Annotated in this window: 48 protein-coding genes; 25 read left to right on the top strand and 23 right to left on the bottom strand. The window is 66.8% G+C overall.

The features are described 5' to 3' along the window. The first annotated feature begins 298 nt into the window (after positions 1-298). Positions 299-3,643 (top strand): GH92 family glycosyl hydrolase, encoded by a 3,345-nt coding sequence (locus WKB25_RS17620; RefSeq protein ID WP_340572002.1) that lies wholly within the window; start codon positions 299-301, stop codon positions 3,641-3,643. Beyond that, on the top strand, positions 3,640-4,395 hold the full coding sequence (locus tag WKB25_RS17615; protein WP_229979789.1) for a basic secretory family protein: 756 nt from the start codon (positions 3,640-3,642) through the stop codon (positions 4,393-4,395). Before WKB25_RS17620 ends, WKB25_RS17615 begins: the two co-directional genes overlap by 4 nt. A gap of 358 nt (positions 4,396-4,753) precedes the next feature. Here the strand turns inward: WKB25_RS17615 and WKB25_RS17610 are convergent, their stop codons facing one another. Both WKB25_RS17610 and WKB25_RS17605 read right to left on the bottom strand, forming a co-directional pair. Beyond that, complete coding sequence (locus WKB25_RS17610; RefSeq protein WP_100553509.1) at positions 4,754-7,045, bottom strand: NADP-dependent malic enzyme; 2,292 nt, start codon at positions 7,043-7,045, stop codon at positions 4,754-4,756. 229 nt (positions 7,046-7,274) lie between these two features. Continuing rightward, a complete protein-coding gene (locus tag WKB25_RS17605) occupies positions 7,275-8,630 on the bottom strand; it encodes a dicarboxylate/amino acid:cation symporter (protein WP_340571999.1) in 1,356 nt (451 codons plus the stop codon). 331 nt (positions 8,631-8,961) lie between these two features. Here WKB25_RS17605 and WKB25_RS17600 point away from each other — a divergent pair, with 331 nt between their 5' ends. Both WKB25_RS17600 and WKB25_RS17595 read left to right on the top strand, forming a co-directional pair. Continuing rightward, on the top strand, positions 8,962-10,131 hold the full coding sequence (locus WKB25_RS17600) for a porin (protein ID WP_033831977.1): 1,170 nt from the start codon (positions 8,962-8,964) through the stop codon (positions 10,129-10,131). Positions 10,132-10,199: 68 nt separating this feature from the next. Further along, positions 10,200-12,851, top strand: a complete 2,652-nt coding sequence (locus tag WKB25_RS17595) for a PAS-domain containing protein (RefSeq protein ID WP_340571998.1) — start codon at positions 10,200-10,202, stop codon at positions 12,849-12,851. Between the two features lie 912 nt (positions 12,852-13,763). On the opposite strand, the gene WKB25_RS17590 is transcribed toward WKB25_RS17595, so the two are convergent. From WKB25_RS17590 to WKB25_RS17575, 4 genes are read right to left on the bottom strand one after another with little or no spacing between them, the layout of a single operon-like run. Then, positions 13,764-14,420, bottom strand: coding sequence for a response regulator transcription factor (locus WKB25_RS17590; protein WP_100553511.1), 657 nt, complete (start codon positions 14,418-14,420; stop codon positions 13,764-13,766). 28 nt (positions 14,421-14,448) lie between these two features. Then, a complete protein-coding gene (locus WKB25_RS17585; protein WP_340571995.1) occupies positions 14,449-15,504 on the bottom strand; it encodes an ABC transporter substrate-binding protein in 1,056 nt (351 codons plus the stop codon). Next, positions 15,501-16,892, bottom strand: coding sequence for a sensor histidine kinase (locus tag WKB25_RS17580; RefSeq protein ID WP_340571993.1), 1,392 nt, complete (start codon positions 16,890-16,892; stop codon positions 15,501-15,503). The genes WKB25_RS17585 and WKB25_RS17580 overlap by 4 nt, the downstream gene beginning before the upstream one ends. Further along, positions 16,885-17,574 carry a response regulator transcription factor gene (locus WKB25_RS17575; RefSeq protein WP_340571991.1) on the bottom strand — a complete coding sequence of 230 codons (690 nt, stop codon included), beginning with the start codon at positions 17,572-17,574 and terminating at the stop codon, positions 16,885-16,887. The genes WKB25_RS17580 and WKB25_RS17575 overlap by 8 nt, the downstream gene beginning before the upstream one ends. Before the next feature lie 326 nt (positions 17,575-17,900). On the opposite strand from WKB25_RS17575, the gene WKB25_RS17570 reads away from it, so the two are divergent. From WKB25_RS17570 to WKB25_RS17555, 4 genes are all read left to right on the top strand, one after another. Further along, on the top strand, positions 17,901-19,040 hold the full coding sequence (locus tag WKB25_RS17570; RefSeq protein WP_340572018.1) for a porin: 1,140 nt from the start codon (positions 17,901-17,903) through the stop codon (positions 19,038-19,040). Between the two features lie 54 nt (positions 19,041-19,094). Then, positions 19,095-20,423, top strand: a complete 1,329-nt coding sequence (locus WKB25_RS17565; protein ID WP_340572016.1) for a CitMHS family transporter — start codon at positions 19,095-19,097, stop codon at positions 20,421-20,423. A 25-nt stretch (positions 20,424-20,448) separates the two neighbouring features. Further along, positions 20,449-21,189, top strand: coding sequence for an acetoacetyl-CoA reductase (phbB, locus tag WKB25_RS17560; RefSeq protein WP_340571989.1), 741 nt, complete (start codon positions 20,449-20,451; stop codon positions 21,187-21,189). 176 nt (positions 21,190-21,365) lie between these two features. Continuing rightward, positions 21,366-23,654: a TonB-dependent receptor gene (locus WKB25_RS17555; protein WP_340571987.1), complete on the top strand. Its 2,289-nt coding sequence runs from the start codon at positions 21,366-21,368 to the stop codon at positions 23,652-23,654. Positions 23,655-24,091: 437 nt separating this feature from the next. Here the strand turns inward: WKB25_RS17555 and WKB25_RS17550 are convergent, their stop codons facing one another. After that, positions 24,092-25,345: a flavohemoglobin expression-modulating QEGLA motif protein gene (locus WKB25_RS17550; RefSeq protein WP_340571985.1), complete on the bottom strand. Its 1,254-nt coding sequence runs from the start codon at positions 25,343-25,345 to the stop codon at positions 24,092-24,094. Positions 25,346-25,601: 256 nt separating this feature from the next. After that, positions 25,602-26,702, bottom strand: coding sequence for a ribosome small subunit-dependent GTPase A (gene rsgA, locus WKB25_RS17545; protein ID WP_240196694.1), 1,101 nt, complete (start codon positions 26,700-26,702; stop codon positions 25,602-25,604). A gap of 121 nt (positions 26,703-26,823) precedes the next feature. On the opposite strand from rsgA, the gene WKB25_RS17540 reads away from it, so the two are divergent. From WKB25_RS17540 to WKB25_RS17530, 3 genes are read left to right on the top strand one after another with little or no spacing between them, the layout of a single operon-like run. After that, positions 26,824-28,098: a pyridoxal phosphate-dependent aminotransferase gene (locus tag WKB25_RS17540; RefSeq protein ID WP_105164626.1), complete on the top strand. Its 1,275-nt coding sequence runs from the start codon at positions 26,824-26,826 to the stop codon at positions 28,096-28,098. Between the two features lie 3 nt (positions 28,099-28,101). After that, a complete protein-coding gene (locus WKB25_RS17535) occupies positions 28,102-28,719 on the top strand; it encodes an SGNH/GDSL hydrolase family protein (RefSeq protein WP_340571981.1) in 618 nt (205 codons plus the stop codon). 4 nt (positions 28,720-28,723) lie between these two features. Then, positions 28,724-29,455, top strand: a complete 732-nt coding sequence (locus WKB25_RS17530; RefSeq protein WP_340571980.1) for a class I SAM-dependent methyltransferase — start codon at positions 28,724-28,726, stop codon at positions 29,453-29,455. 151 nt (positions 29,456-29,606) lie between these two features. Here the strand turns inward: WKB25_RS17530 and WKB25_RS17525 are convergent, their stop codons facing one another. Continuing rightward, on the bottom strand, positions 29,607-30,386 hold the full coding sequence (locus tag WKB25_RS17525) for a polysaccharide deacetylase family protein (RefSeq protein ID WP_340571978.1): 780 nt from the start codon (positions 30,384-30,386) through the stop codon (positions 29,607-29,609). A 60-nt stretch (positions 30,387-30,446) separates the two neighbouring features. Between WKB25_RS17525 and grxD the strand changes: the two genes are divergently transcribed. Further along, the gene (grxD, locus tag WKB25_RS17520) at positions 30,447-31,373 is read left to right on the top strand and encodes a Grx4 family monothiol glutaredoxin (protein WP_340571977.1); all 927 of its coding nucleotides are present in this window, start codon (positions 30,447-30,449) and stop codon (positions 31,371-31,373) included. A gap of 93 nt (positions 31,374-31,466) precedes the next feature. Here the strand turns inward: grxD and WKB25_RS17515 are convergent, their stop codons facing one another. Together WKB25_RS17515 and WKB25_RS17510 are read right to left on the bottom strand one after the other, a co-directional pair. Beyond that, positions 31,467-32,006, bottom strand: a complete 540-nt coding sequence (locus WKB25_RS17515) for a DUF924 family protein (protein WP_089236798.1) — start codon at positions 32,004-32,006, stop codon at positions 31,467-31,469. 43 nt (positions 32,007-32,049) lie between these two features. Continuing rightward, positions 32,050-32,826, bottom strand: coding sequence for an AMP nucleosidase (locus WKB25_RS17510; RefSeq protein ID WP_340571975.1), 777 nt, complete (start codon positions 32,824-32,826; stop codon positions 32,050-32,052). Positions 32,827-32,979: 153 nt separating this feature from the next. On the opposite strand from WKB25_RS17510, the gene WKB25_RS17505 reads away from it, so the two are divergent. From WKB25_RS17505 to WKB25_RS17480, 6 genes are all read left to right on the top strand, one after another. Next, positions 32,980-34,389, top strand: coding sequence for an amidohydrolase (locus tag WKB25_RS17505; RefSeq protein ID WP_340571974.1), 1,410 nt, complete (start codon positions 32,980-32,982; stop codon positions 34,387-34,389). Next, the gene (locus WKB25_RS17500) at positions 34,389-35,657 is read left to right on the top strand and encodes an amidohydrolase family protein (protein ID WP_340571973.1); all 1,269 of its coding nucleotides are present in this window, start codon (positions 34,389-34,391) and stop codon (positions 35,655-35,657) included. The genes WKB25_RS17505 and WKB25_RS17500 overlap by 1 nt, the downstream gene beginning before the upstream one ends. Positions 35,658-35,676: 19 nt before the next feature. Next, complete coding sequence (locus WKB25_RS17495; RefSeq protein ID WP_340571971.1) at positions 35,677-36,309, top strand: DsbA family protein; 633 nt, start codon at positions 35,677-35,679, stop codon at positions 36,307-36,309. Positions 36,310-36,404: 95 nt separating this feature from the next. Next, positions 36,405-37,346, top strand: coding sequence for a DegV family protein (locus tag WKB25_RS17490; protein WP_340571969.1), 942 nt, complete (start codon positions 36,405-36,407; stop codon positions 37,344-37,346). Positions 37,347-37,424: 78 nt separating this feature from the next. Continuing rightward, positions 37,425-37,763, top strand: coding sequence for a hypothetical protein (locus WKB25_RS17485; RefSeq protein WP_025874099.1), 339 nt, complete (start codon positions 37,425-37,427; stop codon positions 37,761-37,763). Between the two features lie 304 nt (positions 37,764-38,067). Then, positions 38,068-38,316 (top strand): hypothetical protein, encoded by a 249-nt coding sequence (locus WKB25_RS17480; protein ID WP_340571966.1) that lies wholly within the window; start codon positions 38,068-38,070, stop codon positions 38,314-38,316. 57 nt (positions 38,317-38,373) lie between these two features. Here WKB25_RS17480 and WKB25_RS17475 read toward each other — a convergent pair whose 3' ends face one another. The 4 genes from WKB25_RS17475 to WKB25_RS17460 form a co-directional block, all read right to left on the bottom strand. Beyond that, positions 38,374-39,783 carry an efflux transporter outer membrane subunit gene (locus WKB25_RS17475; protein ID WP_340571964.1) on the bottom strand — a complete coding sequence of 470 codons (1,410 nt, stop codon included), beginning with the start codon at positions 39,781-39,783 and terminating at the stop codon, positions 38,374-38,376. Beyond that, positions 39,780-40,862, bottom strand: coding sequence for an HlyD family secretion protein (locus WKB25_RS17470; RefSeq protein WP_340571962.1), 1,083 nt, complete (start codon positions 40,860-40,862; stop codon positions 39,780-39,782). The genes WKB25_RS17475 and WKB25_RS17470 overlap by 4 nt, the downstream gene beginning before the upstream one ends. Before the next feature lie 22 nt (positions 40,863-40,884). After that, the gene (locus WKB25_RS17465) at positions 40,885-42,414 is read right to left on the bottom strand and encodes an MFS transporter (protein WP_340571960.1); all 1,530 of its coding nucleotides are present in this window, start codon (positions 42,412-42,414) and stop codon (positions 40,885-40,887) included. 154 nt (positions 42,415-42,568) lie between these two features. Further along, entirely contained in the window at positions 42,569-43,486 is a 918-nt protein-coding gene (locus WKB25_RS17460; protein WP_100462647.1) for a LysR family transcriptional regulator, read from the bottom strand. A 141-nt stretch (positions 43,487-43,627) separates the two neighbouring features. Here WKB25_RS17460 and WKB25_RS17455 point away from each other — a divergent pair, with 141 nt between their 5' ends. Continuing rightward, entirely contained in the window at positions 43,628-44,068 is a 441-nt protein-coding gene (locus tag WKB25_RS17455; RefSeq protein ID WP_340571958.1) for a universal stress protein, read from the top strand. 11 nt (positions 44,069-44,079) lie between these two features. Continuing rightward, the gene (locus WKB25_RS17450) at positions 44,080-44,385 is read left to right on the top strand and encodes a hypothetical protein (protein ID WP_340571956.1); all 306 of its coding nucleotides are present in this window, start codon (positions 44,080-44,082) and stop codon (positions 44,383-44,385) included. 207 nt (positions 44,386-44,592) lie between these two features. On the opposite strand, the gene WKB25_RS17445 is transcribed toward WKB25_RS17450, so the two are convergent. From WKB25_RS17445 to WKB25_RS17420, 6 genes are all read right to left on the bottom strand, one after another. Further along, entirely contained in the window at positions 44,593-46,038 is a 1,446-nt protein-coding gene (locus WKB25_RS17445; RefSeq protein WP_340571955.1) for a GGDEF domain-containing protein, read from the bottom strand. Positions 46,039-46,224: 186 nt separating this feature from the next. Further along, positions 46,225-47,055, bottom strand: a complete 831-nt coding sequence (gene fghA, locus WKB25_RS17440) for an S-formylglutathione hydrolase (protein WP_340571954.1) — start codon at positions 47,053-47,055, stop codon at positions 46,225-46,227. 62 nt (positions 47,056-47,117) lie between these two features. Further along, positions 47,118-47,477: a YqcC family protein gene (locus tag WKB25_RS17435; RefSeq protein WP_340571953.1), complete on the bottom strand. Its 360-nt coding sequence runs from the start codon at positions 47,475-47,477 to the stop codon at positions 47,118-47,120. A gap of 8 nt (positions 47,478-47,485) precedes the next feature. Continuing rightward, on the bottom strand, positions 47,486-48,595 hold the full coding sequence (locus WKB25_RS17430) for an S-(hydroxymethyl)glutathione dehydrogenase/class III alcohol dehydrogenase (RefSeq protein ID WP_340571952.1): 1,110 nt from the start codon (positions 48,593-48,595) through the stop codon (positions 47,486-47,488). A 62-nt stretch (positions 48,596-48,657) separates the two neighbouring features. Continuing rightward, on the bottom strand, positions 48,658-48,933 hold the full coding sequence (locus WKB25_RS17425) for a metal-sensing transcriptional repressor (protein WP_197606378.1): 276 nt from the start codon (positions 48,931-48,933) through the stop codon (positions 48,658-48,660). A 56-nt stretch (positions 48,934-48,989) separates the two neighbouring features. Further along, positions 48,990-49,898, bottom strand: a complete 909-nt coding sequence (locus tag WKB25_RS17420; RefSeq protein WP_340571951.1) for a LysR family transcriptional regulator — start codon at positions 49,896-49,898, stop codon at positions 48,990-48,992. A gap of 131 nt (positions 49,899-50,029) precedes the next feature. Here WKB25_RS17420 and WKB25_RS17415 point away from each other — a divergent pair, with 131 nt between their 5' ends. Further along, positions 50,030-51,133 carry an alkene reductase gene (locus WKB25_RS17415; protein WP_340571950.1) on the top strand — a complete coding sequence of 368 codons (1,104 nt, stop codon included), beginning with the start codon at positions 50,030-50,032 and terminating at the stop codon, positions 51,131-51,133. 83 nt (positions 51,134-51,216) lie between these two features. After that, a complete protein-coding gene (locus WKB25_RS17410) occupies positions 51,217-51,633 on the top strand; it encodes a VOC family protein (protein WP_340571949.1) in 417 nt (138 codons plus the stop codon). Positions 51,634-51,758: 125 nt separating this feature from the next. On the opposite strand, the gene WKB25_RS17405 is transcribed toward WKB25_RS17410, so the two are convergent. Further along, complete coding sequence (locus WKB25_RS17405; RefSeq protein WP_100462607.1) at positions 51,759-52,643, bottom strand: LysR family transcriptional regulator; 885 nt, start codon at positions 52,641-52,643, stop codon at positions 51,759-51,761. Positions 52,644-52,749: 106 nt separating this feature from the next. On the opposite strand from WKB25_RS17405, the gene WKB25_RS17400 reads away from it, so the two are divergent. Further along, positions 52,750-53,808, top strand: coding sequence for an NAD(P)-dependent alcohol dehydrogenase (locus WKB25_RS17400; protein WP_340571948.1), 1,059 nt, complete (start codon positions 52,750-52,752; stop codon positions 53,806-53,808). An 88-nt stretch (positions 53,809-53,896) separates the two neighbouring features. Here the strand turns inward: WKB25_RS17400 and WKB25_RS17395 are convergent, their stop codons facing one another. Then, positions 53,897-55,261 carry a glutamate--cysteine ligase gene (locus tag WKB25_RS17395; protein WP_340571947.1) on the bottom strand — a complete coding sequence of 455 codons (1,365 nt, stop codon included), beginning with the start codon at positions 55,259-55,261 and terminating at the stop codon, positions 53,897-53,899. Positions 55,262-55,413: 152 nt separating this feature from the next. Between WKB25_RS17395 and WKB25_RS17390 the strand changes: the two genes are divergently transcribed. Both WKB25_RS17390 and WKB25_RS17385 read left to right on the top strand, forming a co-directional pair. Further along, positions 55,414-56,118, top strand: coding sequence for a VIT family protein (locus tag WKB25_RS17390; RefSeq protein ID WP_340571946.1), 705 nt, complete (start codon positions 55,414-55,416; stop codon positions 56,116-56,118). Beyond that, a complete protein-coding gene (locus WKB25_RS17385) occupies positions 56,115-56,939 on the top strand; it encodes an AraC family transcriptional regulator (protein ID WP_340571945.1) in 825 nt (274 codons plus the stop codon). The genes WKB25_RS17390 and WKB25_RS17385 overlap by 4 nt, the downstream gene beginning before the upstream one ends. The last annotated feature ends 156 nt before the right edge of the window (positions 56,940-57,095 follow it).

The raw sequence follows: 57,095 nt of genomic DNA, 5'->3' as shown, positions 1-57,095 counted from the left end.
GCTCCCCGGCGGCGGCGCCGAGTCTCGGCGGCAGGAAATCCCCAAGCGCACCAGTCAGTTCCGTGCAGAACCGATCTTCGTTCGAATTTCCCGCATTTGGATCGAACTAAATGGCACTTGTCAGGCCGCTGCCAGCTGTTGCAGCATCGGGTCCGATCCATTCCTGACCCGATCGCATGGCCCGCCCCCCACCGGACCTGCATCGCCTCCCGACTGCCACGTGGCGGGCGGGCGATGCTGTCCGTGGTGTTCGCCGATGCGGGTTCTGCCTGCCGCCTGCCCTACCGGGAGACCCTGCATGACCCTGTCCGATCCACGCCGCGCCCTGCTTCCGCTCGCCCTGGCCCTGGCCTGTGCGACCACTGCGACACCGGTGCTGGCGCAAGGGCTGCAGACCTCCTTCGAGCCAGGCGAGCCGGCACCGGCCAGATCCGCTGGCGCGCTGTCCGTCGAGGTCGGCAGCGGCCCTGGCGCGCCTTACGCGGCCAAGCGCAACGTCGGCTACAGCGGCCTGCACGCGTTGCACTACAGCGCCAATGGCGGCCAGGCGCGCCGCGAACTGTTCAGGACCGATCTGCCCATCGACGCCGACACCACGCTGTCCTGGCTGGTACTGCCGGAGATCGTCGGCAAGGACACCGTGGCCTCCACCTATGTCTCGCTGGACCTGCTGCTGGACGATGGCAGCCGCGTATCCGCCAGCGGCGCGCGCGACCAGCACGGCGTGGCGCTGGGCGCACAGGCGCAGGGCGAGTCGAAGACGCTGTATCCGCAGCAGTGGGCGCGCAAGGCGGTGCGCCTGGGCGATGTACCCGCGTTGGAGGGCCGCCGCGTGCTGGCCATCGAGCTCGAGGTGGCCAGCGCAAATGGCGCCCCTGTGTCGGGCTGGATCGACGACGTGCGCCTGGACGTGCAGCCACGGCAGGCGCCGCAGCGCGTCTCCGACTGGGTACTGACCACGCGCGGCACCCAGGCCAACGGCACCTTCTCGCGCGGCAACAACTTCCCGGCCACTGCGGTACCCCACGGCTTCAACTTCTGGACGCCGGTGACCGATGCCGGCGCGCTGAACTGGCTGTACCGCTGGAACGAGCAGAACGATGCCAGGAACCGGCCGCAGCTGCAGGCGCTTGCCCTGAGCCACCAGCCCAGCCCGTGGATGGGTGACCGCCAGACCTTCCAGGTGATGCCCTCCGCCACGCGCGGTGTGCCTGAAGCTGATCGCAGCAAGCGGGCATTGTCCTTCGACCGCGCGCAGGAAAGCGCGCGCCCGTATCGCTACGACGTGCGCTTCGACAACGGCATCGCCGCGTCCATCGCCCCCACCGACCACGCCGCGCTGTTCCGCTTCGATTTCCCCGCAGGCGGCGACGCCAACCTGCTGTTCGACAACGTCGATGCGCGCGGTGGGCTGACCCTCGACGCCGCCACGCAGACGTTGTCCGGCTACACCGATACCCGCAGCGGCCTGTCCAACGGCGCCACCCGCATGTATGTAGTGGCCAGCTTCGACAAGCCGTGGCGCAGCAGCGGGCAGATCGGTACCGGCCGCCCGACCGGCTACATCAAGTTCGACGCAGGCAGCGAGCAACGGGTGACGATGCGCATCGCCACCTCGCTGATCTCCATCGATCAGGCGCGCCACAACCTGGCGCTGGAAATCAGCGCCGCCGATACGCTGGAAAGCGTGGCCGGGCGTGCACAGGATGCGTGGGACGCGCGCCTGGCCCGCTTCGACATCGGCAACGCCAGCGACGACCAGAAGACCACGCTGTACTCCAGCCTGTACCGGCTGTACCTGTACCCCAATTCCGGCCACGAGAATGCGGGCACCGCCGCCGCTCCTGACTGGCGCTATGCCAGCCAGGCCAGCGCCGCCGATGACAACACCGACGGCAGCGCGACGCGCAGCTTCGCACCGGTGCGCGACGGCAAGGTCTTCGTCAACAACGGCTTCTGGGACACATTCCGCACCACCTGGCCGGCGTATACGCTGTTCACCCCGGAAGATGCCGGGCAGCTGGTACAGGGCTTCATCGAACAGTACCGCGCCGGTGGCTGGATCGCGCGCTGGTCCTCGCCCGGCTACGCGGACCTGATGGTCGGCACCAGCTCGGATGTGGCCTTCGCCGATGCGTGGCTGAAGGGCATCGGTGGCTTCGATCCGGAAGAGGCCTATGCCGCAGCGCTGAAGAACGCCACCGTGGTGCCGCCGGACCGCCACGTCGGCCGCAAGGGCATGGAGCGTTCGACGTTCCGCGGCTATGCCAGCGCCGACGTGCATGAAGGCATGTCATGGACGATGGAAGGTGCGCTCAATGACTTCGGCATCGCCAACATGGCCGAAGCGCTGGCCAAGCGTGCAGGCACGGCCGCCGCGCGCGAACGCTACGCCACTGAAGCCGACTACTTCCGCTACCGCGCCGCCAGCTACGCCACGATGTTCGACCCGGCCGCCGGCTTCTTCCAGGGCCGCAAGGCCGATGGCAGCTGGCGCCTGCAGGCCAAGGATTACGACCCGCGCGTGTGGGGCCACGACTACACCGAATCCAATGGCTGGACGTTCGCCTTCACCGCCGCACACGATGGCGAAGGCCTGGCCGCGCTGTACGGTGGCCGCGACAAGCTGGCCGCCAAGCTCGACACCTTCTTCGCCACGCCGGAAACCGCCGACGCCGCATTCGCCGGCTCCTACGGCGGCACCATCCACGAGATGACCGAAGCGCGCGATGTGCGCATGGGCATGTACGCGCACAGCAACCAGCCGGCACACCACATCCCGTGGATGTACCTGTATGCCGGACAGCCGTGGAAGACCCAGCAGCATGTGCGCCAGATCCTGTCGCGGCTGTACGTCGGCAGCGAGATCGGCCAGGGCTATCCGGGCGACGAGGACAACGGCGAGACCTCGGCGTGGTACGTGCTGGCCTCGCTGGGCCTGTATCCGCTGCGCATGGGTGCGCCGGAGTACGCGATAGGTTCGCCGGCGTTCCAGCATGCGCGCGTTGAGCTGCAGGGCGGCGCGGTATTGACCGTCAATGCAGCGCAGAATTCGCGTGAGAACGTGTACGTGCAGTCGCTGAAAATCAACGGCAAGCCGTGGACGAAGACCTGGGTTCCGCACGAGGTGATCGCCAAGGGTGCGACCCTTGACTTCGTGATGGGCCCGCAGCCGTCACGCTGGGGCAGCGGCGTGGATGATGTGCCGCGCTCGCTGACCGCGCGTGGCCAACGACCGCAACTGCTGCACGATCTGCTCGGCAATGGCGCGCAGGCCGCACTGGCTGATGGCCGTGCCCTGCCCGCGCTGATCGACGACGATGCCAACACTGCGGTGCCGCTGGGCGGTGGCGCGACCATCGCGCTGAGCCACGTGGGCGATGGCGTGCCGACGATGTACACGCTGACCAGCGGTGACGGCGCTATCCGCGGCGGCGAATGGACACTGGAAGCACGTACCGGCAACGGGCGCTGGGTAACACTGGACCAGCGCCGCGGCGAAGATTTCACCTCGGCGCGGCAGACCCGCCCGTTCCGTATCGCCTCACCCTCACGCTACGCCGAGTACCGTCTGCGCCTGGCTGCGCCGGGGCGCCTGCAGCTGGCCGAGATCGAACTGTTGGCGCCCTCCCCCCTACAATGACGTCCATGCGCCTACGTTTCCTCCCCCTCGCTCTTGCCGCCCTTGTATTTCCAAGCCTCAGCCAGGCACAGCCGCAGACCCAGGCCTTCGATGGCCAGGTCAGCCGTGACGGGGTAACGCTGTATTACCAGGATGCTGCCGGTGCGCTGGCCGCGCCGGTGCGCAAGCGCATCATCGATACGTTCTACTTCGCCTACCTGCGCGAGCGTGCGGACTTCCGCCCGGCCGCGCCGAACGAAGTGCGCATCGTGATCGATCCGGCGTACAACGGCGTCGCCTTCGTCGGCGACAAGGACAAGGCCAGCACCATCACCATCAATCCGGGCTGGCTGGCCCAGCACCCGGATGACATCGATCTGGTGACCCACGAAGCAATGCACATCGTGCAGGGCTACCCCAGCTACGGCGACAAGCGCGTGCCGGGCTGGCTGGTGGAGGGCATCGCCGACTACGCACGCGATCGCTACGGCATGAACAATGCCGCTGCGGGCTGGGCGTTGCCGGACAAGCTGAGCCAGGGCCAGACGGTGGAAAGTGGCTATCGGGTAACCGGTGCTTTCCTGAAGTGGGCCGAAGCGGCGCACCCGGGACTGGTGCTGGCACTGGACAAGGATCTGCGCGACGGGCGCTATGCACCCGCGCTGTGGCAGAAGCACACCGGCAAGACCCTGCCGGCGCTGTGGACGGAGTACGCCAAGCCGCGCTCCCCCGCCCCTGCGCCGCCGCCTGCGCGACGCGCGAAGCGGCGGTAAGTTCGACGTTGCCGGGGAGACGCCCCGGCCTTCAACGCGATTGCACGAAGCCGGCGTACAGCGCGAACAACTGCTGGAAATACCGCTTGCTCACTCGACTGCGCATGACACTGCTCCGCCCATGGAAAGTTGGTCGGGCCCAGGGTGGGAAGGCCGGTCCGGTCCCTTCCCACGGCCAGGCCGCGTGGGCGTATTGGGCCGCAGCGAGGTTGCAGGGCGATTACCGGGCGGCTGCAGTTTTCCGGTAGCGCCGGGCTGCGTGGTTGCCGGCCAGCGGCCGGCACTACCGTTTCCGCGGGGCGGAAACAGAAACGCGCCCCGAAGGGCGCGTTTCTGCAGCTCGCGTCGGAACGAAGGCTTATGCCTTCTTTTCCGCCTCGATCTGTTTGCGGATCTGCGCATCGACTGCGGCAATCGCGGTCATGTTCAGGATCCGGCGCGAGGTCGCGCTGGTGGTCAGGATGTGCACCGGCTTGTTGACGCCCATCAGGATCGGGCCGATCGCCACGCCATCGGTGAACACGCGCACCAGGTTGTAGGCGATGTTGGCCGCTTCCAGGTTCGGCAGCACGAACAGGTTGGCACGGCCCTGCAGGGTCGAGCCCGGCAGCAGCTTCTGGCGCAGGGCTTCATCCCATGCGGTGTCGCCCTGCATTTCGCCGTCCACGTTCAGACGCGGGTTGCGCTTGAGCAGCAGCTCGCGCACCTGGCGCATCTTCAGCGCATCCTTCGAATCGTGGCTGCCGAAGTTGGAGTGCGACAGCAGTGCCACCTTCGGCTCGACGCCGAACAGCTTCATGCGGTACGCCGCCTGCAGGGTCGCTTCGCACAACTGCTCTGCGGTCGGGTCTTCCTGCACATGGGTGTCGACGAAGAAGAACACGCCCTGCTGGTTGATCACGCCGGTCATCGCCGAGGTCGAGGTGACCTTCGATTCCAGCGGCAGCACGCTGCGCACGTAACCCAGCTTCTTGTGGAAGCGGCCGACGATGCCGGTCAGCATCGCATCGGCTTCGCCACGGGCGACCATCACCGCAGCGATCAGGGTCGGGCGTGAACGCATCAGGTTCTTGGCGGCGGCCACGGTGACGCCACGACGGCCGGTCAGGCCGTGGTAGTACTGCCAGTATTCGTTGAAGCGCGGGTCGTCATTGATGTTGGTGACTTCAATGTTCTCGCCGATCTTCAGGCGCAGGCCGAGGCGTTCGATGCGCGATTCGATCACTTCCGGGCGGCCGATCAGGATCGGATGTGCCAGGCCGTCATCGACCACGTTCTGCACCGCCTGCAGCACCACTTCCTCTTCGCCTTCGGCATACACCACGCGCTGCTTGTCGCTGCGCGCGCGGTCGTAGACCGGCTTCATCATCAGGCTGGTGCGGTAGACGAACTGCGACAGCTTCTGCCGGTAGGCTTCCATGTCGGCGATCGGACGTGCGGCCACGCCCGAATCCATCGCGGCCTGGGCCACGGCAGCCGACAGCTCCACCAGCAGGCGACGGTCGAACGGACGCGGAATCAGGTACTCGCGGCCGAAGCTCGGGGTCTCACCGCCATAGGCCGAGCCCATGTCGGTGGCGGCGCGACGGGCCAGCGCGGCGATAGCACGCACGCAGGCGATCTTCATTTCCTCGTTGATCGCGGTCGCACCGACGTCCAGCGCACCGCGGAACAGGTACGGGAAGCACAGCACGTTGTTGACCTGGTTCGGGTAGTCCGAACGACCGGTACCGATGATCGCGTCCGGACGCGCAGCGCGCACCAGTTCCGGCATGATTTCCGGGGTCGGGTTGGCCAGGGCGAAGATCACCGGATCCGGTGCCATCGTCTTGACCATCTCGGCGGTCAGGATGCCCGGTGCCGACAGGCCCAGGAAGATGTCCGCGCCGTCGACGATCTCGGCCAGGGTGCGCTTGTCGGTGTCGCGCGCATAGCGCTGCTTTTCCGGGTCCAGGTCGGTACGGCCGGTATGGATCACGCCTTCGCGGTCGAAGGCAAGGATGTTCTCCGGCTTCAGGCCCAGCTGCACCAGCATGTTCACGCAGGAAATGCCGGCCGCGCCCATGCCCGTGGTCGCCAGCTTCACTTCTTCGATCTTCTTGCCGGTGATCGCCATGGCGTTCAGCACCGCGGCACCGACGATGATCGCCGTACCGTGCTGGTCGTCATGGAACACCGGGATCTTCATGCGCTCGCGCAGCTTGCGCTCGACGATGAAGCACTCCGGTGCCTTGATGTCTTCCAGGTTGATGCCGCCGAAGGTCGGCTCCAGCGAGGCGATGATGTCGACCAGCTTGTCCGGATCGTTCTCGTCCACTTCGATGTCGAACACATCGATGCCGGCGAACTTCTGGAACAGCACGCCCTTGCCTTCCATCACCGGCTTGCCGGCCAGCGCGCCGATGTTGCCGAGGCCCAGCACTGCGGTGCCGTTGGAGATCACCGCCACTAGGTTGCCGCGGGCAGTCAGCTCGCTGGCCTGCTGCGGGTCGGCCTTGATCGCTTCACAGGCGTACGCCACGCCCGGCGAATACGCCAGCGACAGGTCGCGCTGGGTCAGCATGGGCTTGGTAGCGGAAACCTTGATCTTGCCGGGCGGAGACATCCGGTGGTAATCGAGGGCGGCCTGTTTGAAATCTTCGTTGGACATCGATGTGGGTTACATGAATGGGCAGAAGGGACAGGGGATCATACCCCCGTTGGAGCGGTCGGACCTGTCGCTATGCTGTCGCAGCGATGCTGCGATCGCACAATTCCATGGCGTATGCGACGTTATGAGAGCACAGCTTCGGCGCTGGCGATGACAACCGTGGGACGCCTTGAAACGCTGCGGGGCCGTGCCACTATCGTGACCGGCCCCGCAGTACCACACACCCGGATCAGCCCTTGGCGGGCAGCGCCTCGGCCATTGCCAGCGGCACGGCATCGACCGGCGGCGGCAGTTCGCTTTCGCGGCCCTCCAGCGCCAGCTTCAGGCGGTCGCGGTCCAGCGCACCTTCCCAACGCGAAACCACCACCGTGGCCACCGCGTTGCCGATGAAGTTGGTCAGCGAACGGCACTCGCTCATGAAGCGGTCCACGCCCAGGATCAGCGCCATGCCGGCCACCGGCACTTCCGGCACCACCGCCAGGGTGGCGGCCAGGGTGATGAAGCCGGCACCGGTGACGCCGGCCGCGCCCTTGGAGCTGAGCATGGCGACCAGCAGCAGGGCGATCTGGTGGCCCAGGGTCAGTTCGGTATTGGTGGCCTGGGCGATGAACAGCGCGGCCAGGGTCATGTAGATGTTGGTGCCGTCCAGGTTGAACGAGTAGCCGGTGGGGACCACCAGGCCGACCACCGACTTGCTGCAGCCGGCACGCTCCATCTTCTCCATCAGCGACGGCAGCGCCGACTCCGACGACGAGGTGCCCAGCACCAGCAGCAGCTCGGCCTTCAGGTAACGGGCCAGCTTGAACACCGAGAAACCACACAGGCGGCAGACCACGCCCAGGATCACCGCAACGAACAGGAAGGCGGTGAGGTAGAACGAGCCGACCAGCCAGGCCAGGTTGACCAGCGAGCCGACGCCGTACTTGCCGATGGTGAAGGCGATGGCGCCGAAGGCACCGATCGGCGCGGCCTTCATCAGAATGTGCACCAGCTTGAACACCGGGGCGACCAGCGCTTCCAGGAAGTTCTGGATCGGCTTGCCCTTCTCGCCCACCGAGGCCAGCGCGATGCCGAACAGCACCGCCACGAACAGCACCTGCAGGATGTTGCCGTCGACGAAGGCGCTGATCAGGGTCTTCGGGATGATGTCCATCAGGAAGCCGACCAGGGTCAGGTCGTGCGACTTCTCGACATAGCTGTGCACCGCGGTCTGGTCCAGCTCGGCCGGGTTGATGTTCATGCCGGCGCCGGGCTGCACCACGTGCGCCACGATCATGCCGACGATCAGCGCCAGCGTGGAGAAGAACAGGAAGTACGCCATGGCCTTGGCAAACACCCGGCCCACCGTGCGCAGGTGGGTCATGCCGGCGATGCCGGTGACGATGGTCAGGAAGATCACCGGGGCAATGATCATCTTCACCAGGTTGATGAAGGCATCGCCGAGCGGCTTCATCTTCTCGCCGATCAGCGGTTCGTAGTGGCCGAGGACAGCGCCCAGGACGATCGCCACGATCACCTGGAAGTACAGCTGGCGGTAGAGCGGCAACGGCTTGCTGGGCACCGGTGCAGCGGTCGGGATGTGCATGGCGGACTCCGGAAGGGGCGTTTTCAGGCACGTACGGCCCCGGAAATACACGGGAGCCGTTACCGTGGAAACTGACCGCACGCCCCGATACTGCAGGCGCAGGGGTGCGACCAATGGACGCCTTTGTACGCGCCGGGCACGCCAGCGCAGATAACCTATTGGTACTAGCCCCCCGGTTCAGGTGGCTGCACTGCCTACACTGGCGCCGCCCCACTGATCGCGGGGACGCCGGTGGCCTGACCTGAACGGCCGGGCGCGTCATTGCGAAAGTTCCGGCCATCGCGGCCGTTGTTGTCCTGTCCACACGCAATCCGAGAGAGCCGCACCACCCATGCGCCCGATTCCCACCTTGCTGGCCCTTTCCCTGGCCGCCCTCCCCGCCTTCGCATCCGCTGCGGATTTCGACAACTGGCCGACCAAGTACGCCTTCGGCGACGGCACCGAACTGGCCGCTACCGCCAACATCGCCTACGACTACAACGACTTCTCGTCCGCCAGCGGCATCGAGGATGACGACGCGGTGCGCCGCAAGGAATTCGGCGCGACCCTGAAAAAGAAGGGCGTGTACGACGCGATGGTCTACTACGACTTCCAGGCCGACACCTGGCTGGACGTGTTCGTGCGCTTCGAGAGCAAGGCGTTCTTCGGCCGCGATGTCGGCCGCTTCCGCTTCGGCTACATGAAGACCCCGGTCGGCCTGGATGCGAACACCTCCTCGCGCGCCGGCAGCTTCCTGGAAACCGCGCTGCCCGTGCAGGCGTTCTACGCAGGCCGCCGCACCGGCGTGGAATGGGTGCTGGAGCGTCCGCAGTACCTGCTGCAGGCCGGCGCCTATGGCGGCAAGGACCTGCAGGGCGACAACCCCGGCACCACCCAGGCGGTGCGTGCGGTGTGGACGCCGGTAAAGGCACCGGGCGATGTGATCCACCTGGGCCTGGCCTATTCGCAGGAAAACCCGCGCGGTTACCACGATGGCCGCGACGTGCATCATGAAGCCAGCGCGCGCCTGCGCGCCCGCCCGGAAGCCGGGCTGACCGACATCCGCCTGGTCGATTCGGGCGCGCTGGTCACCGCCGACCAGATCCGCCGCACCGGCCTGGAAGGTATCTGGATCCGCGGTCCGTTCTCGCTGCAGGCCGAAGCGCTGCAGGCGACGGTCACCCGCAATGATGGCAAGCCCGACTACACCGGCCACGGCCAGTACGCGATGGCCAGCTGGGTGCTGACCGGCGAATCGCGCCCGTACAACGCCGGCGCCGTTGCCAACATCAAGCCGGCGCACGACTACGGCGCGGTGGAACTGGTGGCCCGCTACAGCCGCCTGGACCTGGACGACGGCAGCATCCTCGGCGGCCGCCAGCATGACCTGACCCTGGGCGCGAACTGGTACCTGACCAGCCACTTCAAGTTCCAGGCCAACTACGTGAAGGTCGACGCCAGCCGTCGCGGTGTGCACAGCACCCCGGAGATCTTCGAACTTCGCGCGCAGATGCACTTCTGATCCCTTCCACGTGTCAGATCCCGGCGGGCGTGTACACCGCGCCCGCCGGCCCTGCGTAGACTGCCGCCATGTATTGGCTCAGCCGCCACCGCCTGCAGTTGCTGACCGTTCTGGTGATGGTGGCCGGCACCGTGCTGTGCGCGGTCGCCGCCGGCCACTACGCCTGGCGTCGCGCCCTGGGCACGGAAAGCGCACAGGTGCAGCGCCAGCTACAGCTGTATGGCCAGGGGCTGCAACAGCGCATCGACCGGTTCGGCACCCTGCCGCAGGTGATGGCGCTGGATCCGGACCTGCAGCACGCACTGCGGGTACCGCCCTCGCCCGCCGAGCGGCAGCGCCTGAACCTCAAACTGCAGCGCGCCAACCAGGTGACCCGCACCTCGACGCTGACGCTGGTCGGCCGCGATGGCGTGGCCGTGGCCGCCAGCAACTGGGACCAGCCGACCAGCAACGTCGGCGAGGATTACAGCTACCGTCCCTACTACCAGCAAGCACTGGCCCATGGCCGTGGTCGTTTCTACGGCATCGGCATGACCACCGGCGTGCCCGGCTATTTCATGTCCGAAGCCATCCTGGATGCCGACAGCCAGCGCATCGGCGTGATCGTGATCAAGATCGAGCTGTCCGCGCTGGAACAGGAGTGGTTGAACAGCCCGGACGTGGTGCTGACCAGCGACAACCACGACGTGGTGTTCCTGGCCAACCGCGATGCCTGGCGCTACCGCCTGCTGCGCCCGCTCGGCGCTGCAGAGCGCAGCGAGATGCGCGCGGCGCGGCAGTATGCCGATCGCTCGCTGCAACCGCTGCGCGTGCGTACCGAAGATGTGCTGGCTGATGGTGGCCGCATGGTCCGCCTGCTCGACCCGGCACTGCCGCAGGCAATGCTGTGGCAGACCCTGGCGCTGCCCGACGAAGACTGGAGCCTGCATCTGCTGCATGACGCGAGCGCCGCCACCAGCGCTGGCCGGGGCGCGGCCGTGGCCGGCGCCGCTGCATGGCTGGCGCTGGGATTCCTGGTGCTGTTCGTGCAGCAACGGCGGCGTCTGTCCAAGCATCGCCAGCGCAGCCGGCGCGAACTGGAAACCCTGCTCAAGCAGCACGCGCAGGAGCTGCGCACCGCCCAGGACGGCCTGCTGGAAGCCGCCACCGACGCCGACGTTGGCTTGAGCCGCAGCCTTGAACATCTGCCGCAGGGCGTGGTGGTGATCGACAAGGAACAGCGTCTGGTCGCGTGGAATTCGCGCTATCTGGAGCTGTTCCGCTTCCCGGCGGGGCTGGTGCGGGTGGGCCGTCCGATCGAGGAACTGTTCCGTTTCAACGCACGTCGTGGGCTGTTGGGCCCCGGCCCGATCGACGAAGCCATCGAGCGCCGCCTGACCCATCTGCGCAGCGGTCGCCCGCACATGCGCGAGAGCGAGAAGGACGACGGCACGGTGCTGGAGATCCGCGGCAATCCACTGCCCGACGGTGGCTTCGTCACCAGCTATGCCGACATCACCAGCTACAAGAATGCCGCACGCGAACTGCGCTCGCTGGCCGATGCGCTGGAACACCGCGTAGCCGAGCGCACGCAGGATCTGGACGAAGCCCGCCGCGAAGCCGAACAGGCCAACCGCTACAAGACCCGTTTCGTTGCCTCGGCGGTGCACGATCTGCTGCAGCCGCTGAACGCCGCGCGCATGTTCGTGTCGGTGCTGCGTGGCAAGCTCAGTGACCCCGCACAGCAGCAGACCAGCGACCATATCGATGCCGCGCTGGCGGCGCAGGATGCGATTCTCAACAGCCTGCTGGATATCTCGCGGCTGGAATCGGGATCGTTGCAGGTCCGCGTGCGCGCTTTTGCGCTTTCGCCTTTACTGGAAACCCTCGCGCGCGAGTTCGGCATCGCCGCACAGAGCCGTGGCCTGCAGCTTGACTGGGTGGACACCCGCGCGGTTGTGGTCAGCGACGAAGCGCTGCTGCGGCGCATCCTGCAGAACTTCCTGTCCAATGCGCTGCGCTACACGCCACGTGGACGCGTGCTGATCGGCTGCCGGCGTGCAGGTGACCAGCTACGCATCGAGGTGCATGACCAGGGTCCGGGCATTCCGGAAAGCCTGCAGGGCGAGATTTTCGAAGAATTCCGCCGCTTGAATGATGGCGTGGAGCAGGAACGTGGTGCCGGCCTGGGCCTGGCCATCGTCGAGCGCATCGGCCGCCTGCTCGGCCACCGCATCAGTCTGCGTTCCACGCTGGGCAAGGGCAGCGTATTCGCCGTCAGCGTGGCACTCGGGCGCGCCGACGAGGTGATTGCACCGCCGCCGGCGCCGGTCATCGCGACCGAACCGTCCGATGACAGCCCGCTGCGGCAGTGTCGGGTGTGGAGCATTGATGACGACCCCCACGTCTGCGCAGCGACCCGTGCGCTGCTGGAACGCTGGGGCTGCAATGTGGAACTTGCCGATGGCCCGCAGGGCGCGGTGGAAATCGCCAGTGCGTTGAACGTGCCGCAGCTGTTGCTGCTGGACGTGCGCATGGGGCAGTGGCACGGACCGGACCTGTATGAAGCGCTGTGCACGCTATGGCAAGCGCGGCCGCCGGTGATCCTGGTAACCGCCGAGCGCGATGATGCGCTGAAGGCGCATGCTGCCGAGAACGGCTGGGGCTTCCTGCTCAAGCCCGTGCGGCCACCGGCGCTGCGTGCATTGATGACGCAGTTGCTGTTGCGGCATCGCGGGTAAAGGTGCTGCACCATGCGAGGACCATAGGCCGCTCTTTGAGACGAGGCTGAAAAGCGATCGCCCAAGGATAGAGGATGGGCATAGTCTGAACAGCAGACGAGCAATTGCCCTACTTACCACCGTTGCTGAAGATCAGAAAATTGCATGATCGGGCCAATCGGCCAGCCGGACCAGAGGCATTGATCGTGCCCGTTTCTCCCGTACCTCCTGCATTCACAAGATATTTCAGCCCGATCGTGGCGGCGCTTCTCGGCCTTTGCTGCAGCGGATGCATCGATGGAAAATCATCGAAAGCAGACGGGAATCAACAGAGAACTACAGAAGAAGGCAGCATCAGCCAGCGTCATCCAGACACAACAGAATCAGCCAACCCGCGTGGCCGCACTATATCGAATCAGCGCATTTCGGTGTCGGCCAGGAATCGTACGGAACGCACATCCGAGTACCTTCAGGTCGAGTCTGGATTCATGCAGAACAGAGGCATCTCAAGCCAGACTGCTGAAGACCTTCTGCGGTCCAGCCGTAGTACCTATGAAGCAATCGATCGCATGACCATCGACGCAGCATCCAGCCCGGATGCGCAGGACCTGGCCAGGCACTATCGATCGTCTCTCATGCGCGCAATGGATCAGAACGCCGTTCTTGAGCGCCTTGCGTGCGGCCTTAGCATATGCATTGGTATCGCTCGAGCCCGAAGCAATGCCGATCACCAGGCATGGGGCCAGAGGCTGGCGTCAGACCGATCGTCTCCCACATACAGCTACGCGGAAGCATCTGAGGGTATCGGTGCGGGATACGAGAACAGATTCATGTTCTCTACCGATCCGGAACTGAATTCAATCAACGGAAACTGATCGAGGAAGCGAACTGAATCAACACCGACTCAGTACACGAGTCAGTATCGTGCCGCGATCAGCCGTCCAACCCAGCGCGCGCATCCCCTTCCGGCTCCAGCGCCTTCACCAGCACCGCCGCCTGTGTGCGGCTGTGGCACTCAAGCTTCTTCAGGATCGCGGTGACATGCACCTTCACCGTGTTCTCGGCCAAGCCCAGTTCATAGGCGATCTGCTTGTTGAGCAGGCCGTCGGCCAGGCACAGCAGTACCCGGAACTGCTGCGGCGTGAGCTGCGCCAAACGGCTGGCCAGCAGCGCGTCGGCCTCGGAACGCTCGGCGGCCATCGCCGGGAACCACAGGCCACCATCGAGTACCGCCTGCACCGCCTCACCGATGGTTTCGGCCGGGGCCGACTTCGGGATGAAACCGGCTGCGCCGAACTGCTGCGCGCGGCGGATCACCCGCGGATGATCGTTGGAGGACAGGATCACCACCGGGATGTCCGGGTGCGAACCGCGAACGTGCAGCAGCGCGGAGAACCCATGTGCACCGGGCATGGTCAGGTCCAGCAATACCAGATCCACATCGGGCTGTGCATCCAGCGCCGCGGCCAATGCTTCGGCGCTGGCCACCTCGCGCACCTGCGCCAGCGGCAGGCTCTGCCGCAATGACTGCACCACCGCCGAACGCAGCAGCGGGTGGTCGTCGGCGATCAGGATGGTGTATTCGCTCATGCCGCCATTGTACGGGCAGGTCGCCGCCTCAGCGCCCCGCCGGCTCCACGCTGCTGCGCCAGGCATCGAGGAACTGGCGGCGCTTGAGCGCATCCAGGTAGACCAGCAGGCCGGGGCCGAGCTGGATCGGGCGACGGCTGCGGCCGGGCGCGTCGTCGCCACGCGCGTTGCCGGTCACGATCGGCAGCAGCCGGGCCTCGCGCGCGAGCACCTGCTGGCCGCGTGGCGACAGCAGGTAATCGAGGAAGCGCCGCGCTTCCTGCGGGTGCGCTCCGGTGCGCGGAATCACCGCGGTACGCAGCACCACCAGCGTGTAGTCCTCCGGCTCGACGATGGCCAGCGGTGCGCCCGCGTCGATACGCGCCTGCGCATACGAGCCCAGTACGTTGTAGACCAGCGACAGCTGGCCGCTGGCCACCTGGTCGAGCAGCACGCCGGTGCGTTCCTCGCGCACCACCGCGTTGTCCCCCAGCGCACCGAGCAGGGCGCCGGCGATGCTGCCGCGCTGGGCATCCTGGGTCGCCAGCAGGTAACCCACGCTGCTGCGTTCGATATCGTAGGTACCGACCTTGCCGCGCAATGGCGCCCCTTCCGCACGCAGCAGGTCCAGCAGTTGTCGACGCGTGTGCGGAACTTTCGCGCCCGGCAGCCTGCGCGTGTTGTAGACCATCACCACCGGCTCGTAACTGATGCCGAACGCCTCGCCACGCCACTGCGCCCATGCAGGCAGTGCCTCGGTCTGCGCCGAGCGGTGTGGCAACGCATGACCGTCGTTGACCAGCTTGGTCTGCAGGTCCATGCCGCTGGAGATCAACAGATCCGGCGACGCAGGTCCGGCGCGGTCATGCAGGTAACGCGCGTACAGGTCCTGGGTGATGATGTCTTCGTACACCACCTCGCTGCCCGGATGCAGCCGCTGGTAGTCGGCAATGACCTCGGCGAAGACCTCGATATCGGTGGTGCCGTGGATGCGCAACTGTGCGGTGGCGGTGCCCTGTGCGGGAAAGCGGCGTACGTCGCCCGGCGCAGCGAGGGCCGGCACGGCCAGCAGCAGGGCAACAGTGGCGGCGAACAGGCGGATCATGTGCTGCTCCGGGGCAGGCGGATGGTGGCGACCAGGCCGCCCTGTGGTCGATTGCTGAGATCGATCTGGCCACCATGGCTGTCGACCACCCGCTTGACGATGGCCAGGCCGAGGCCGGCACCGCCGGAGGGCGCGCCCTCGCCCCGCGCGAAACGCTCGAACACGCGTTCGGCATCCACTGCGGCGATGCCCGTGCCGTGGTCGGCGATGGTCAGCACGGCCTGACCTCCCTCAGCGGTCAGCGCGATCTGCAAGGGACCGTCGCCGCCGTACTTCAGCGCGTTGTCGACCAGATTCTTGATCGCCTCGCGCAGCAGCAGTGCGTCACCGTGCACCTGCACCGGCTCGGCCGTCATCGCCAGTTGCACGCGCGGGGCGGGCCCAGCCTGCGGCAACGCTTCGTGCAACGCCTGGTGCACGGTTTCGGCCAGGTCCACGGTGGCGAAGCGCTGCAGATGCGATCGATGGATCACGCTGGCATCGCTGAGCAGCTGGTTGAGCAGGCGGCTCATGTGGGTCGCGTTGCGCTCGATCGCCAGCAGGCTGCGCCGCATGTCCTGCGGATCGTCGTCGTCCAGCGCCAGCTGCGCCTGCGCGCGCAGTGCGGCCAACGGCGTGCGCATCTGGTGCGCGGCCTCGGCCATGAACGCACGCAGGGTTTCATTGCTGCTGGACAAGCGCTCCATGAAGCGGTTCAGCGCTGCCACCATCTGGTCCATCTCGCGTGGCACGCGGGCATCCAGCGGTTTCAGGTCGGACGGCTCGCGGCGTGACAGTTCGCGCTCGACCCGCACCAGCGGCCGGAATGCGCGGTGCACGCCGAAGGCCACCAGCGCCAGCAGCAACCCCGACAACACACCGATCGCCAGCAGCGCGCGGTTGACCAGTTCCTGCGCCACCGCTTCGCGCGCACGCCGGGTCTGCCCCACCTGCACCTGCACCTCGCCCTGCGCGGAAGCAGCGGCGAAGCTGCGGCCGACCACGACGAAACGCACGGTCTCGCCACTGTAGGCCGCATCGAACAACTGCGGTTGCGTGCCCGGCCGACGCGGCGACGCGGGAAGATCGCCGTAGCCGGTGATCAGGGTGCCGCGGCTGTCGGCGACCCGGTAGAACACGCGGTCTTCCGGCGCCATTGCCAGCAGGTCCAGCGCGGCATAGGGCAGATCGACCTGCCACTGGCCGTCCACCAAGGCCACCGAATCGGCGATGGACAGGGCCGAGGACACCAGCAGATGGTCATAGGAGCGATTCGCCGCGCGTTGGCCGTAATCGCGTGCAGCAAACAACAACGCCACCGCGAATACCGCCAGCAGCGCGCCGAGGTACAGCAGCAGCGTGCGCCGCAGCGAGCCCGGTGCGGCGTTCGCAGCGCGTGCGTCAGCCATCGGCGTCGCTGCTGCCGTCGCTGGCTTCAAGCAGATAGCCGACGCCACGCACGGTGGTGATGCGCAGCGGCGCGCCTGCCAGCTTCCTGCGCAGGCGGCCGATATACAGTTCGATGGCGTTCGGCCCTGCTTCGTCATCAAAGCCGAACAGGCCGTTGCCGATCTCGTCCTTGCCCACCACCTGGCCGAGGCGCCCGACCAGGATTTCCAACAGGCGGTATTCGCGGTTGGGCAGTTCGATCGGCTCGCCATCGAGGCTGACACGGTGCGCGGCATTATCGAACTGGAAGCCGCCGATCTGCACCACTTCGCTGGCCTGTCCTCGCGCACGCCGCAGCAGTACGCGGCAGCGTGCCTCGAACTCGCGGAAATCGAACGGCTTGCCCAGGTAGTCGTCGGCGCCCACATCCAGCGCCTGCACACGGTCTTCGATGCCATCGCGCGCGGTCAGCATCAGCACCGGGGTGCTGTCGCCGCGCTCGCGCATGCCGGCCAGCACGCGCAGGCCATCGAGCTTGGGCAGGCCGATGTCCAGCACCACCAGGTCGAAACTCTGGTAGCGCAGCACGCTGGCGGCGGCCAGGCCATCGGCCTGCCAGTCCACGGCATGCCCGCTGCGCCGCATGCGACGGATGATCGCATCGGCCAGGTCCGGGTTGTCTTCGACCAGCAGCAGGCGCATGGGCGGGGGCGTGAGGGGGGAAACGAATGCTACCGCATGGCGCCGCTGCGCTCGCCGGGCATGGCCCGGCGCTACCGATGCTGACCTGTTCCGCCGGGCGTGGCTCGGCGCCACCGGGTGCATCGTCGCAGAGTAGCGCCGGGCCATGCCCGGCGAGCGCAGCGGCGTCTTTTACGCTGCACCGCACAAACCGCTGACAGGACGATGACAGCTTGCGCGACACAGACTGCGGCCGCGCACCGTCCGGTGCCCACGATTGCCGCGCGCCTGGCGTGCACCTGGGAGGGTTTGTGGAATTGAGCATTGCCTGGCGGCGTCCTGCCGCCATGATGGCCCTGGCTGCGCTGTCGGCGCCGGCCTTCGCTGCCGAAGACGACCGTCCGGTCACTGCCACCCTGGGCGGCCGCCTGCACCTGGACTTCGCCACCTTCGACAACGACAACCGGGGTACGCCGAACAAGGACGACACCGAGATCCGCCGCGCCTGGGTTGACGTTTCCGGCAAGTTCTTCGTGGTCGACTACAAGCTGGAAGCCGATTTCTCCGGCGACCGCGTTGAGGCCAAGGACGTGTACCTGGCGCGCAGCTTCGGCAAGGCCGGCAAGCTCACCGTCGGCCAGTTCAAGCAGTACTTCTCGCTGGATGACCGTACCAGCTCCAACTACGGCAGTTTCCTGGAGCGCGGCAACGCCGGCACCACGCTGGCCCCGCTGTACCGGCTGGGCGCGTCGTGGCAGGCCAATCCGGGTGACTTCACCTGGGCGGCCAGCCTCTACAGCCTGGAGAGCATCGACGCCTGGCAGGTAAAGGGCCGCGCGGCGGGTGGCCGCGTCACCTGGGCGCCCTCGCCCAGCGACGGCGACGTGCTGCACCTGGGCCTGTCGCTGGCGCGCGAGGCCTATGACAACCCCGGCGCGAACGGCGTACCCGGCCTGAAGATCCGCCCGCGCCCGGCCGGCCACCTGTCCGATGAAAGCCGCCTGACCCTGGTCGATTTCTCTGCCGGTCGCGATACCGACGTCAACAAGTGGTCGCTGGAATATGCGCAGGTGCGTGGTCCGCTGTCTTGGCAGGGCGAGTTCAGCGGCGCCACCTTCGATGATGGTGCCCAGCGCGGTGATGTGATGGCCGCCTACGGCATGCTCAGCTGGTTCGTCACCGGTGAGAGCCGCGCCTACGACCGCAAGACCGGCCGCTTCGCGCGGGTCAAGAACATCCGTCACAAGGCCGGTGCCTTCGAAGTGGCCCTGCGCTATGACCAGATGTGGGGCGCACAGCACCTCGATGGCCAACCCGACCTGCGCCGTGGCAGCACTGAAGGCTGGACGCTGGGCGGCAACTGGTACCTGCGCGACAACCTGCGCTTCATGCTCAACGTGATCGAAAGCCGCAACCGCGATCGCCTGGCCGGCACCACGGTGGACCGCACGCGCGCGGTCACCGGGCGCCTGCAGTTCGACTTCTAAACGTCAGCCCCTTCCACTTCCCCACATCCTGATTCTTCAAGGAGTCCGCAGATGATGCTGAGCATCCTCGGCTTTGGCATGGTCATTACGTTCATGTACTTGATCATGAGCAAACGACTGTCGCCACTCGTTGCCCTGATCACCATTCCCATCATCTTCGCCCTGATCGGTGGCTTCGCTGCCGGCATCGATGAAATGATGCTGGAAGGCATCAAGAAGATCGCGCCGACCGGCGTGATGCTGATGTTCGCCATCCTCTACTTCGGCGTGATGATCGATGCGGGCTTGTTCGATCCGCTGGTGCGGATCATCCTGCGCTTCGTCAAGGGCGACCCGATGAAGATCGTGCTTGGCACCGCCGTGCTGGCGATGCTGATCTCGCTCGACGGCGATGGTTCGACCACCTACATGATCACCGTGTCGGCGATGCTGCCGCTGTACCAGCGGTTGGGCATGAACGCGCTGAACATGACCTGCGTGACCATCCTCGCCGGTGGTGTGATGAACCTGACGCCGTGGGGTGGCCCGACCGCACGTGCGGCCACCGCACTGCACGTGGACCCGGCCGATGTGTTCGTGCCGCTGATCCCGTCGATGGTGATCGCCTGCGCCGGCGTGCTGCTGCTGGCCTGGTACCTGGGCATGAAGGAACGCCGCCGCCTGGGCGTGGTGACCCTGCCGCAGGGCGGGAGCTGGATGGACAACAGCGTGTCCGACGACAACAACGCGCTGCCGTCGGTGGAAGATGCCGAAGACACCAAGCGCCCCAGGCTGCTGTGGGTGAACCTGGCGCTGACCCTGGCGCTGATGAGTGCCCTCATCATCGGTGTGCTGCCAATGCCGGTGCTGTTCATGATCGGCTTCGCCATCGCGCTGGTGATCAACTACCCGAACCTGGCCGAGCAGCGCCGCCGCGTGGTCAGCCATGCAGGCAGCGTGCTGTCGGTGGTGGCGTTGATCTTCGCCGCGGGCATCTTCACCGGCATCCTCAACAACACCGGCATGGTCGAAGCGATGTCGCACAGTTTCCTGGCGATCATCCCCGACAGCTGGGGCCCATACCTGGCGGTGATCACCGCCGTGGCCTCGATGCCGTTCACCTTCTTCATGTCCAACGACGCGTTCTACTTCGGCGTGCTGCCGATCCTGTCCGAAGCGGCCGGCAACTACGGCATCACGCCGGTGGAAATGGCCCGCGCGTCGCTGGCCGGGCAACCGGTTCACCTGCTCAGCCCGCTGGTGCCCTCCACCTATCTGCTGGTGGGGCTGGCCAAGGTCGAATTCGCCGACCACCAGAAGTTCACCCTGAAGTGGGCGATCGCCATTTCGCTGTTGCTGATGATCGGCGGCCTGTTGTTCGGGCTCTATCCCTTCACGGCCTGATTCCCTTACCAAGGAGCGTTCTGCAATGACTCTTCGCATCGCCTACGTCACCAGCGGGATGGGCAGTGTCGGCACTGCCATCTGCCAGAGCCTGGCCCGTTCCGGCCATACCGTGGTCGCTGGCTGCGCGCCCAACTCGCCGCGCAAGGCCAACTGGCTGCGCGAGCAGCGCGAACAGGGCTTTGATTTCATCGCTTCCGAAGGCAACGCGACCGATTGGGCGTCGACCACGTCGGCCTTCGCCAAGGTGCGTGCCGAAGTCGGCGAGGTGGACGTGCTGGTCAACAACTCCGGTGGCAGCCGCGACCTGCTGTTCCGGCAGATGACGGTGGAGGACTGGAATGCGGTGATCGCCTCCAACCTCAACTCGCTGTTCAACCTGACCAAGCAGGTGGTCGATGGCATGGCCACGCGAGGCTGGGGCCGTATCATCAACATCGGCTCGGTCAGCGCCCACAAGGGCCAGATCGGCCAAGTGAACTACGCCACGGCAAAAGCCGCGATGCACGGTTTCAGCCGTGCGCTGGCAGCTGAAGTCGCCTCGCGCGGGGTCACCGTGAATACCCTGTCGCCGGGCTATATCGCCAGCCAGGCGATCAGCAGCTTCCCGCCGGACGTGCTGGATCGACTGGCCGCGTCGGTGCCGGTGCGGCGCCTGGGTCGTCCGGAAGAAGTGGCCGGCCTGTGTGCCTGGCTGGCTTCGGATGAAGCCTCCTACGTGACCGGTGCCGACTATCCGGTCAACGGTGGCCTGTACATGGGCTAGCCCTTTCCGCGCACGGCGTGGGTCTACTTCCCTCCCCCGGTAGATTCACGCCCTGCGCGGCTTCTCCCCGCGACGCCGTTCGTTGGTTTTTCGTAAACAAGGTTTCATGTTCCGTTCGCATAGTGGCCACGCACCGAGCCCCGGGCCGGTGACCACCCCCCATGCAATGGACCATCATGCAGACCCGATACCTGACGATCGCCGTGGCGATCGCGCTTTCCGCCGCCAGCGCCCACGCCGCTGAAGCTACCGACGCCACCGCCGATACCGCGCTGAGCGCGCAGACGCTGGATACCGTCTCGGTCATCGGCCAGGGCGAGACCCGCCAGGTGCAGCGCATCACCACCGTCGACAAGCAGGTGTTGCCGCCAGGTACCAGCGGCCAGAAGATCCTCGACCGCCTGCCCGGCGTGTCGGTGCAGTCCAACGATGCGTTCGGTGCGAATGAAGAATCGCAGACCATCAGCCTGCGCGGCTTCGACAAGAGCCGCCTGGGCTACACGCTGGACGGCATTCCGCTGGGCGACAACAGCTACGGCAACTACAACGGCCTGAGCATCGCCCGTGCATTGATCGCCGAGAACCTGGCCGGCGCCGAGCTGTCGCAGGGTATCGGCTCGCTGGGCGTGGCCTCGACCAGCAACCTGGGTGGCACCATCCAGTACTTCTCGATGGATCCGTCCACCGAGTTCGGCGGCCGCGCCAGCATCACCGCGGGTGATGACAACCAGCGCCGCGGCTACCTGCGCTTGGATACCGGCGATATCAACGGCTTCTCGGCCTATGTCTCCGGCGTGCACCAGGACCAGGACATGTGGGCCGCACCGTATCAGAACCAGACCACCCGTCAGTTCAACGCCAAGGCGGTGTGGAACGTGGGCGACAACCGCTTCGGCGCCTTCGTCGCCACCTCGCGCGCCAGCCAGGCCAACTATGCCTATCTGTCCAAGGACATGCTGGCGCGCGGCCTGGGCTATGACTGGAACATCTATGCACCGGACTGGGATCGCGCCGTTGCGGCTGCGTACTGCGCACCGGGCACCTACAACAAGGCGCGCTGTGCATTCAGCGGCGGCGTCAACAGCATTGACGATGCGTACTACCAGAGCCGTGCGCTGCGCGACGACAACCTGTACTCGATCGACGCCGACATCCGCCTGGGTGAGCAGGGCCGGCTGAAGCTGCTGGGCTACCACCACGAGAACCGTGGCCAGGGCCACTGGTGGGCACCGGGCCAGCCGTCCTACCCGGGCACCGACAGGATGCTGCCGATCTCGATCCGCAGCACCAACTACACCATCAACCGCGACGGCGCGACCGCCGCGCTGTCGTGGACGGTGGGTATCCATGAGCTGGAAGCCGGTGTGTGGTACGAACAGAACGACCATAACGTCTCGCGCAATTTCTACTACATCAGCGGCCCGTTCCTGGACGACCTGTACCTGCAGAACCCGGACCGCCGCCTGTTCAACCAGGACTTCGACATCCGTACCCGCCAGTTCTACGTGCAGGACCGGATGCGCTTCCTCGACCAGCGCCTGACCGTGGATGTCGGCATCAAGAGCCCCAATACGCGCATGACCGCCAAGGCCCAGCCGGGCGTGGAAACCAGCATTGCCTCGGGCACGCTGACCGCGAAGGAATCGGTGCTGCCGCAGTTGGGCGTGGGCTTCAAGCTCAACGCCAACAACGAGGTGTTCGCCTCGTATGCCGAGAACATTGCTGCCTTCGTCGGTGGCGGCAGCGGTGGCCCGCTGCAGGTGTCACCGGAATCATTTGCGGCCAGCGCCGGCCTGGAACCGGAGAAGTCCAAGAGCCTGGAAGCTGGTTTCCGTACCTTCGGCGAGAAATACCAGGCCTCGATCGCCGCCTACAACGTGAAGTTCGACAACCGCCTGCTGTCGTTGAACCCGTGCTCGAGCATCGAAGTCGGCACGCGTCCGGAGTGCGTGACGCGCTTCATCAACGTCGGTTCGGTGAAGAGCCACGGTGCAGAGCTGACCTTCATCCTCAAGCCGGTCGATGGCCTGCAGTGGTACAACGCGCTGTCCTGGAACAAGACCACCTACGAGGATGATTACACCTCGGGCGGTGCGATCGTGCCGGTGGCCGGCAAGATCACCGTGGATACGCCGCAGCGCATGGCGTCCAGCGAGATCAGCTGGAACCGCGACGGCTTCTTCGCCAGCCTGCGCGCCAAGTACACCGGCAAGCGCTACTACACCTACACCAATGACCAGTCGGTGCCAGGCGTGACCACCTTCGATGCGGGTGCCGGTTACGACTTCGGCCCGGGCATGGGCCTGCGCAACGTGCGGGTGTCGTTGAACGCAACCAACCTGACCAACAAGCGCTATGCCGGCCAGCTGAGTTCGTTCGCACCGACCGATCCGAAGGGCACGCGGTATGCGATCCATGCGAGTGCGCCGCGGCAGGTGTTCATGACGGTGGCGGCGGAGTTCTAAGTCGAAAGCGTTGCTCCGCGGCGTCTTGATTGTCGTCGCGGGGCAGGGCCGGATGGGCCGGCGCAGGACACGCCGTGAACCCGTCCATGGGGGCTCGATGGCGCCATCCATGGCGCCAACGGTCCTGCGCCGGCCCATCCAACCCTGCTCGACGGTTTCCTGCGCCACGGTGCGGAAGGCAAAGAAGAGCAAAAGCAAAGAGCCGGGCGTTGCCCGGCTCTTTGCTTTTCAAGCTTTTCGAACGCAATCCCTCTGGTGGACCTGCTACCGCGCTCGCAGGAAACTGTCTGGAGGAGGCGGGGCACCCTGACCAGGACCGTTGGCGCCATGGATGGCGCCATCGAGCACCATGGAGGGGCTTTTGCGTGTCCTGGCCAGGGTGCCCCGCCTCCTCCCAGCCGATAGCAGGCAGGCGCCGGAGGATCCGCCAACGCCTTTCATTCCGGCGCCAGCTGGTCCATCCGGATGCGGTTGGCGAACAGCGAGAACGCCAGCATGCCGGCCAGGCCGTTCGCACGGCTCATCCAGTGCGGCAGCCAACGCGGTGGCTTCAGCACGCCCGATTCGAACAGCGGCGCGAACGCGATCGCATCGGTCAGGCTCATCTTGCCGGCGAACAGCCAGCGGCAGACCTGCAGGCGATCCTCGGCCAGCATGTGGCGGAAGAACGTGTGCACCGACACCAGACCGCGCAGGTACACCGTGTCCTTGGTGAAGGCCAGGCCACCACTCGGCGGAACGCCGCGGAACACCCGCTGCGCCGAGGCGAAGCTCTCTTCCGGGTTCTGCCCGGAATCGCAGAAGTAGCGGAACACCTCGATGAAGTCCGCACCTTCGCGCGCCATCGCGATCGCCTCGGTACGCAGGCTGACGCGCTTCAGCCGCTCGATGTCGATGCTGCCGGTGATCTGTTCGGCGAATGTCGCCAATCCTTCCTGGGTGGCCGTCACCCGTGGCGAGGACAGCGCCAGGCTCGGCAGCACCGGCTGCGCGCGACCATTCAACGCTGTCAGCGAATGTACCAGCGCTTCGTGGTGGAACAACTGCGCGCGGTCGTAGGCGCTGAAGCGAGCGCTGGTGCGCAGGCGGATGCGGGTGGGTCCGGCCGCCGCCTTGGAGACCAGATCCGGGTCCAGCTGCACCTGGATGATGCGTGATTCAAAGAACGCATCGAGGTCATTCTGCAGCTGCAACTGCAACGCGATCGCCGAAACCGGCACCTGTTCTTCCGGTGCCAGCAGCTCGTGATCCAGTTCGGCGGCAATCTGGATGAAGTGGCGCGCTGCATCGCGCGTGCTCGGTCCGTTGCCCGGCAATGGGTGCTCGGGTGAACCGAACAACTGCACCGAGCAGGCATCCACGGCCGCCGTACCGAGGCCTTCCAGCAGCTGCGCAGCCAGATCCCAACTCTGCGCGGACTGCCGCACGTAATGGCCCAACGGATGGCTTTCATCGCACTCGGCAGCGAGCGCCGCCAGCGTGCGACGTTCGTCGCTGAAGTCCAGCTTCGGGTAGTCGACCACCGGCAGCTTGGGTTGGCCGCGGGCCACGCTGTCCAGGAAGGGAGCTTGCAGGGTTGCCGGCCAACTGGTCAGGCCCAGCAGGCGGATGCCTCCTACGGCCTCGACCAGGCGCGCATCGAGCGCTGCATGGTGGGCCACGTCACGGTCAAGCGTCGCGGTCGGTTCCATGGGCGGACTATAGCGCCCTGCCCTTGCTTTGGTAGGTGCCAACCTTGGTTGGCACAGATGTGCATGGGCGGAAAGCATCCACGCATGGCGTGGATCTACTGGGCCGCCCCTGTCCTGACAGTGCCAACCTTGGTTGGCACAGATGTGCATGGGCGGAAAGCATCCACGCATGGCGTGGATCTACTGGGCCGCCCTTGCCCTGACAGTGCCAACCTTGGTTGGCACCTACCAGAAGCGCGTTACCGGCACCGCGGGGTCAGCGCCTACGCGGCTTGCCCGCGGGGCGGAACTGCTGGCCCTTGCCCTTCCTGCCGCCACGCTCCTGCGCCGTCTCGGCCTGGCGCACGGCCAGCTTCGCGGCGGCAGCGGCCACTTCTTCCTTCAACTTGAAGTAGTTCTGCAGCCGGCTCTCTTCAATTTCGCCAGCATCGATCGCCGCACGCACGGCGCAGCCGGGTTCCTGCTGATGCATGCAGTCGCGGAAGCGGCACTGCGCGGCCAGCGCTTCGATATCGGCGAAACCACCTTCGGCCAGCGTCTCTTCGCCGGTGGGCTTCAGTTCGCGCATGCCCGGCGTATCGATCAGGCAGGCGCCCATCGGCAGTGGCATCAGTGCGCGGTGGGTGGTGGTATGGCGGCCGCGCGAATCGTTTGCGCGCACCGTGTTGGTCTTCATCCGCTGCTCGCCCAGCAACGTGTTGGTCAGCGTCGACTTGCCCGCACCGGAAGAACCCACCAGCACCACCGTGCGGCCGGGGCCCAACCACGGCTCCAGCACTGCAACACTGTCTGCATCCAGGCCGTTGATCGCGTGCAGGGCAATGCCCTGCATCTCCAGCTCTTCCAGTACCGCCAGCGCGTCTTCGCTGTACTCGGTCTGGTCGGCCTTGGTCAGCACCACCACCGGTTCGGCACCGCCACCGCCTACCAGCAGCAGGTAGCGTTCAATACGGCGCGGATTGAAGTCCGCATCCAGCCCACAGACGATGAAGACGGTATCGATGTTGGCCGCGATCACCTGCTGATGGTAATGCTCACCGGCGGCGCCACGCTTGATCGCGGTACGTCGCGGCAACAGGGCGACGATGCGGATGCCGTCCAGCAGCACCCAGTCGCCCACCGCCGGCCGTTCGTGGCTGGGGAAGCGCGGGCGCTGCCATTCCGGCAACGATTCGGCCTTGATCGACGCCTCCGGGCCATCCGCCACCACGTAGTGGGTGCGGTGCTGTTCGATCACCCGCGCCGGGTGGGCCTGCGGGTGCGCAGCCATCACGGCCTGCCAGTCGGCCTGCTGCGGCGGGCCCGGCCAGGGCCAGCCAATGGTCTGCAGGGCGGTGAAATCGGGGGTCTGGGTCATCGCCGCCATTCTACCTGTGCGATGCCGCCCAGCCCAATGTTGGCGGGCCCTGCAGCCCTTGCCATGCGCTGCAGCAATTCCGCTACCATGGAACCCCCATGCCTTTTGCGGCCCACCGCCCATGTCCACTCCCTCGCCCAAACCCCTGGTCATCCGCGAGCGCCTTTCCGAAGTGCGCTACGAAATCCGCGGAGAACTGGCGCGGCGAGCCCGGGAACTGGAAGCGCAGGGCCACAAGCTGATCAAGCTCAACATCGGCAATCCCGGCGCGTTCGGCTTCCGCGCACCGGAGCATCTGCAGCGCGCCATCGCCGATGACATGGGCCGCACCGATCCCTACACCCACCAACAGGGCCTGCCGGTCGCCCGCGAAGCCATCGCCGCCGCCTACGCCCGCCGTGGCGCGCCGGACGCCCACCCGGACCGTGTGTTCGTCGGCAACGGCGTCAGCGAGCTGATCGACCTGTCGCTGCGTGCGCTGCTCAACCCGGGCGACGAAGTGCTGGTGCCCTCGCCGGACTACCCGCTGTGGTCGGCCTCGACCATCCTCAACGACGGCCGCCCGGTGTACTACCGCTGCGCCGCCGAGAACGGCTTCCAGCCGGACCCGAGCGAGATCGAGACGCTGGTGTCCTCGCGCACCCGCGCCATCGTGCTGATCAACCCGAACAATCCCAGCGGCGCCAGCTACCCGCGCGAGTTGCTGGAGCAGGTGGTCGAGATCGCGCGCCGCCACAACCTGCTGTTGCTGGTCGACGAGATCTACGACCAGATCCTGTACGACGACGCGGTGTTCCAGCCGGTCGCACCGCTGGCCGGTGACCATCCCTGCCTGACCTTCGGCGGCCTGAGCAAGGTGCACCGCGCCTGCGGCTGGCGGGTGGGCTGGGCGCACCTCAGCGGCGACGACGCGCGGCTGGGCGACTTCCGCGCCGCGCTGGACCTGCTGGGCGCACTGCGCCTGTGCGCCAACGTGCCGGGCCAATACGCCATCGACGCCGCGGTGAACGGCCCGGACACCATTTCCGAGCTGTGCGCACCGGGCGGCCGTCTGTATGAAACCCGCCGTGCCGTGATCGAAGCCTGCGAGGCCAGCGAGCACCTGTCGCTGGTCGCCCCCGCCGGTGCGCTGTACGCGTTCCCGGCCGTGGTCGGTGCCGCCGCCAAGGGCTTCGACGACCACAATTTCGCGCTGGACCTCATGAACAACGACGGCGTGCTGGTGGTACCGGGCTCAAGCTTCAACGTGCCTTACCGCCACCACTTCCGCGTGACCCTGCTGCCGGAGGCGTCGGTGATGCGCGACGTGTTCGCCCGTATCGACCGCGCCCTCACCCGCCGTGCCGAAGACGCCACCAAGGTGGTGCCGCTGAAGCCCCGTCGGTCGGTGGCTTGAGCGATGGGCTTGTCGTATCTGGCCCTGGGCGATTCCTACACCATCGGTGAAGCGGTCCCGGTCGAAGGCCGCTGGCCGCATCAGCTCGCCGCCGCCCTGCGTGCGCAGGGCATTGATCTGACCGACCCGCAGACGATCGCCACCACGGGTTGGACCACCGACGAGCTCGACGCCGGCATCGACGAAGTGGCGCCGCGAGGGCCGTTCGACTTCGTCAGCCTGTTGATCGGCGTCAACAACCAGTACCGCGGGCGCCCGCTGGACGAGTACCAAGTGCAGTTCCAGGCCCTGCTGCAGCGCGCGATCGGCTTTGCCGGTGGCCGCGCGGACCACGTGCTGGTGCTGTCCTTCCCCGATTGGGGCGCGACCCCGTTCGGCATCCAGAGCGGGCGGCATCTGACCGGCATCGAGATCGAAACCGACGAGTTCAACGCTGCCGCCGAGGTGATCAGCAGCCAGCAGGGCGTGGCCTTCGTCGACATCACCGATATCAGCCGCGACAACGGCGCTGACCCTACGATGATCGCCGAGGATGGCCTGCACCCGTCCGCACGGATGTATGCGCTGTGGAGTGCGCGTGCGCTGCCGGTGGCCGCGCACCTGCTGGGCAGGACGGACTGAGCCGATGGACGGCACGCCACGGAACGGCACGCCCTTGCCCTGTTCGCCGCTTGATGCCGGACAGGCGCGCCTGATCGCCGAGTCTTTCCGGCCGATGCAGGCCTGGGGCAGCCGCCGCGATTACTACTACACCCGCGGCAAGCTGGGCAGCGACCCGCTGTATGACGGCGTACTGCAGCACCTTCCCGACGACGGCCAGCCGGTGCTCGACCTCGGCTGTGGGCTGGGCCTGTTCGCGCACGTACTGCGCCAGCGTGGCCGCCAGCAGGCGTACCTCGGGATTGACGTGGACAGCGACAAGATCGCGCGTGCGCAGCGCGCCGGCACCGGCCTGGCCGATGCACGTTTCGACTGTCTGGATGTGCAGGCACCCTTGCCGGCGCATGCAGGGCATGTGTTGCTGCTGGATGTGCTGCAGTACCTGGATGAGGCGCCACAACTGGAACTGCTGCGCACGGTGAGCGCGCGTGTCGCGCCCGGTGGCCGCCTGCTGCTGCGTACGCCGCTGGCGACCGGCGACCGCCGCGACCGCACTACGCGGGTGGCTGATCGGCTGGCGTGGCTGGTCGGCTGGATGGGCACGCGACCACGCCATTACCCGGATCCGCAGCGGCTGCAGGCCACGCTGGCTGACGCTGGGCTGCAGGTGGCTCCGTTGCGTCCCCTGCATGGGCGCACGCCGTTCAACAGCTGGCTGCTGGTTGCCGAGCGTCCGGGAACTGCGGCCAACGGCTGAGCCCCTCGTGGTGGGCGGCGGTCTGCGAGGGCTGCCCGGGCGGTTTACGGGTGCGTCCACCACGGCAGACAAGAGAAAAGCGAAGAGCAAACGCGGGTCGCTTCGCTCTTGCCGCGCTGCGCGCTCGCCGGGCGTGACCCGGCGCTACCGGTCAGCCGGCCGGCAGTTCGGCCTTCAGGCCGCGCTCGTCCAGCACCTGCAGCACGCGTTCGATGATGGCCAGGTTGTGGCCGTGGGCGGCACCTTCATGCAACAGCACAATCGCGCCCGGGCGCAGGTCGGGCAGCAGACGCGCCAGCACGCCGTCCGGCGTGCAGCCAACGCCGTCGTAGCCGCGGGCGCTCCAGCCCACGCGCACCAGACCCAGCTTGCGCAATACTGGCGCCACGAACGGGTTGGTCATGCCCACCACCGAACGGTACCAGCGTACCGGTCGCCCGCTGACCGTCTGCAGCGCATGCTGGCAACCCTCGATCTCAGCCGCCATCGTGCCCGGACCCAACCGCCAGAAGCGCGCCTGCGGGTGGCTGTGGCTGTGGTTGCCGAGGTCATGCCCACGACGCAGGATCTCCTCCACCAGGGCCGGATGCGCCAATGCGCGCTCGCCGACCAGGAAGAAGGTCGCCCGTGCCTGATGCCGGTCCAGCAGATCCAGCACCGCCGGGGTTTCTTCACTGGGACCGTCGTCGATGGTCAGCCAGACACGGTTGCCGGCATCGGGCAAGCGGCTCAGCACCGGTGCGTAGAAGCGGCTGTTGGGCAGGAACACCGGCACCATGAACAAGGCGTGGCTTGCCACCATCACGGCCAGGCCCCAGTGCCAGCCCGCCAGCACCCAGATCAGGATCACAGCCAGCTGCGACAGCAGCAGCCAAGGCACCCAGCGCCAGGGCCGGGTCGGGATGCGATGCAATGTTCCTGCGCTGGTCATTCCCCATGATGCCATGGGGGGTAGAATTGATGATTCGAATTTTTCGGACCCATGACTGCCATGTCCCTCGATCCCGCCCTGCGTTCGCGCATCGAAACCATCCTCAACGACAACCGCGTCGTGCTGTTCATGAAGGGCCAGCCGTCGATGCCGCAGTGCGGTTTCTCGGCCAAGGCCGTGGGTGCCCTGCAGGACCTGGGCGTGGAGTTCGCCCACGTCAACGTGCTGGCCGACGCGGAGATCCGCGAAGGCATCAAGGCCTATGGCGACTGGCCGACCATCCCGCAGCTGTACATCGACGGCGAGCTGGTCGGCGGCAGCGACATCGTGCTGCAGATGGCCGCCAGCGGTGAGCTGAGCAGCGTGCTGGGCCTGGCCGCACCGGACCGCACCCCGCCGCGCATCACCGTCACCCCGGCCGCGGTGGAAATGCTGAAGGGCGCGCTGGCCGATTCGCCGGGTGCCTCGCTGCAGCTGGGCATCGATGCCCGTTTCCAGCCGAACTTCCAGCTGGCCCCGTACGACGAAGGCGCGATTGCCGCCGAGTCCAACGGCCTGCGCGTGCAGTTCGACCTGGCCAGTGCCCGCCGCGCCGATGGCATCACCATCGACTGGGTTGACGACATCCGTGGCAAGGGCCTTGCGATCGACAACCCGAACGCGCCCAAGCCGGTGCAGGAAATCAGCGTGCGCGATGCCGATGACCTGGTGCGTGCCGGCAACGTGATGCTGGTGGACGTGCGCCCGGCCGAAGAACGTGCCATCGCCGCGGTCGGCGTGCCGTTCAAGAGCTTCGATGGCAACGTCCGCGCCGAGCTGGAAGCCCTGCCGAAGGACACCGCCCTGGCCTTCCTGTGCCACCACGGCGGCCGCAGCGCGCAGGCCGCAGAGCAGTTCCGTGCGCTGGGCTTCAGCAAGGTGTTCAACGTCACTGGCGGCATCGATGCCTGGTCGGACGAAGTGGACAACGGCGTGCCGAAGTACTGATCGGCTGCAGTTGATACACAGGAAAAACGCCGGCGAAAGCCGGCGTTTTCCGTTGAATCCATCCACGCATGGCGTGGATCTACTCCTTCCGGGTTATCCGGCAAAACCGCCTTCGGCCAGGTAGTCCAGTTCTTCCGGCGACGGCATGCGGCCGAGCACCGCATTGCGGTGCGGGAACCGGCCGAAGCGGCGGATGATGTCGCGGTGCAGTTCGGCGTACTGCAGGTATTCCTTGTCGCCCAGCACGTCGAACATCGCGACCGAGCGGTCCTGGTCCAGCGGATCTTCGGAATGCTCGAACGGCAGGTAGATGAAGGCGCGCAGCTTGGGTACCAGCTGCAGGTCCAGCCCCTCTTCGATCGCGCGCATGGCGTAGTGCCGGGCCAGGCCATCGGTGGCATAGGAATGGGCCGTGCCGCGGAAGCAGTTGCGCGGAAACTGGTCCAGCAGCAGCATCAGCGCCAGCGCACCCTCGGCGCTGCCCAGCCAGTGCTCGCGCGCGCGCGATGCGGCGGCATGATGTTCGTCCGCGAACAGCGTACGGAACCGTGCGTCGAACGCATCATCGCGGGCAAACCACTTTTCAGGGCCCGCGTCTTTCCAGAATTCCACCACTTGCGCGGCAACGTCCATCACCTACTCCCCAGGGCCGGCGCACCGCGCCAGGCCATCATCATCATTCGTCGAAGCGCAGGTGGCGGACCGACTTGCCGTTGCGCCGGATAAGCTTAAGCGCCTCGATGCCGATCTGGATATGGTTTTCCACGAACTGCGAGCTGACCTTGGCGTCCGACGCCTCGGTTTTCACCCCATCCGGGATCATCGGCTGGTCTGAAACCAGCAGCAGGGCGCCACTGGGAATGTGGTTGGCGAAGCCGGCGGCAAAGATCGTAGCGGTTTCCATGTCGATGGCCATGCAGCGCATCGCCCGCAGCCGCTCCTTGAAGGCCTCGTCGTGCTCCCAGACCCGGCGGTTGGTGGTGTAGACGGTGCCGGTCCAATAATCGTGGCCAAGGTCACGGATCATGGTCGAGACCGCACGCTGCAGGGCGAAGGCGGGCAAGGCCGGCACTTCCGGCGGCAGGTAGTCGCCCGAGGTGCCTTCGCCGCGGATGGCCGCGATCGGCAGCACCAGGTCGCCCAGTTCGTTCTTGCGCTTCAGCCCCCCGCACTTGCCCAGGAACAACACCGCCTTGGGCATCACCGCCGACAGCAGATCCATGATGATCGCGGCATTGGGGCTGCCCATGCCGAAGTTGATCATGGTGATGCCGTCGATGGTGGCACTGGCCATGGGCCGGTCCAGGCCGATCACCGGCGCACCGGTCAGCGTGGAGAACGTATGCAGGTAGCCCCCGAAGTTGGTCAGCAGTATGTGCTGGCCGAACTGGTCCAGGGGCACGCCGGTATAGCGCGGCAGCCAGTTGTCGACGATGTCCTGCTTGCTCTTCATGGGCGATCCGGTGCGGCGTGGGGAGCACCATTTTCCGGGAGGCGGACGTTGCCGTCGAGACGGCAGATGACGCCCCGTGGAAAAGGACACTTGGCAAGCAGGCCGGTCCCCGGCTAGCGTCGGTGGGTTGAACACGCTGACAAGGGGATCTGCATGACATCGACGTTGTTGCGCGCCGGGTTGGGTCTGGCGCTGGTATCGCTGAGCACGGCGCCGGCCGTGGGCGCTTCGCGCTTCGTGGCCGATCCCTACCCGAGCACCTACCAGGCGCATCCCGATGGGCCGTTGCTGATCCAGAACGCCACCGTGCTGACCGGCACCGGCCAGCGCCTGGACAACGCCGATGTGTTGCTGCGCGATGGCCGCATCGTCGCCGTCGGCGATGCGCTGCAGGTCGACGCCAGCGTCACCCGCATCAATGCCGACGGCAAATGGGTGACCCCGGGCCTGATCGACGTGCATTCGCATCTGGGCGTCTATCCCAGCCCCGGCGTCAGCGCGCACAGCGACGGCAACGAGATGACCGCGCCGGTCACCGCCAATGTCTGGGCTGAGCATTCGGTATGGCCGCAGGACCCCGGTTTCCAGGCGGCACTGGCCGGCGGGGTGACCAGCATGCAGGTGCTGCCGGGTTCGGCCAACCTGGTCGGTGGCCGCGGCGTGACGTTGAAGAATGTGCCTGCCACCACCTACCAGGCGATGAAATTTCCCGGCGCGCCGTGGGGACTGAAGATGGCCTGCGGCGAGAACCCCAAGCGCGTCTACGGGGGCGGCAAGGGCGTGGCACCTGCCACGCGGATGGGCAACGTGGCCGGTTACCGCGCAGCCTTCATCGACGCGGCCGACTACATCGCCAAGAACAAACCGAAGCCGGCCAAGCGCAAGGGCTGGTTCGGCAGCGACAAGGGCGACAGCGCTGGTGACGCCGGCGGCAAGCGCGACCTCAAGCTGGACACGTTGGCGGGTGCAATCCAGGGCGACATCCGCGTGCACATCCACTGCTACCGCGCCGATGAAATGGCCACCATGCTCGATCTGTCCAAGGAATTCGGCTTCAAGGTGGCCGCCTTCCACCACGGCGTGGAGGCGTACAAACTGGCCGACCGGCTGGCGGCCGAAGGCGTGTGCGGGGCACTGTGGGCCGACTGGTGGGGCTTCAAGATGGAGGCCTTCGACGGCATCGCCGAGAACATCGCGCTGGTCGACCGGCCGAAGAACAGCTGCGCCATCGTCCACTCCGACTCGCCCGAAGGCATCCAGCGCCTGAACCAGGAAGCGGCCAAGGTGATGGCCGCCGCGCGCCGCGCGCACATGCCGGAGATCGCGCCCGAACGGGCGATCACCTGGATGACCGCCAACGCCGCCAAGGCGCTGGGCATCGAAGCACAGACCGGCACGCTGGAGGCCGGAAAGATGGCCGACGTGGTGATCTGGAACGGCAACCCCTTCAGTTCGTACGCACTGGCCGAACAGGTGTTCGTCGATGGTCGCCGCGTGTACGACCGCAGTACGCCGGCCGCGACGACGCGGTCGGATTTCCAGCTTGGACAGGAGCTGCGCTGATGGGCATGTTCAAGGTAATGGTGAAGTCTGCCGCAACGCTCGGCGCTGCCGTCATGGCGCTGGCCTGCATCGCATCGCCTGCGCAGGCGCAGGACCTGCTGGTGCGCGGTGCGACCGTCGCTACCGCCAGCGCACACGGCAACGTGGAAGACGCCGACGTGCTGGTGCAGGGCGGCATCATCCGCGCGGTGGGTCGCGGCCTCTCCGCACCGGCCGGCGTGCCGGTGGTCGAGGCCAGGGGCCGCACGCTGACCCCTGCCCTGTTCGGCGGCATCACCGAGATCGGCATCGAGGAAGTGTCCGGTGAATCGAGCACGGTCGACAGCGCGCTGAAGATCGGTGAGCAGCCGCTGCGTCCGGAATTCGACGTGACCCTGGCCTACAACCCCGCGTCGGTGCTGATTCCGGTGGCACGCCTGGATGGCATCGGCTTCACGGCGCTGGGTGCGGCCACCGGTGGTGGCTTCGTTGCTGGCCAGGGTGGCGTGGTGCGCTTCGATGGCAGTGCCGACCCGATCGGCCCGCGCGCCCTGTTCCTGCGTCTGGGGGCTGCGGCATCTGAACTGACCGGACAATCGCGCGCGGCGCAGTGGATGCTGCTGCAGCAGATGGTCGATGAAGCGCGTGGCCAGGTCGCCGCCGACTCGCCGCATGCGCTGCTGACCCCGGCCGGTCGCCGCACGCTGGCCCGCTATCTGTCCGGCCAGGGCCGCATCATCGTGGAAGTGGACCGCGCGGCCGACATCCGCCAGCTGCTGCGCTGGGCGGCCCGCGAGAAGGTGAAGATCGCCATTGCCGGCGGTGCCGAGGCCTGGCAGCTGGCACCGGAACTGGCAGCGGCCAAGGTACCGGTGTTCGTCGATGCACTGGGCAACCTGCCGACGACCTTCGACCAGATCGGCGCCACCCTGGAAAACGCCGCGCGGTTGCAGCGTGCCGGCGTAGCGGTGGCCTTCGCACAGCGCGACGACGCCTCGCACAACGCGCGCAAGATGCGCCAGCTGGCCGGCAACGCGGTGGCCAATGGCCTGCCCTGGGCCGACGGCCTGGCCGGGTTGACCCGGGTACCGGCCGAGGTGCTGGGCGTGGCCGACCAGATCGGCAGCATCGAGCCGGGCAAGCGCGCCGACCTGGTGCTGTGGGAAGGGGATCCGCTGGATGTGGCGCACTATGCCGAACAGGTCTGGCTGGGCGGCCGTGCGATGCCGATGCGCTCGCGCCAGACCGAACTGCGCGACCGCTACCTGCAGCGCAACGCGCAGCCCTGACCGTTACAAGGAGCCATCGATGCCTACCCTGCGCTGGTATTTCGACTTCGTCTCGCCCTACTCCTACCTGCACTGGCAGAAGGTGAAGCGGCTGCCGCAGTTCGAGCACATCCAACCGGCACCGATCGCCTTCGGTGCGGTCCTGCACCATCTGGGCAACCTCGGCCCGGCGGAGATCCCGGCCAAGCGCCGTTTCATGTACCGCCAGCTGCTGTGGACCGCGCAGGCCGAGGGCACCCCCCTGCGCTTCCCGCCCGGGCATCCGTTCAACCCGCTGGCGGCCCTGCGCCTGTGCCTGGCCGCGGGCGCCAGCACCGAGGCGGTGGATGTGCTGTTTGACTGGATCTGGCGCGACGGCCACGCGGCCGACAGCGCCCCGGCCCTGCGCGAACCCGCCGCCCGGCTGGGTATCAGCGATGTGGAGGCGGCCATTGGCGAGCCGGCAATCAAGGAACAGCTGCGCCGCAACACCGCCGCGGCAATCGAGGCCGGCGTATTCGGCGTGCCGACCCTGGCCATCGACGGCGAACTGTTCTGGGGCAACGATAGCCACCCGCTGATGGCGGCGGTGCTGGAGGACCCGGGCCTGCTGGGTCGCCCCGACTGGCAGCAGGCGGTGGCCCTGCCGATGGCAGTGCAGCGCAGTCGCTGAACAGGCAGTGGCGCATTTCCCTCGCGCGCCCGATCCGGTTTTGAGATAGTTTTCACATTTCCGAACCTACAACCGCCCTGGAGGGGGAGCCGCGGATGCGCATCGGAATCGTCGTCGACTCGGCCTGCGACCTGCCGCAGGACTTCATTGCCGAGCACAACATCGTGCTGTTGCCGATCACCGTGCGGATCGGCGAAGCCGTGCTCGCCGACCACCGCGACGAGCAGGCCACGCTCAGCTTCCTGCACGCCCACGTCGCCGAGCACGGCGCCGAAGCGGAGACCATCCCCTTCAGCGTCAACCAGATCCGCGACCTGTTCCTGCAACGCTTGGTGATCGACTACGACCATGTGTTCTGCATGACCATCACCAAGACCCGCAGCCCGATCCACGACAACGCACTGCAGGCCAGCTTCGCCATCCTCAACGACTACAAGCCGGTGCGGCAGGCGGCAGGCTACAACTCGCCGTTCGCGCTGCGCGTGCTGGATACCCAGAACCTGTTCGCCGCACAGGCGGTGACGGCGGTGGAGGCGGTGCGCCTGCGAGCCAGTGACGCCAGCGTGCAGCAGATCCGCGAGCGCCTGGAAGAACTGGCGGGCAACGTGCACGGCTACATGGTCACCCGCGACCTGTACTACATGCGCGCCCGTGCCCGGCACAAGGGTGACCGCAGCGTCGGCCTGCTCAGCGCGGCGCTGGGCAGCGCGCTGGACATCAAGCCGGTGCTGCATGGCTATCGCGGCGAGACCGGGCCGGTGGCGAAGATCAAGGGTTTCGACAACGCCGTGCTGAAACTGTTCGGCGTGGTCGGCCAGCGCGTACGCGCCGGACTGATGACCCCCACCGTGTGCATCAGCTACGGCGGCGAACTGGACGAGCTGCGCGCCCTGCCCGGCTACGCGCAGATGAAGGAGGTCTGCGCCGGCCATGGCGTGACCGTGTACGAATCGGTGATGAGCCTGACCGGCATGGTCAACGTCGGCAAGGGCGCGGTCACCGTGGGCTTCGCCGATGGGCCGCACCGGTTTGAATGAAGGCCAACCACGCATTGGAATCTGCACATCGATTCCACCGCGCTTATGCCAGCCTAGCTGCACCTCAAGGAGATCAACATGCCTGCGCAGTACCACATCAGCCTGCCCGAACCGTCCAAGGCCCGCGGCAACGACCCCGACCTGTCTTTCCATTCGCAGGGTGCGGCCGGCTTCGCCGAAGAACTGCAGAACGCGCTGCGCAATGGCAGCCTGTTCGAGCGCTGGCGCGACAAGCAGCCGGACCCGGATGCGGTGGAACCGCAGTGGGGCGCGACCGATCCGGAAGCCACCGTGACCGGTGAGCAGAAGGATCTGCGCATCAACCTGGTGGCCACCACCCGCATCGACAGTGACGTGTTCAAGCAGCGCCTGCGCCTGCTGGCCGGGCACCACTGGGAACTGCGCGACGTGCGTTGAGGCCACGCGCTTTGGTAGGTGCCAACCTTGGTTGGCGCTTTCCAAAAAGATGCCAACCAAGGTTGGCATCTACCGACTCCCCGTTGCCGGCACTACCGAGCACCAGGATCTGCTGCTATCGTGCCGCCGCCAACGGTGACTGCAGGGATTGCACATGGAGCCCAAGCTCAAAGCCCTCATCGAGCAGACCAACCTGTCGGACCTGCTGCCGTCGGCGCCCAAGGAAATGGACCTGCAGCAACCGGTTGCGCCGCCGGAACCCGCAAAGCCGTAGCCCGCCCGTTCCACCAACGATGCACTGCAGGTGTATTTCGGTGGTACCGACATGGTCGGCAAGCTCGCCAACGCGCCCACCAGTGGACGCATAAAGACCTTCGCAATGATCCTGCTGGGCGGACCGACCATCGTGCTCGGCCTGCTTCTGCTGGGCATGGTCTGGACCGAGCCTGGCAAGTCGGTGTTCGCGCTGGTCTACGGCACGATCATCGCAGCGGTGTTGATCGGCATCTGGCCTTGTCTGCTGTTCCGCAAGCGCGAGAAACCGTCGGACTGACGCGGACTGACGACCAGAGTAGTGCCGGCCAGCGGCCGGCACTCCCCATCCTGCGCCCTACCAACCACCGCCCAGCGCGCGATACAGCTCCACGCGCGCAATCGCGGCTGTGGCCTGGCTGTTGGCCAGCGCGGCCTGGTTGTCCAGCGCGATGCGTTGCGTGTTCAATACATCCAGCATGTCGACCACGCCGACCTGGTACTGCCGACGCGCAGCGCCCAGCGCCGTCTCGCTCTCATCCACCGCCACATGCAGCTGCGCGGTGCGTTGCTGTTCGGTGGCATAGCCGTCGATGGCGTCGTCCACTTCATGCCAGGCCTGCAGCACGGTACGGCGGAACTGCAGCGCCGACTGTTGCTGCTGCAGCCTGCTCAGCGCCAGGTTGGCCTTCAGGCGTCCGCCCTGGAAGATCGGCAGGCTGATCGACGGCCCGACGCTGAAGCGATGCGCGTTCCAACCATCCAGGTCATCCAGCTGCCTGGCCTGGAAGCCGGCATCGCCATTCAAGGTGATGCGCGGCAGGAAGCTGGCCTTGGCCACGCCGATACCCGCCGTGGCTGCATGCAGTGCGGCCTCGGCACGGCGGACATCGGGGCGACGCTCGGCCAGCTCACTGGGCATGCCCACGGACACGGTCGGCAACGCTGGCCAGTCGCGGCGCGCGTTCTGCAACTGCGCGTCCAACGTCTGCGGTGGCTGCGCCAGCAGGAACGCCAGCGCATTGCGCAGTTGTGATTCTCGATGCCGCAACGGTGAGATGCGCGCCTGCAACGATGCCACCTGTGCCGCCGCACTGGACACCTGCAACGTGCTGGCCACGCCCTGGCACTGGCGCGCTTCGGTCAGCCGCTTGATGTCGTGGGCGATGCTGAGGTTGTCCTCGGTGATGGCCAGCAGCTGGCGTGTTGCGCGCAACTGCAGGTAATCGCGCGCGGTTTCCGCCAGCAGCGCGATACGCACCGCGTGTGCATCTTCCTCGGCCATCTGTACGCGCGCGTCGGCGGCTTCCACCTGGCGGCGTACGCGGCCCCACAGATCCAGTTCCCAGCTCATGCCGATGCCGGCCTGGAACAAGCCATAGTCTTCACGACCGCCATTACCGGATGGATCGTTCAGGCCTGCTTCGCTGTTGCGCGCGCGCGCGCCGCTGGCGGTGGCGCTGACGCTGGGCAGGCGATCGGCAGCGGTGACACCCCGCGCGGCGCGGCTCTGCTGCACGCGGTTGGCGGCCAGCTGCAGGTCGAGATTGGCCTGCAACACCTGCGTCGCCAACTGCCCCAGCAGCGGGTCATCGAAACCGGACCACCATCGGGCGTCGTCATCCAGCACAGCTGACGCCACCGCTTCGCCCTGCCACTGCGTGGGCAGTTCGGCCTGCGGGCGCACGAAGTCCGGGCCCAGCGTGCAGGCGGTCAGCGCCGTGCACAGTACCGCTGCAGCCAGTACACGTGGGAATACGCGGATCATGCGCCCTCCCCGCCCTTGCGGTGCTGCTCGCGCTGCGCACTCTGCACGTGCTGCGGGCTCTGCAGATCCACGCTCGCTTCCACCGACATGCCGGCACGCAGTTGACCCAGCAATGCCTGCCCAGGCTCCAGCACGATCTTCACCGGAATGCGCTGCACTACCTTGGTGAAGTTGCCGGTCGCGTTCTCCGGTGCAATCGCGGCGAACGTCACGCCGGTGGCTGGTGCGATGCTGTCGATATGGCCACGCAGCGGCGTGCCGGGGAACACGTCCACCGTCAGTTCAACCTGCTGCCCCGGCTGCATGCGGGTCATCTGCGTTTCCTGGAAGTTGGCGACCACGAAGGCGCGCTGCAGCGGCACCACCGCGGCCACCGGCGTGCCCGGGGTCAGGTAGGCACCGACGCGCACTGCGCGGCGCCCGACCATGCCGTCGATGGGTGCGCGCAGCTCGGTGTGCGACAGATCCAGTTCGGCGCGTGCCTGCGCGGCTTCGGCACGCTGCACGGCCGCCTGCGCGGCCTGCACCCCGGCAGTGAGGATGTCGGTGCGCTGGCGTGCGGTCGACAATGCGGCCTGCCCCTGTTGCAGGTGCGCACTGGCCACGGCCTGCTTCGACTGCGCCTGCTGTGCGTTCTGCACGGTACCGGCACCGTCGCGCGCCAGCTCGCGGTAACGCTGCTGGTCGGCGCTGGCCAGGGTCAGCTCGGAGCGGCTGACATCCACACTCGCCCTGGCCTGTTCGATCAGCGAGCCCTGCTGTGCCAGCGCCGCCTGTGCATTGGCCAGCTGTGCACGTGCATTGGCCAGGTCGGCGCGGGCGGCCAGCAACGCGACCTGGTAGTCACGGTCATCGATGCGGGCCAGCACGTCACCGGCTTTCACCGCTTGGTTGTCCTGCACGTCCACCGCGCTGACGAAGCCGGCGATCTTCGGTGCGACCACTGTGTAATCGGCGACCACATAGGCGTTGTTGGTGGTCTGGTGGCGGCCATCGCGCAGCAGCAGCCATGCGGCGCCGGCCAGCACCAGCACGCCCAGGCCGAGGCCGGCGTTGAGATACGTTCGATTGATTGTCATGAGGGGGTTCCTGCGAAGGGAATCAGGCCACGGCACGTGGCGGATGGATGCGGGTGGGCATCCAGGCAATGAGGGGAATGAAGGCCAGCGCGACCAACGCGACCAGCAGGTAGAGATCGGCCGAGGTCAATGCCTGCACCTGTGCATGCAGGCGTGCGCCCAGTTGCGGCCCCTCGGCCAGCCATGGCTGTTCGCCGAGGCGATCGACCATTACGGTGGAATGGAAATGTCGGCGTCCCTGCGCAACCGCTTCAAGCACGCCGCTGGCCAGTACCGCGGCAAAGCCCTTGACCGTGTTGAACCACGCCGAGGCGAAGGGGCCGTCCTGTGGCGCAAGGCCACCTGTGGCCAACATCAGCAGCGGCAGCACCGCCATCGGCTGGGCAAACACCTGCAGCAACTGCACCCACAGGAAGTTGTCGCGGATCCAGCTCACGTCCAGATGTGCACCCAGCCAGCAGGCCAGCGCCAGCAGCGCCAGGCCGGTGGCCTGCACCCAGCGGCAATCGATCGCGCGGATGTTCAGCAACGCGGCTACCAACGGCAGCGCGATTACCTGCGGAACCGCCACCCACAGCAGCATCGGCGCGGTCTGTTGCGGCCGATAGCCCTGCACGCTGGCGAGGAAGCCGGAGGGAATGGAGATCACGGCCAGCAGCACGAACAGCACGCCACCCAGAGTGATCAGCGAATAGCTGAGGTTACGGTTGGCCAGCAGCTGCAGCTTGAAGAACGGCAACGGATGGAACCACTCGTTGACCATGAAAAGCACCAGCAGACCCGCACCGCCACCCAGCATCAGCGTGATCAACGACGAGTCGAACCAGTTCAAGCGCGGGCCCTGCACCAGGCCCAGTACCAGCAGCACCAGCGCCGGCAGACCGAGCATCAGGCCGACGCCGTCGAACTGTGCGAAGCGCTCCAGCCGCAGGGGATCCTGTGGCAGCCCCCAGCCGACCATCGCCATCGCTGCCAGGCAGTACGGCACGATCTGCCAGAACGCCCAGTGCCAGCCCACCTGCTCCACCCAGAACGCGGCCAGCGGGGTGCCCATGCTCGGCCCGAAGGTGGCGGTCAGTGCGTAGGCGGCCAGGCCGTACAGCTTGATGCCCGGCGGCAGGAAGCGCAGCGCCACGCTCATCAGCAGCGGCGGCAACGCGCCACCGCACAGGCCCTGCAACGCGCGCAGCACCAGAAAGGTCTGCAGGTTGGGTGCCAGCGGGCACAGCACGCCCAGCACCATGAACCCGCCGATCATCGCCAACGCAAAACGGCGCAGCGAGAAGGTGGCGGCGCACCACGGTGCGAACGCCATCGCGCTGACCGACATCGCGCTGTACAGCGCCACGATCCAGCTGCCGTCATCGACGCTGAAACCCATCGCACCGCGGATGTCGGCCAGTGCGACCTTGGTGACGTTCTCGTTGAAGCCCGACACCAGCACCGCCAGCAGCACACCGCACAGCCCTACCAGGATGCGCCGGTCGAGCCCGGGTGCAGCGACGGGACGGGACGCTGCCGGCGCCGGCAATACGGCGGCAGGCGTGCTCACTGCCGGCTGCCGATCCGTGCAGTGCACGGCATATGTGAAGTCATTGGATTGCGCTCAGTGAAACTATCGGGAGCGCAGTCTAGAAAGGCCGTTGCCTGTGAAAAATGGCGTGCCCGGCATCTCAGGCGTGCGTCCGGCGCACGCCTGCAAGCGATCAGTGGCGGGCCGCCTCGACCGAATCGCACATCACCTTGATCGCCCGCCGCAGCCACTGGTGCGCCGGGTCGTTGTCCATGCGCGGGTGCCAGGCCTGCACCAGTGCCACGGTGCGTACCGGCACCGGCAGCGGGAACATGCGCAGCGGCAGGCCCATGTGGGTGATGCGGTCGAGCATCACGCTCGGCATCTGCGGCAGTACCAGGTCTGAATCAGCAGCAGCGAAGATCGCACCATGGAAGGTGGGGATGACCACCGCCACCCGGCGCTGCAGGCCGAGCACGGCCAGTTCCTCGTCGATCGGGCCGTGCGCCAGCCCGCGCCGGGACACGGCGATATGGTCGCAGGCCGCGAAGCGCTCGGCACTGATGTCGCCGTCGAACAACGGATGATCCTCGCGTGCAGCGCCCAGCAGCGAGGTGGTGAACAGGTGCTGCACCTTGGTTTCCGGGCTGTGCTTGCCCGCCGTACTGATGTAGAGGTCGATCCGCCCCTGCACCATCGCATCGTCATCGGTATCGCCCTCGGGCACGAAGCGCAGCATGCAACGCGGCGCCTGCTGGCGGAACACCTCGCGCAGGCGGCCGCCATAGCTGCCGATGAACACATCGTTGGCGCGCACGCTGAACGTGCGTTCCAGGGTGGCCATGTCGACCTCGCGGCCGGCATTGAACACGCGGTGTGCCTGCTCGATCACATCACGCACCTGCTCACGCAGTTCCAGCGCGCGGGGCGTGGGGGCAAGCCCACGGCCGGCGCGCACCAGCACCGGATCGCCCAGCGCCACCCGCACCCGACCGAGGGTACGGCTCATCGCCGGCGCACTGAGGTTCATGCGCCGCGCGGCGGCGGCCACGCTGCATTCGTCGATCAGCACATCCAGTGCCAGCAACAGGTTCAGGTCCGGCAGGGGCATGGCAGTCTCCCGTAAATGCGATGACTCTACTGCAATCCAGACCATCCATAGTTGCGTTCTGCGCACGCATTGACTGCGGCGCACGGCATGGGTGCGCGCGACGACATGCGCGACCATCACCGCCCTGCAAAGGAGCTTTTCATGTTCAACACCCTGCTGGTCGCGCTTGATGGCGGCCCCCAGCACGACCGTGTGCTGGACCTCGCCGCCGCCATGGCCGGCCCCCGCAGCCGCCTGCACCTGCTGTGCGTGCTCGACCCCGAATTCGCACTGGCAGCGGATGCCACCGATGCCGACCGCCGCGAATATCCCGCCGCCGCCCGGCAGCAGACGCATGCCGAAGCCGTGCTGGCCGACGCCCTGGCCGAACTGCGCGAGCGCGGCGTGGACGCCATCGCACAACTACCGTCCGGCGACCCGGGCGAAGTGATCAGCGCGCAGGCGCGCCGCCTGCAGTGCGACCTGATCGTCATCGGCCACCGCCATCTGTCACGCCTGCAGCGTCTGTTCGAACCCTCGGTCGGGCAATGGACCATCGACCATGCGCCCTGCCCGGTGCTGGTGGAAACGCGCGATCCGTAGGTACTCCCCGCATGGCCTCACGTTCCCCTGTATTTCCCACCCGCGTAAGTTATCGCGCCTTCGGCCGTCAGTTCAGTCGCGGCGAACAGGCCCTGCTGGCCGCGCTGCGGCAACTGGGCGACCCTGCGCTGCAGGCCGAGGGCCTGCTGCAACTGGCCGCCCTGGGCCTGGATGCCGAAGGGTGCGACGCCTTCCGTGAACTGCTGCCATTGCTGGCCACGCCGCATGCACCGATCGAACTGCTGCCGGCCGGATCGCCCTTCATTTCGGCCAGCGAACTGGACCTGCTGGTCTGTCTGCTGCGCATTGCGCAATGACGGAACGCACGCCCACGCGAGGACGATGTGCTGACGCCACTGCGTCGCCAACTGGCATATTGTGCGGCGGCGGTGCACGCCACGCCGTTGATATTGCGGCAACGGTCGCTGTCACCAGTGGGCCTGCGCCTGCTGGATCCGGCCGGATGGCTGCGCCAGCGCTGATCGGCCGCGCATCTTCCTGTCGCGGCCGTGTCCCAGGCGTGCTCAACAGTCCAGCGTGTCGTGCGCGCCCCCGTGGTCGTCCAGCACGTGCGCGTGCAGGGTCACCCGGTTGCGGCCTGCACGCTTGGCCGCGTACAGGCCCGCATCGGCATCGGCCAGCAGCTGTTCGGCGCTGGCCAGCGCCGGCGGATGCAGGTAGCCCACACCCACGCTGATGCTGACCGGGCCTTCCGGCAGTGGCAGTGCTTCCACCGCCTCGCGCAGACGCTCGGCCAGCGCAAGTACACCCGACAACGGGCTGCCGGGCACGATCACCGCGAACTCCTCACCGCCATAGCGCGCCACGCTGTCGGCCGCGCGCCCGGCGGTGGCCTGCAGCACCGCGGCCACCGCCTGCAGACAACGGTCGCCAGCCGGATGACCATGCTGGTCGTTGAATGCCTTGAAATGGTCGATATCCACCAGCAACAGGCCCAGTTCGGTGCCGCTGCGGCGCGCGCGGTTCCATTCGGCCAGCAGCAGCGTATCGAACTCGCGGCGGTTGGCGACACCGGTCAGCCCATCCTGGCGCGCCAGCTGGTCCAGGCCGGCCTGGCGCTCCAGCAGATCCATCTGCAGCAGCGTGCTGCGCAGGCCGAAGCCCAGCGTCGCCACCACGAATCCGGTCACTGCCAACGGCCGGGCATGGTCGACCACCAGGGTGCCGACCACCAGCAGCAGCAGTGGCAGGATGATCGGCCCGCCCGCCTGTACCAGCCGCGACAGGCGCGGATGCAGCGAGAGACCCGGCGCTGGCGCCTGCCGCAGCGCCAGCAGGGCCAGCAGAAGGAACGGCAGATCGATCAGCAGATCGTTGAAGGCACCGAAGGACTGCTCGGCGGTGTAATGGTTGATGTAGTACGCCACCATCAGATAGACCAGCGCATACAACGCCAGCGCACGGAAGAAGCTGCGCCGTTCGGGCACGTCACCAGCCAGCCAGCGCACCACTGCAAAGCCGGCGATGCACAGGTTCTGGATATCGAACATGCGCTGCATGTGGGCCATCGCCTGGTCATCGATGTCGATGCGGTCGGCGAAGAACTGCGTATGGACGAAGAACAGCACGCCGAGCAGGGCAGCCATCACGCCGTCGATCGCGCTGATGATGCGGCGTTCGCGACGGGCGCGGGCCAGGATGAACACCAGCGGCACGCCGTACAGCACATACAGCAGCAGGCTGGCGCGCGGGGTGATGTCGGATCGTCCGGCCCCCAGTGCGTCGGCCATGTTGAAGGCCATGCCACCGGCCCAGAGCAGCAGCGCCATTGCAGTGGCCCGCCAGCCCAGTGCAGCGCGGTCGCGCTGGCCACGCCACAGGCAGGCCGCGGCAGCCAGCAGAGGCGCCGCGGTCAGGAACACGAACGATCCCCCACCGGCCGTACCCGGCCAGAACGCCACGACCACGCCATGGCAGATCACGAACATCAGCGCCAGTACAACCAGCATGCGTCCCCCATGCGCAAGGCCGTATGGCGGCACGATAACGCGCCGCCACGCCACAGCGGCGTGATCCACTGCGGCAAAACGACACTCCGCGCGCTCCGCCATGGTAGTGCCGGCCGCTGGCCGGCAACCTGCAGCTCCGTGTTTCCCTGGGGTTGCCGGCCAGCGGCCGGCACTACCGGAGAGCCCTCAGGCGTTGAGGGCGCGGGCGTGGTGGGCGATGTGTTCGCCGATGAAGCTGGCGATGAAGTAATAGCTGTGGTCGTAGCCGGGCTGCAGGCGCAGGCTCAGCGGATGGCCGGCAGCCTCGCAGGCCAGCTGCAGGCGCTGCGGCTGCAACTGGGTGTGCAGGAACTCATCGGCCTCGCCCTGGTCGACCAGCAGCGGCAGGCGCTCGCCGGCGTTGATCACAAGTTGGCAGGCATCCCACTGCGCCCAGTCGGCCGGGTTGTCACCAAGGTAGGCGGTGAACGCCTTCTGCCCCCACGGCACGTGGCTGGGTGCCACGATCGGCGAGAACGCCGATACGCTGCGGTAACGGCCGGGGTTGCGCAGCGCGCTCACCAATGCACCGTGGCCGCCCATCGAATGCCCGCTGATCGCGCGCGCATCGGTAGCCGGGAAATTCGCTTCGATCAGCGCCGGCAGCTCCTGCGCGACGTAGTCGTGCATGCGGTAGTGCTTCGCCCACGGCGCACGGGTGGCGTTGACATAGAAGCCCGCGCCCTTGCCCAGGTCGTAGCCTTCGGCGTCGGCCACGTCATCGCCGCGCGGACTGGTGTCCGGGGCGACGATGATCACGCCGTGCTCGGCCGCATAGCGCTGCGCCCCGGCCTTGGTGATGAAATTCTGCTCGGTGCAGGTCAGCCCGCTCAGCCAGTACAGCACCGGCAGCGAGCGGGTTTCCGCCTGCGGCGGCAGGTATACGGCGAACTGCATGTCGCAGCCCAGCGTAGTTGAATGATGGCGATAGACGTCCTGCCAGCCACCGAAACATGCGCGGTGTTCAATGCGTTCCATGAGGCTCTCCTGCGTGGCGCTTCAGCACACACGCGCTTTGGTAGATGCCGACGGTGGTCGGCCTATCCACGCACGGCGTGGATCCCTTTGTTGATCAGTTCATCCAGTTGCACCAGCAAGCGCAGCAATGGTTGGACGCCAGGCTGGCCATCAAGATTGCGATACGCCGCCGCTGCCACGTTGCTGCGCGGCGGCCACTGGCCATCAACGCGGGCCTCATGCAGACGCGGCAGGAATACCTGCCCCAGCCACTGCTCGAACGTCATGCCGTCGTCGCTGCCGAAGGCCGAGGTCACCGTACGCGGTGCCCCGACCTCGCCCACCACCCAACCCAGCGCGCGCAGCGCCTGCTCGATCGGGGCCACCAGGACCGCGCGCGGGTCTTCCGCACGAGGCCGGCGCAGGGCATCCAGCCAGCCCATGACGCGCCTCAGTAATGGACCACCGAACGGATCGACTTGCCTTCATGCATCAGGTCGAAAGCTTCGTTGATCTTGTCCAGGTCCATGGTGTGGGTGACGAAAGGCGCCAGCTCGATCTCGCCCTTCATCGCGTCTTCGACCATGCCCGGCAGCTGGCTGCGCCCCTTCACGCCGCCAAACGCGGTACCCATCCACTTGCGGCCGGTGACCAGCTGGAACGGGCGGGTGGAGATCTCCTGGCCCGAACCGGCCACGCCGATCACCACGCTCTGGCCCCAGCCGCGGTGGGCGCATTCCAGCGCCGCACGCATGACGTTGACGTTGCCGATGCACTCGAAGCTGTGGTCCACGCCCCAGGTGGTCATTTCAACAATGACCTGCTGGATCGGCTTGTCGAAGTCCTTCGGGTTGATGCAGTCGGTGGCGCCGAATTCGCGCGCCAGCTCGAACTTGGACGGGTTGGTATCCACCGCGATGATGCGGCCGGCCTTGGCCTGGCGCGCGCCCTGGATCACCGCCAGGCCGATGCCGCCCAGACCGAACACGGCCACGCTGTCGCCTTCCTGCACCTTGGCGGTGTTGTGCACTGCGCCGATACCGGTGGTGACCCCGCAACCGAGCAGGCAGACATGCTCCGGGTTCGCGTCCGGGTTGATCTTCGCCAGCGACACCTCGGCGACGACGGTGTATTCGCTGAAGGTCGAGCAGCCCATGTAGTGGTAGATCGGCTCGCCGTTGTAGCTGAAGCGGCTGGTGCCATCGGGCATCACCCCCTTGCCCTGGGTGGCACGCACCGACACGCACAGATTGGTCTTGCCGCTCTTGCAGAACAGGCACTCACCACACTCGGCGGTGTACAGCGGAATCACGTGGTCGCCCGGCTTCACGCTGGTCACGCCCTCGCCCACTTCCACCACGATGCCGGCGCCTTCATGGCCCAGCACCACCGGGAACAGGCCTTCCGGATCATCGCCGGACAGGGTGAACGCATCGGTGTGGCAGACACCGGTGTGGGTGATCTTGACCAGCACTTCGCCCTGCTTCGGCGGGGCGACGTCGATCTCGACGATCTGCAGCGGCTGACCGGGACCAAAGGCGACGGCGGCACGGGATTTCATGATGGCACTCTCCAGAAAGGCTTGCGGAAAACAGGATGCGCGGCGCTGTGTCGCGCCGTCGTTCATTTCAGGTACGAGCGGATCAACGCGCTCATGTCGCGCACGCGCTCGGCGCGTTGTTCATCGGAAGCGGCAGGCTGGCCGAACTCCTCGCGCAGGTGCGCTTCCATCACTTCGGACATCAGGCCGTTGACCGCACCACGGATGGCGGCGATCTGCTGCAACACCGGCCCGCAGTCGGCGCCGGCTTCCAGCGCGCGGTCCAGCGCATCGCACTGGCCGCGGATGCGGCGCACGCGGGCGAGAACCTTCTTTTTTTCGTCGGGGGAGTGCGGCATGGCAGGCCGGTCTCGGAACTATACTGGGGGATAGTATACAGAAGCCGATCCGGAGCTCAATCGAAGGCGCCCTCTCCCGCCAACCGGGTCAGCTCCTCCACCACGTAACGCACCTTCGGCCGCAGGTGCCGCGTCTGCGGCCACAGCGCGTGGATGTCCACGTGGTGCTGCATGCAGTGGTCGAGCAACGACTGCAGCGCCCCGGACTCGAGATGCCGGCGCACCAGTGATACCGGCATCTGGCAGATGCCCAGGCCAGCCAGCGCGCCTTCGATCACCGCATCGCCGTCATTGAGCTGGTAGGTGCCGCTGGGAATGAACACACCCTGGGTCCCCGCGTCCCCCATCCGCCAGGCTACGGGTTGTCCATGGCGGTAGCCGACGATGCTGCGGTGTGCATGTAGATCGTCAATGGTCCGTGGCGTGCCATGCGCCTGCAGGTATGCCGGCGACGCGCAGGTCACCAGCCGCTGGCTGGCCAGCTTGCGCGCAACCAGATGCTCGGCGTGGTGCAGGCCGCCGAAGCGGATCAGCAGGTCGATGCCTTCCTCCAGTGGGTCGACGAAGTGATCGGTGAAAGTCATCGTCAACTGCAGGTCCGGATACTGCTGGCACATTTTCAGCAGCACCGGCAGCACCACCAGCCGACCGAACGAGGACGGCATGTCGATGCGCAGGCGGCCGCTCGGCAGATGCGCAGCCGAACCCAGGCACGCTTCAGCTGCCGCGATTTCATCCAGCGCCGCCGCGCACGAGGCGTAGTACGCCTCGCCATCGGTGGTCAGCGCGATGCGCCGGGTGGTGCGATGAAACAGGCGCACCCCCAGCCGCGCTTCCAGCCGGGCAATGGCCTTGCCGACCGCGGAGCGCGAGATGCCCAGGGCATCGGCCGCTTCGGTGAAGGTGGCCGAGCGCGCCGTGGTGACGAAGGTCGCCAGGCCATTCAGGGATTCGACGGGAAGCATCGGCGGACTCACTCATTGGGGACAGATAGTCCCGCTTGACGGGAAATCTACCGTCTTTATGCGCCTGCATGTCAACTCCATCATGGTGCTGTCGCGCCGTTGGCGCCCTCCCCCGCTCCGAGATGACTGACATGACCTCCTCCCTCTTCCACCCCTACGACCTGGCCGGAACACCACTGCACAACCGCATCGCAATGGCGCCGATGACCCGTGCCCGCAACCCCGGCGCGGTCGCCAACGAACTCACTGCGCAGTACTACCGGCAACGTGCCAGCGCAGGCCTGATCATCAGCGAAGGCACGCCGGTGTCAGCGCAGGGCCAGGGCTACATCGACGTGCCCGGCATCTGGTCGGCCGAACAGGTCGCCGGCTGGAAGCTCGTCACCGATGCCGTCCACGCTGCACATGGCGCGATCTTCGCCCAGCTGTGGCACGTCGGCCGCATGTCACACGCCTCGCTGCAGCCCGACGGCGGCCAGCCGGTGAGCGCCGGTACGCGGCCGGTGGCGAGCGATCCGAAGAATACCTCGTTCGTGTACTTGGACGACGGCAGCCGTGGCCATGCCGATCCGACGCCACCGCGCGCACTGCGCACCGACGAAGTGCCGGGTATCGTCAGCGACTTCGTACGCGGCGCTGAAAATGCCATCGCTGCCGGCTTCGATGGCATCGAACTGCATGCGGCCAACGGCTACCTGTTCGAGCAGTTCCTCAACCCGGTCACCAATGACCGCAATGACCTCTACGGTGGCTCGCTGCGCAACCGCGCGCGGCTGATCCTGGATACCGTGGATGCGATGGCCGCGCGCATCGGCGCGCACCGCATCGGCGTGCGCCTTGCGCCAAACAGCCAGGTCTTCGACATGCCCGCCTATGCAGAAAACGAAGCCAGCTATCTGTACCTGGCCGAGGAACTGGGCAAGCGCGGGCTGGCCTATGTGCATCTGAACGACAACTACCTGCACGGCGCACCGGCGATCGGCGAAGCCTTCCTCAAAGCCTTCAAGCAGGCCTACGGCGGCACGCTGATCCTGGCCGGCGGCATGACCCGCGAACGCGCCCTGCGGCTGGTCGAGGAAGGCACCATCGATATCGCGGCCTTCGGCCAGCCGTTCATTGCCAATCCGGATCTGGTCGAACGCCTGCAGCGCGATGTGCCGCTGGCCGTGCCCGATCGCAGCACCTATTACGGCGGTGGCACCGAGGGCTACCTCGACTACCCGCCGGCACAGTAGATCCACGCCACGCGTGGATGGGGCGTCTTGATCCGTTCGGGCCACGAGCGCATCGTGGTCCGACCCGGCCTCGGTCCTGCCCAATGAACGCCTCAGCTGCGTCTTTCATCGTCAACCTCGACGTACCCGATCTTGTAGCTGCCGCAGCCTTCTACACCCAGGCCTTCGGCCTGCACGCCGGCCGCCGCCTCGGCCTCGGCGCCGTGGAACTGCTCGGCGGGCCAACGCCGCTGTACCTGCTGCAGAACGACGCCGGCAGCGCAGCGACCAAAGACGGCGACGTGCGCGACTACGAGCGCCATTGGACGCCGGTGCATCTGGACTGGGTAGTCACCGACATGGACGCTGCGCTTGTCCGCGCCGTTGCGGCCGGGGCCACGCTCGAACGCCCCGTGCGCGAACGCCGCTGGGGAAAGATCGCAGTGCTGGCCGATCCCTTCGGCCACGGCTTCTGCCTGATCCAGTTCAGCGACGAGGGTTACGACGCGCTGGTCGGATGAATTGCTGGCGGCGTAGCGGGCGCCAATCCGCGCATGGCGTGGATCTACTGATCGGCTTCAAGCAACGCGTGGAGGTGTCGTTCCGCAGTAGATCCACGCCATGCGTGGATGCGCCCCACCACCATTCACTCGCGCAGCATGTCCACGAACGCACGCAACGCGCCGGGCATCTGCCGCTGCTTCGGGTAGTACAGCGCAAACCCGGCGAACGGTTCACTCCAGTCTTCCAGTACCGCCACCAGTCGCCCATCGTCCAGGTACGGGCGCGCGGTGTCTTCCAGCACATAGGCCAGGCCGATGCCATCGAGCACCGCACCGACCACGGTGCCCTGCTCGCACAGTGTCAGCCGACCCGGTACGTCGATCTCCAGGGTCTGGCCCTCGCGCTCGAACTGCCACTTGTACAGATGGCCGCTGGCGAAGCGGAAACGCACGCACTCATGCGCGGCCAGGTCGCGCGGATGCTGCGGTGCCGGCCGTCGCCGCAGGTACTCGGGCGAACCCACGATCAGCCCACGCAGCGGCGGCCCCATCGGCACCGCCACCATGTCCTCGGGCACGAACTCGTGCAGGCGCACACCGGCGTCGTAACCTTCGGCAACGATATCGACCAGGCCATCATTCTCGGTCAGCTCCACCCGCACATCCGGATGCGCGTGCAGGAAACGCGCCAGCCGCGGCCCCAACTGGGTCGCCACCGCTGCCCGCGTCGCATTGATCCGCAGCAGGCCTGCCGGAACGGCGCGGAAGTGGTTCATTTCCTCCAGTGCATCGTGCACCTGGCCCAGCGCCGGCTGCAGGCGCTCCAGCAGACGCTGGCCGGCCTCGGTCAGTGCCACACTGCGGGTGGTGCGGTGGAACAGGCCCACCCCCAGCCGTTCCTCCAGCGCACGGATCGCATAGCTCACCGCCGAGGTCGACAGGGCCAGTTCGGCACCGGCGCGGCGGAAGCTGCGGTGGCGGGCGACCGCGGCGAAGGCGGCCAGGTGGGACAGGTTGTCAGTGGCCATGATTGTGCAGTCTGCCTTGATGAATCATGCCGATATATGCGCTTCTTACCTTGCGGTACGGGGCGTATTGTAAAACGCCTTTCGACAAACCCGCCAAGGATTCCCCATGTCCCTCGCCCGTGGTTACGCCGCTCATACCCATACCGACCCGCTGGTACCCTTCGAGTTCGAGCGCCGCGCGGTCGGCCCGAACGATGTGCGCATCGAGATCCTGTACAGCGGCATCTGCCATTCCGACCTGCACCAGGCCCGCGACGACTGGGGTGGCTCGATCTATCCGATGGTGCCGGGCCACGAGATCATCGGCCGGGTCACCGAAGTCGGCAGCGAGGTCACCCGCTTCAAGGTCGGCGACCACGCCGGCGTCGGCTGCATGGTCGACTCCTGTCGGCATTGCGATGCCTGCGAACACGATCTGGAGCAGTACTGCGCCGAAGGTGCCACCTGGACCTACAACGGCCGTGAACGCGCCGACGGTGCCCCGACCTACGGCGGCTATTCCGACCACGTGGTGGTCGAGCAGCGCTTCGTGGTCAAGGTCTCCGAAACGCTGGACCTGAAGGCCGCCGCACCGCTGCTGTGTGCCGGCATCACCACCTGGTCGCCGCTGCGCCATTGGAAGGTCGGCCCCGGCCAGAAGGTCGGCGTGATCGGTCTGGGTGGCCTCGGCCACATGGGCGTGAAGTTCGCCAAGGCGCTCGGCGCGCACGTGGTGATGATCACCACCACCCCGGAAAAGGGTGCCGACGCCAAGCGCCTGGGCGCGGACGAAGTACTGGTCTCGCGCGATGCTGCGCAGATGAAGGCACACGCCGGCAGCTTCGACTTCCTGCTCAACACCATCCCGGTCGGCCATGACACCAACCCGTACATGGGCCTGCTCAAGCGTGAAGCGACCATGTGCCTTGTCGGCGTGCTGACCGAACTGGACCCGCCGCTGACCGGTGGCAGCGTGATCTTCGGTCGCAAGCACCTGACCGGCTCGGCGATCGGCGGCATGGCTGAAACCCAGGAAATGATGGACTTCTGTGCCGAGCACAGCATCGTCAGTGACGTCGAGATGATCGACATCAAGAACGTCAACGAAGCCTGGGAACGCATGGCCAGGAACGATGTGCGCTACCGCTTCGTGATCGACATGGCGACGATGAACAACGCCGCCTGATCCAAGTCGGTTGTGGGAATGAAAAACCCCGGCAATGCCGGGGTTTTTTCATCGCGTGCCGACCAAGGTCGGCACCCACCCAACATCATCAATACGCGAACTCGCGGAACACCGGATCCACATCGCCGTGCCAACGGCCATGGAACAGCGCCAGCTTGCGCTCGGCCGGAGTCAGGCCGGACTCGACGATTTCCTGCAGCACGTCCAGGAACTTGCTTTCATCCTGGCCATCGGCATTGCGCGCCGCGCGGCGCTTGAGGCCTTCCACGGAAATCTTCACCGCTTCGCGCGCCAGGTCACGCACGGTGCCATTGCGGAATGGCAGGTTCATCGCATGCTTGGGCACGCCATCACGCAGCGCATGGCGTTCAACCAGGCTGAAGTCGCGCACCAGGTCCCACGCCGCATCCAGTGCGGTGTCGTCGTACAGCAGGCCCACCCAGAATGCCGGCAGCGCGCACAGGCGGCTCCACGGGCCACCATCGGCACCGCGCATTTCCAGGTACTTCTTCAGCCGCACTTCCGGGAACGCGGTGGTGGTGTGGTCCGACCAGTCGCGCAGGGTCGGCAGCTGGCCCGGCAGCACCGGCAACTTGCCCTGCATGAAATCGCGGAAGCTCTGCCCGCTGGCATCGTGGTATATGCCATCGCGATAGGAGAAATACATCGGCACATCGAGCAGGTAGTCGACATAGCGCTCGTAACCGAAGCCGTCCTCGAACACGAAGTCGAGCATGCCGGTACGGTCGGCATCGGTGTCGGTCCAGATGTGCGAGCGATAGCTGAGGTAGCCGTTCGGCTTGCCTTCGGTGAACGGCGAGTCGGCGAACAGTGCGGTGGCGATCGGCTGCAGCGCCAACGACACGCGGAACTTCTTCACCATGTCCGCTTCGCTGGCGTAATCCAGGTTCACCTGCACGGTGCAGGTGCGGGTCATCATGTCCAGGCCCAGCGAACCGACCTTGGGCATGTACGAACGCATGATCCTGTAGCGGCCCTTGGGCATCCACGGCATTTCATCGCGCGTCCACTTCGGCTGGAACCCCATGCCGAGGAAGCCCAGCTGCAGCTCGCCGGCCACCTGCGCCACTTCATTGAGGTGGGTGCCGGTTTCCACGCAGGTCTGGTGGATGGTTTCCAGCGCCGCACCGGACAGCTCCAGCTGGCCCGCGGGCTCCAGCGTCACCGAGGCGCCATCCCGCAGCAGGGCGATGGTATTGCCGTTTTCCTGCACCGGCGTCCAGCCGAAACGGACCAGGCCGTTGAGCAGTGCTTCGATGCCGCGATCGCCCTCGAAGGTCGGCGGGTGCAGGTCATCCAGGCGGAACCCGAACTTCTCGTGCTCGGTACCGATGCGCCACTGCGAACGGGGCTTCTCGCCGGAGGCGATCTCCGCCACCAGTTGCGAGCGGTCGGTAATGGGCGTATCGGCGACGTGGCTGGGGCTCGACAAGGGGGTGGCTCGCTGGACGGTGGCAGGGGATGTGGGGCTGGGAGCCTTGCATCGCAAGGGCGCACTATAGCGTGGCGGCTCGTTACGTCATGCGACGGTGACGGGTTTCAGCATCCTACCGACACCCTCTTGACCCTCGTACACTCAGGGCCATGAGCCGCCATTCACGACATCCTGAACTGCATCGCGCCGATCGCGTCGGCTGGCTACGTGCCGCCGTGCTGGGCGCCAACGATGGCATCGTCTCGGTCGCCGGCCTGGTGGTCGGCGTGGCCGCCAGCGGCGCCTCGGCCAGCACGATCCTGGCCACCGGCGTGGCCGGCACCGTGGCCGGTGCGATGTCGATGGCCGCCGGCGAGTATGTGTCGGTGCAGACCCAGGCCGATACCGAAGAGGCCGACCTGGCGATGGAGAAGCGCGAACTGCGCGACAACCCGCACAGCGAGCTGGAAGAGCTGGCCGCAATCTACCGCCACCGCGGCCTGGAGCCAGCGCTGGCGCGCCAGGTCGCCGAACAGCTGACCACCCATGACGCGCTGGGCGCCCATGCACGCGACGAACTGGGCATCACCGAGGAACTGCGCGCGCGGCCGTTGCAAGCCGCATTGGCGTCGGCCGCCGCCTTCACCTGTGGTGCCGCCCTGCCGGTGCTGACAGCGCTGCTGGCACCGGTACAGAACGTCGCCACGGCCACCACGGTCAGCACGCTGGCCGGCCTGTGCCTGACCGGCGCGATGGCAGCCCGCGCCGGTGGCGCGTCACCGATGCGCGGTGCCCTGCGCGTGATGTTCTGGGGTGCGCTGGCAATGGCAGCCGCAGCGGGTGTCGGCCGCCTGCTGGGCGCGCACGTCGTATGACCGGCATGCCCCCCACCGCCACCGCCCTGCTGGCGGAGATGGCCAGCCTGGCCGGCTGCGAACGCGCCGAAGGCTACGCCTGCATCACCGCCCGCCGCGAGCACGGCGCCAGTTCGGTGGAGATACCGCAGCCGCAGTTCGCGATCCTGCTGGAAGGGCGCAAGCAGGTGCGTACCGCACACCAGTCGCTGACCTTCGTGCCCTGCGACATCCTGCTGATCACCCAGCGTTGCCGCATCGACGTAGTCAACACGCCGGACCCGCAGACCGGACGCTACCTCAGCGCGATCGTGCCGCTGTGCACGGAAGTGCTGGCGGCGGCGCGCACGCTATGGAACGAAGAGCTTCCTGCGCCGGGCCCGGCGATGGCGCGGCTGCCGTTGATCGAGCATGGCGCGGTGCTGCGCCAGTGGCGGCAGTCGCTGCAGGATGGCCGCTACAGCGAAGCACGGCTGGCGCTGGCCACGCTGGTGCTGGCGTGGTGCCGGCAGGGTCACGGCAACCTGTTGTTGCCGCACGCACCGACGCTGGGCGAACAGATCCGCGACCGCATCGCCGCCGAACCGGCACGCGACTGGCAGTCGCGCGACGTTGAGGCACACTTCGCGCTGAGCGGTGCGACCCTGCGCCGGCGGTTGGCAGCTGAAGCCACCAGCCTGCGCCAGCTGCTGACCGAAGCGCGCCTGGCCCATGGCATGCAGCTGCTGTACACCACCGACCTGCCGCTGAAGACCGTGGCAGCGCGCGCGGGTTATCGCTCTGCAGCGAGCTTCAGCAAGCGCTTCGCCGAGCAGTACGGGCTCGCTCCTACCGACATATAGGGGTGTTCGGCAGGGCTGCGCCCTGCACCCGCAGAGGCTCTTCAAGCAACGGCAACAGCAAAGGCCAAAGCGGCATTCCGTGGGATGGCGGGGCGGTGTCGGAGTGCGGGGACGCCGCAAGTACGTCCCTGTAGGCTTGGCAGCCGCATCCATGCG

Source organism: Stenotrophomonas sp. G106K1, from assembly GCF_037969685.1.
Classification (GTDB): domain Bacteria; phylum Pseudomonadota; class Gammaproteobacteria; order Xanthomonadales; family Xanthomonadaceae; genus Stenotrophomonas; species Stenotrophomonas lactitubi.
The sequence above is the reverse complement of the archived record's forward strand: the minus strand, read 5'-3'. Positions and strand labels throughout refer to the sequence as shown.

What these genes read in the sequence shown, in the direction of transcription:
- WKB25_RS17620 (WP_340572002.1), top strand. Translation starts at nt 299, where the DNA reads ATGACCCTGTCCGATCCACGCCGCGCCCTGCTTCCGCTCGCCCTGGCC.
- WKB25_RS17615 (WP_229979789.1), top strand. Translation starts at nt 3,640, where the DNA reads ATGACGTCCATGCGCCTACGTTTCCTCCCCCTCGCTCTTGCCGCCCTT.
- WKB25_RS17610 (WP_100553509.1), bottom strand. Translation starts at nt 7,045, where the DNA reads ATGTCCAACGAAGATTTCAAACAGGCCGCCCTCGATTACCACCGGATG.
- WKB25_RS17605 (WP_340571999.1), bottom strand. Translation starts at nt 8,630, where the DNA reads ATGCACATCCCGACCGCTGCACCGGTGCCCAGCAAGCCGTTGCCGCTC.
- WKB25_RS17600 (WP_033831977.1), top strand. Translation starts at nt 8,962, where the DNA reads ATGCGCCCGATTCCCACCTTGCTGGCCCTTTCCCTGGCCGCCCTCCCC.
- WKB25_RS17595 (WP_340571998.1), top strand. Translation starts at nt 10,200, where the DNA reads ATGTATTGGCTCAGCCGCCACCGCCTGCAGTTGCTGACCGTTCTGGTG.
- WKB25_RS17590 (WP_100553511.1), bottom strand. Translation starts at nt 14,420, where the DNA reads ATGAGCGAATACACCATCCTGATCGCCGACGACCACCCGCTGCTGCGT.
- WKB25_RS17585 (WP_340571995.1), bottom strand. Translation starts at nt 15,504, where the DNA reads ATGATCCGCCTGTTCGCCGCCACTGTTGCCCTGCTGCTGGCCGTGCCG.
- WKB25_RS17580 (WP_340571993.1), bottom strand. Translation starts at nt 16,892, where the DNA reads ATGGCTGACGCACGCGCTGCGAACGCCGCACCGGGCTCGCTGCGGCGC.
- WKB25_RS17575 (WP_340571991.1), bottom strand. Translation starts at nt 17,574, where the DNA reads ATGCGCCTGCTGCTGGTCGAAGACAACCCGGACCTGGCCGATGCGATC.
- WKB25_RS17570 (WP_340572018.1), top strand. Translation starts at nt 17,901, where the DNA reads ATGATGGCCCTGGCTGCGCTGTCGGCGCCGGCCTTCGCTGCCGAAGAC.
- WKB25_RS17565 (WP_340572016.1), top strand. Translation starts at nt 19,095, where the DNA reads ATGCTGAGCATCCTCGGCTTTGGCATGGTCATTACGTTCATGTACTTG.
- phbB (WP_340571989.1), top strand. Translation starts at nt 20,449, where the DNA reads ATGACTCTTCGCATCGCCTACGTCACCAGCGGGATGGGCAGTGTCGGC.
- WKB25_RS17555 (WP_340571987.1), top strand. Translation starts at nt 21,366, where the DNA reads ATGCAGACCCGATACCTGACGATCGCCGTGGCGATCGCGCTTTCCGCC.
- WKB25_RS17550 (WP_340571985.1), bottom strand. Translation starts at nt 25,345, where the DNA reads ATGGAACCGACCGCGACGCTTGACCGTGACGTGGCCCACCATGCAGCG.
- rsgA (WP_240196694.1), bottom strand. Translation starts at nt 26,702, where the DNA reads ATGACCCAGACCCCCGATTTCACCGCCCTGCAGACCATTGGCTGGCCC.
- WKB25_RS17540 (WP_105164626.1), top strand. Translation starts at nt 26,824, where the DNA reads ATGTCCACTCCCTCGCCCAAACCCCTGGTCATCCGCGAGCGCCTTTCC.
- WKB25_RS17535 (WP_340571981.1), top strand. Translation starts at nt 28,102, where the DNA reads ATGGGCTTGTCGTATCTGGCCCTGGGCGATTCCTACACCATCGGTGAA.
- WKB25_RS17530 (WP_340571980.1), top strand. Translation starts at nt 28,724, where the DNA reads ATGGACGGCACGCCACGGAACGGCACGCCCTTGCCCTGTTCGCCGCTT.
- WKB25_RS17525 (WP_340571978.1), bottom strand. Translation starts at nt 30,386, where the DNA reads ATGACCAGCGCAGGAACATTGCATCGCATCCCGACCCGGCCCTGGCGC.
- grxD (WP_340571977.1), top strand. Translation starts at nt 30,447, where the DNA reads ATGTCCCTCGATCCCGCCCTGCGTTCGCGCATCGAAACCATCCTCAAC.
- WKB25_RS17515 (WP_089236798.1), bottom strand. Translation starts at nt 32,006, where the DNA reads ATGGACGTTGCCGCGCAAGTGGTGGAATTCTGGAAAGACGCGGGCCCT.
- WKB25_RS17510 (WP_340571975.1), bottom strand. Translation starts at nt 32,826, where the DNA reads ATGAAGAGCAAGCAGGACATCGTCGACAACTGGCTGCCGCGCTATACC.
- WKB25_RS17505 (WP_340571974.1), top strand. Translation starts at nt 32,980, where the DNA reads ATGACATCGACGTTGTTGCGCGCCGGGTTGGGTCTGGCGCTGGTATCG.
- WKB25_RS17500 (WP_340571973.1), top strand. Translation starts at nt 34,389, where the DNA reads ATGGGCATGTTCAAGGTAATGGTGAAGTCTGCCGCAACGCTCGGCGCT.
- WKB25_RS17495 (WP_340571971.1), top strand. Translation starts at nt 35,677, where the DNA reads ATGCCTACCCTGCGCTGGTATTTCGACTTCGTCTCGCCCTACTCCTAC.
- WKB25_RS17490 (WP_340571969.1), top strand. Translation starts at nt 36,405, where the DNA reads ATGCGCATCGGAATCGTCGTCGACTCGGCCTGCGACCTGCCGCAGGAC.
- WKB25_RS17485 (WP_025874099.1), top strand. Translation starts at nt 37,425, where the DNA reads ATGCCTGCGCAGTACCACATCAGCCTGCCCGAACCGTCCAAGGCCCGC.
- WKB25_RS17475 (WP_340571964.1), bottom strand. Translation starts at nt 39,783, where the DNA reads ATGATCCGCGTATTCCCACGTGTACTGGCTGCAGCGGTACTGTGCACG.
- WKB25_RS17470 (WP_340571962.1), bottom strand. Translation starts at nt 40,862, where the DNA reads ATGACAATCAATCGAACGTATCTCAACGCCGGCCTCGGCCTGGGCGTG.
- WKB25_RS17460 (WP_100462647.1), bottom strand. Translation starts at nt 43,486, where the DNA reads ATGCCCCTGCCGGACCTGAACCTGTTGCTGGCACTGGATGTGCTGATC.
- WKB25_RS17455 (WP_340571958.1), top strand. Translation starts at nt 43,628, where the DNA reads ATGTTCAACACCCTGCTGGTCGCGCTTGATGGCGGCCCCCAGCACGAC.
- WKB25_RS17450 (WP_340571956.1), top strand. Translation starts at nt 44,080, where the DNA reads ATGGCCTCACGTTCCCCTGTATTTCCCACCCGCGTAAGTTATCGCGCC.
- WKB25_RS17445 (WP_340571955.1), bottom strand. Translation starts at nt 46,038, where the DNA reads ATGCTGGTTGTACTGGCGCTGATGTTCGTGATCTGCCATGGCGTGGTC.
- fghA (WP_340571954.1), bottom strand. Translation starts at nt 47,055, where the DNA reads ATGGAACGCATTGAACACCGCGCATGTTTCGGTGGCTGGCAGGACGTC.
- WKB25_RS17435 (WP_340571953.1), bottom strand. Translation starts at nt 47,477, where the DNA reads ATGGGCTGGCTGGATGCCCTGCGCCGGCCTCGTGCGGAAGACCCGCGC.
- WKB25_RS17430 (WP_340571952.1), bottom strand. Translation starts at nt 48,595, where the DNA reads ATGAAATCCCGTGCCGCCGTCGCCTTTGGTCCCGGTCAGCCGCTGCAG.
- WKB25_RS17425 (WP_197606378.1), bottom strand. Translation starts at nt 48,933, where the DNA reads ATGCCGCACTCCCCCGACGAAAAAAAGAAGGTTCTCGCCCGCGTGCGC.
- WKB25_RS17420 (WP_340571951.1), bottom strand. Translation starts at nt 49,898, where the DNA reads ATGCTTCCCGTCGAATCCCTGAATGGCCTGGCGACCTTCGTCACCACG.
- WKB25_RS17415 (WP_340571950.1), top strand. Translation starts at nt 50,030, where the DNA reads ATGACCTCCTCCCTCTTCCACCCCTACGACCTGGCCGGAACACCACTG.
- WKB25_RS17410 (WP_340571949.1), top strand. Translation starts at nt 51,217, where the DNA reads ATGAACGCCTCAGCTGCGTCTTTCATCGTCAACCTCGACGTACCCGAT.
- WKB25_RS17405 (WP_100462607.1), bottom strand. Translation starts at nt 52,643, where the DNA reads ATGGCCACTGACAACCTGTCCCACCTGGCCGCCTTCGCCGCGGTCGCC.
- WKB25_RS17400 (WP_340571948.1), top strand. Translation starts at nt 52,750, where the DNA reads ATGTCCCTCGCCCGTGGTTACGCCGCTCATACCCATACCGACCCGCTG.
- WKB25_RS17390 (WP_340571946.1), top strand. Translation starts at nt 55,414, where the DNA reads ATGAGCCGCCATTCACGACATCCTGAACTGCATCGCGCCGATCGCGTC.
- WKB25_RS17385 (WP_340571945.1), top strand. Translation starts at nt 56,115, where the DNA reads ATGACCGGCATGCCCCCCACCGCCACCGCCCTGCTGGCGGAGATGGCC.